The 45,419-nt window shown below is 40.1% G+C and carries 40 protein-coding genes and 1 pseudogene; 35 read left to right on the top strand and 6 right to left on the bottom strand.

The genetic code is table 11. The features are described from left to right. The first annotated feature begins 1,414 nt into the window (after window positions 1-1,414). The 5 genes from ACFILD_RS01200 to ACFILD_RS01180 all read left to right on the top strand — a co-directional run bounded on the left by ACFILD_RS01200 (window position 1,415) and on the right by ACFILD_RS01180 (window position 5,534). Window positions 1,415-1,588, top strand: coding sequence for a hypothetical protein (locus tag ACFILD_RS01200; protein ID WP_375631467.1), 174 nt, complete (start codon window positions 1,415-1,417; stop codon window positions 1,586-1,588). Between the two features lie 247 nt (window positions 1,589-1,835). Next, on the top strand, window positions 1,836-2,054 hold the full coding sequence (infA, locus tag ACFILD_RS01195; RefSeq protein WP_004857577.1) for a translation initiation factor IF-1: 219 nt from the start codon (window positions 1,836-1,838) through the stop codon (window positions 2,052-2,054). A gap of 235 nt (window positions 2,055-2,289) precedes the next feature. Next, window positions 2,290-3,003, top strand: a complete 714-nt coding sequence (locus ACFILD_RS01190; RefSeq protein ID WP_273790830.1) for a Maf family nucleotide pyrophosphatase — start codon at window positions 2,290-2,292, stop codon at window positions 3,001-3,003. Window positions 3,004-3,024: 21 nt separating this feature from the next. Continuing rightward, on the top strand, window positions 3,025-3,306 hold the full coding sequence (gene yacG, locus ACFILD_RS01185) for a DNA gyrase inhibitor YacG (RefSeq protein ID WP_273790829.1): 282 nt from the start codon (window positions 3,025-3,027) through the stop codon (window positions 3,304-3,306). A gap of 1,238 nt (window positions 3,307-4,544) precedes the next feature. Continuing rightward, complete coding sequence (locus ACFILD_RS01180; RefSeq protein WP_375664657.1) at window positions 4,545-5,534, top strand: MFS transporter; 990 nt, start codon at window positions 4,545-4,547, stop codon at window positions 5,532-5,534. 429 nt (window positions 5,535-5,963) lie between these two features. Here ACFILD_RS01180 and ACFILD_RS01175 read toward each other — a convergent pair whose 3' ends face one another. Both ACFILD_RS01175 and ACFILD_RS01170 read right to left on the bottom strand, forming a co-directional pair. Beyond that, window positions 5,964-6,335, bottom strand: coding sequence for a helix-turn-helix domain-containing protein (locus ACFILD_RS01175; protein WP_375631426.1), 372 nt, complete (start codon window positions 6,333-6,335; stop codon window positions 5,964-5,966). A gap of 349 nt (window positions 6,336-6,684) precedes the next feature. Continuing rightward, a complete protein-coding gene (locus ACFILD_RS01170; RefSeq protein ID WP_375631426.1) occupies window positions 6,685-7,056 on the bottom strand; it encodes a helix-turn-helix domain-containing protein in 372 nt (123 codons plus the stop codon). A 1,460-nt stretch (window positions 7,057-8,516) separates the two neighbouring features. Between ACFILD_RS01170 and ACFILD_RS01165 the strand changes: the two genes are divergently transcribed. The 5 genes from ACFILD_RS01165 to ACFILD_RS01145 all read left to right on the top strand — a co-directional run bounded on the left by ACFILD_RS01165 (window position 8,517) and on the right by ACFILD_RS01145 (window position 14,075). After that, a complete protein-coding gene (locus ACFILD_RS01165; RefSeq protein WP_273790828.1) occupies window positions 8,517-8,651 on the top strand; it encodes a hypothetical protein in 135 nt (44 codons plus the stop codon). Window positions 8,652-8,769: 118 nt separating this feature from the next. Then, complete coding sequence (locus ACFILD_RS01160) at window positions 8,770-8,898, top strand: hypothetical protein (RefSeq protein WP_375658169.1); 129 nt, start codon at window positions 8,770-8,772, stop codon at window positions 8,896-8,898. Between the two features lie 250 nt (window positions 8,899-9,148). Continuing rightward, window positions 9,149-9,451 carry a hypothetical protein gene (locus ACFILD_RS01155; RefSeq protein ID WP_375631424.1) on the top strand — a complete coding sequence of 101 codons (303 nt, stop codon included), beginning with the start codon at window positions 9,149-9,151 and terminating at the stop codon, window positions 9,449-9,451. 69 nt (window positions 9,452-9,520) lie between these two features. Beyond that, complete coding sequence (clpB, locus tag ACFILD_RS01150) at window positions 9,521-12,100, top strand: ATP-dependent chaperone ClpB (protein WP_375631423.1); 2,580 nt, start codon at window positions 9,521-9,523, stop codon at window positions 12,098-12,100. 835 nt (window positions 12,101-12,935) lie between these two features. After that, on the top strand, window positions 12,936-14,075 hold the full coding sequence (locus ACFILD_RS01145) for a hypothetical protein (RefSeq protein WP_375664656.1): 1,140 nt from the start codon (window positions 12,936-12,938) through the stop codon (window positions 14,073-14,075). Between the two features lie 237 nt (window positions 14,076-14,312). On the opposite strand, the gene ACFILD_RS01140 is transcribed toward ACFILD_RS01145, so the two are convergent. Then, on the bottom strand, window positions 14,313-14,684 hold the full coding sequence (locus ACFILD_RS01140) for a helix-turn-helix domain-containing protein (protein WP_375664659.1): 372 nt from the start codon (window positions 14,682-14,684) through the stop codon (window positions 14,313-14,315). Between the two features lie 527 nt (window positions 14,685-15,211). On the opposite strand from ACFILD_RS01140, the gene ACFILD_RS01135 reads away from it, so the two are divergent. The 4 genes from ACFILD_RS01135 (at window position 15,212) to ACFILD_RS01120 (ending at window position 18,604) form a co-directional block, all read left to right on the top strand. Further along, window positions 15,212-15,382, top strand: coding sequence for a hypothetical protein (locus ACFILD_RS01135; RefSeq protein ID WP_375664655.1), 171 nt, complete (start codon window positions 15,212-15,214; stop codon window positions 15,380-15,382). Window positions 15,383-15,683: 301 nt separating this feature from the next. Continuing rightward, the gene (locus tag ACFILD_RS01130) at window positions 15,684-15,809 is read left to right on the top strand and encodes a hypothetical protein (RefSeq protein ID WP_375664653.1); all 126 of its coding nucleotides are present in this window, start codon (window positions 15,684-15,686) and stop codon (window positions 15,807-15,809) included. Window positions 15,810-16,327: 518 nt separating this feature from the next. Next, window positions 16,328-17,563, top strand: coding sequence for an MFS transporter (locus tag ACFILD_RS01125; protein ID WP_375664658.1), 1,236 nt, complete (start codon window positions 16,328-16,330; stop codon window positions 17,561-17,563). A gap of 645 nt (window positions 17,564-18,208) precedes the next feature. Continuing rightward, window positions 18,209-18,604, top strand: coding sequence for a hypothetical protein (locus ACFILD_RS01120; RefSeq protein WP_375637704.1), 396 nt, complete (start codon window positions 18,209-18,211; stop codon window positions 18,602-18,604). Window positions 18,605-20,171: 1,567 nt separating this feature from the next. On the opposite strand, the pseudogene ACFILD_RS01115 reads toward ACFILD_RS01120, so the two are convergent. Beyond that, a pseudogene (locus ACFILD_RS01115) lies at window positions 20,172-20,539 on the bottom strand (helix-turn-helix domain-containing protein). Window positions 20,540-21,346: 807 nt separating this feature from the next. On the opposite strand from ACFILD_RS01115, the gene ACFILD_RS01110 reads away from it, so the two are divergent. The 21 genes from ACFILD_RS01110 to ACFILD_RS01010 all read left to right on the top strand — a co-directional run bounded on the left by ACFILD_RS01110 (window position 21,347) and on the right by ACFILD_RS01010 (window position 43,003). Continuing rightward, the gene (locus ACFILD_RS01110) at window positions 21,347-21,673 is read left to right on the top strand and encodes a hypothetical protein (RefSeq protein ID WP_273791298.1); all 327 of its coding nucleotides are present in this window, start codon (window positions 21,347-21,349) and stop codon (window positions 21,671-21,673) included. Between the two features lie 184 nt (window positions 21,674-21,857). Continuing rightward, the gene (locus ACFILD_RS01105; protein ID WP_375643514.1) at window positions 21,858-22,007 is read left to right on the top strand and encodes a hypothetical protein; all 150 of its coding nucleotides are present in this window, start codon (window positions 21,858-21,860) and stop codon (window positions 22,005-22,007) included. A 714-nt stretch (window positions 22,008-22,721) separates the two neighbouring features. Then, the gene (locus ACFILD_RS01100; RefSeq protein ID WP_375664652.1) at window positions 22,722-24,083 is read left to right on the top strand and encodes a PBSX family phage terminase large subunit; all 1,362 of its coding nucleotides are present in this window, start codon (window positions 22,722-22,724) and stop codon (window positions 24,081-24,083) included. Continuing rightward, complete coding sequence (locus ACFILD_RS01095; RefSeq protein ID WP_375654315.1) at window positions 24,068-25,918, top strand: portal protein; 1,851 nt, start codon at window positions 24,068-24,070, stop codon at window positions 25,916-25,918. The genes ACFILD_RS01100 and ACFILD_RS01095 overlap by 16 nt, the downstream gene beginning before the upstream one ends. Window positions 25,919-26,773: 855 nt before the next feature. Beyond that, window positions 26,774-27,547: a hypothetical protein gene (locus ACFILD_RS01090; RefSeq protein ID WP_375637709.1), complete on the top strand. Its 774-nt coding sequence runs from the start codon at window positions 26,774-26,776 to the stop codon at window positions 27,545-27,547. A 346-nt stretch (window positions 27,548-27,893) separates the two neighbouring features. Then, entirely contained in the window at window positions 27,894-29,012 is a 1,119-nt protein-coding gene (locus ACFILD_RS01085; protein WP_273791303.1) for a N4-gp56 family major capsid protein, read from the top strand. Between the two features lie 83 nt (window positions 29,013-29,095). Continuing rightward, window positions 29,096-29,791, top strand: coding sequence for a hypothetical protein (locus ACFILD_RS01080; RefSeq protein WP_375643517.1), 696 nt, complete (start codon window positions 29,096-29,098; stop codon window positions 29,789-29,791). Between the two features lie 21 nt (window positions 29,792-29,812). Further along, window positions 29,813-30,058: a hypothetical protein gene (locus ACFILD_RS01075; RefSeq protein ID WP_375664651.1), complete on the top strand. Its 246-nt coding sequence runs from the start codon at window positions 29,813-29,815 to the stop codon at window positions 30,056-30,058. A gap of 69 nt (window positions 30,059-30,127) precedes the next feature. After that, window positions 30,128-30,262 carry a hypothetical protein gene (locus tag ACFILD_RS01070; RefSeq protein WP_375664649.1) on the top strand — a complete coding sequence of 45 codons (135 nt, stop codon included), beginning with the start codon at window positions 30,128-30,130 and terminating at the stop codon, window positions 30,260-30,262. Between the two features lie 84 nt (window positions 30,263-30,346). Then, a complete protein-coding gene (locus ACFILD_RS01065; protein ID WP_375664648.1) occupies window positions 30,347-30,517 on the top strand; it encodes a hypothetical protein in 171 nt (56 codons plus the stop codon). Between the two features lie 79 nt (window positions 30,518-30,596). Then, the gene (locus ACFILD_RS01060) at window positions 30,597-32,060 is read left to right on the top strand and encodes a hypothetical protein (protein ID WP_273791307.1); all 1,464 of its coding nucleotides are present in this window, start codon (window positions 30,597-30,599) and stop codon (window positions 32,058-32,060) included. Between the two features lie 315 nt (window positions 32,061-32,375). Continuing rightward, window positions 32,376-32,858: a hypothetical protein gene (locus ACFILD_RS01055; protein ID WP_273791308.1), complete on the top strand. Its 483-nt coding sequence runs from the start codon at window positions 32,376-32,378 to the stop codon at window positions 32,856-32,858. Continuing rightward, window positions 32,855-33,994 carry a tail fiber domain-containing protein gene (locus ACFILD_RS01050; RefSeq protein WP_273791309.1) on the top strand — a complete coding sequence of 380 codons (1,140 nt, stop codon included), beginning with the start codon at window positions 32,855-32,857 and terminating at the stop codon, window positions 33,992-33,994. Before ACFILD_RS01055 ends, ACFILD_RS01050 begins: the two co-directional genes overlap by 4 nt. Next, the gene (locus tag ACFILD_RS01045; RefSeq protein ID WP_375664647.1) at window positions 33,991-34,995 is read left to right on the top strand and encodes a phage tail protein; all 1,005 of its coding nucleotides are present in this window, start codon (window positions 33,991-33,993) and stop codon (window positions 34,993-34,995) included. Before ACFILD_RS01050 ends, ACFILD_RS01045 begins: the two co-directional genes overlap by 4 nt. A 671-nt stretch (window positions 34,996-35,666) precedes the next feature. After that, a complete protein-coding gene (locus ACFILD_RS01040) occupies window positions 35,667-35,864 on the top strand; it encodes a hypothetical protein (RefSeq protein ID WP_375664646.1) in 198 nt (65 codons plus the stop codon). Between the two features lie 617 nt (window positions 35,865-36,481). Further along, window positions 36,482-36,769, top strand: a complete 288-nt coding sequence (locus ACFILD_RS01035; RefSeq protein ID WP_273791311.1) for a hypothetical protein — start codon at window positions 36,482-36,484, stop codon at window positions 36,767-36,769. A gap of 138 nt (window positions 36,770-36,907) precedes the next feature. Continuing rightward, window positions 36,908-37,273 carry a hypothetical protein gene (locus tag ACFILD_RS01030; protein WP_273791312.1) on the top strand — a complete coding sequence of 122 codons (366 nt, stop codon included), beginning with the start codon at window positions 36,908-36,910 and terminating at the stop codon, window positions 37,271-37,273. A 698-nt stretch (window positions 37,274-37,971) separates the two neighbouring features. Continuing rightward, complete coding sequence (locus tag ACFILD_RS01025) at window positions 37,972-38,298, top strand: hypothetical protein (RefSeq protein ID WP_273791313.1); 327 nt, start codon at window positions 37,972-37,974, stop codon at window positions 38,296-38,298. Between the two features lie 90 nt (window positions 38,299-38,388). Then, complete coding sequence (locus ACFILD_RS01020; RefSeq protein WP_375631408.1) at window positions 38,389-39,186, top strand: hypothetical protein; 798 nt, start codon at window positions 38,389-38,391, stop codon at window positions 39,184-39,186. Window positions 39,187-40,107: 921 nt separating this feature from the next. Beyond that, window positions 40,108-40,551 (top strand): hypothetical protein, encoded by a 444-nt coding sequence (locus ACFILD_RS01015; RefSeq protein WP_273791315.1) that lies wholly within the window; start codon window positions 40,108-40,110, stop codon window positions 40,549-40,551. Window positions 40,552-42,241: 1,690 nt separating this feature from the next. Next, entirely contained in the window at window positions 42,242-43,003 is a 762-nt protein-coding gene (locus ACFILD_RS01010) for a DUF4167 domain-containing protein (protein WP_375662741.1), read from the top strand. Window positions 43,004-44,386: 1,383 nt separating this feature from the next. Here ACFILD_RS01010 and ACFILD_RS01005 read toward each other — a convergent pair. Together ACFILD_RS01005 and ACFILD_RS01000 are read right to left on the bottom strand one after the other, a co-directional pair. After that, the gene (locus ACFILD_RS01005) at window positions 44,387-44,836 is read right to left on the bottom strand and encodes a hypothetical protein (RefSeq protein ID WP_273791317.1); all 450 of its coding nucleotides are present in this window, start codon (window positions 44,834-44,836) and stop codon (window positions 44,387-44,389) included. A gap of 44 nt (window positions 44,837-44,880) precedes the next feature. Continuing rightward, the gene (locus tag ACFILD_RS01000; protein ID WP_273791326.1) at window positions 44,881-45,246 is read right to left on the bottom strand and encodes a hypothetical protein; all 366 of its coding nucleotides are present in this window, start codon (window positions 45,244-45,246) and stop codon (window positions 44,881-44,883) included. Window positions 45,247-45,419 lie beyond the last annotated feature (173 nt).

Here is a 45,419-nt window from a genome sequence, read left to right as displayed (position 1 = left end):
TGGATTTTTGGTTTGCACTTCAAGCCCCCCTCCGGTTGCGAGCGCCCTCGCATTGGTATTCCGGGAGTCTAAAAGTACTGAGCTTAATCAGCTTTTTGCTTTTAGTGCGGAAACGCACCTGGACATAGCAAAATCTCCCGGAATTCCGGGATACCCGCAATGCGGGATAAATTTATGTATTAAGCTTTCGGGCTTTTAGCTCCCTATTTGATCGTTGCGTGGACGATCAAAAACACGTGCTTATCAATAAAGTAATTTCAGGAGATTGGCAAGAAAAATCAAAATAATCTCAAAGACTATAAGATTGGGTACTTTTTAAAAAAGTGCGAAATATGGATTATAAATCGCGTTTTTTTGCTATCAAAATATCGATAAAATTTGGATTTTTANATCGCGTTTTTTTGCTATCAAAATATCGATAAAATTTGGATTTTTAGTTTGCACTTCAAGCCCCCCTCCGGTTGCGAGCGCCCTCGCATTGGTATTCCGGGAGTCAAAAATACTGAACCTAAATCAGCTTTTTGCTTTTAGTGCGGAAACGCACCTGGACATAGCAAAATCTCCCGGAATTCCGGGATACTCGCAATGCGGGATAAATTCATGTATTAAGCTTTCGGGCTTTTAGCTCCCTATTGGTCGTTGCGTATACGACCAAACTTACACTTTAAGTGATAAAGTAATTTCAGAAGATTGGCAAATAAAAATAGTTTTTATTTATAAACTTTGTTTTTTAATGAGAGGCTTTCCGCCTCTCAAACTCTCCGGAACGCTCACCAAAATCATGAGATCAGACCCGCGTTTAATGAGGGGACTAACAATCCTAGGTTCTTAAGGTCAAGGAGACCATTACATGGCGCCTAACGGCGTCCTTGACCCAAGAACTTAACGGCTTGTTTTGTCCCTCTCACGCGGCTCCGAAATCATGATTAGAAGGGGATCTTATAGGGGTGGTGATATCCGGCATATCAATTTATCAACGTGTTTTTTTAGAGTGTGATGAATATTTTAGGCTGGATTTTTTTGTCGCGTTTGATGAAATAATCTCGTTTGAGGGTGGGTGATCTGAAGTGCTTGGGGAGATTGGCTAGGCAAGAAGCTGGGTTAATACTATTGTTTATAGAGTGGCGTGGGGTGGAAGTTTCATTTGGCTTTATTCTGTGAATCTGTAAAAGCGTGAAAACGTATATTCGTGAAAAAGGAAAGGCTTTATGTTGTTAGGGGCGTTGTGGTTAATGATACGCAATGTATGGGGATCGTGTTTTCGAAGGTAGGGAGAGCAACATAAATGAAAGGAGTGGCTTAGAGGAAATGTGTGGAGAGAGGGAAAATGGGGCAAGGGTGTACGGGAATACATAGAGTGTGGAGGGGGGCGGTGAAGCATGTTGTGAATGGTGTGTGAAGAATGGAGAAGGTTTTGAAAAAAGGAGGGGGCTTTTGGTGTGGGGAGTGGTGTTTATCTGAAGGGCGCATGTTTAAGGTGTGGAAGGCGGAAGGTGAGGAAAAGTTGGAGGGAGGAGGATTGTTTGTAAGTTGTGGAGGGATTAGTCAGAGGTATTGGGAAAATGCTTTAGGGGAAAAATTAGCGTAATTTCTTGTCATACTGAAACCAAAATCATCATAAAAATTGAAGGAAATTAGCGGGTAAAATTGGTGGAGAGAAAGTTTTGATTCTTAAGGTGTGAGGTGATGTTTTTTGAGAACATGAGAGAGTAAACTTGAAAAACCTTTCCCTTTTTGTGGAATTTTTATTCACAAACTTAAGAAAATAGGGTATGAACGCTGGAAATAACGCGCAGCTTAACAAAATATGTGCACTGTAAAGGAAATGTTTGTTTATGTCAAAAGAAGAAGTTTTAGAATTTTCTGGTATCGTTACTGAACTCTTACCTAACGCGATGTTTCGTGTGAAACTGGAAAATGATCATGAAATTATTGCCCATACCGCTGGTAGAATGCGGAAAAATCGTATACGGGTGTTGGCCGGTGATAAAATCATGGTGGAAATGACACCTTATGATTTGACAAAAGGGCGTATTACATATCGCTATAAGTAGCCTCGTGGGTGGCTTGTGCTTTTTTCTAAAAGCTATCATATTATTTCTATTATTTTTTAACAGTTTTTTAGTTTGCTTTTCATGAGTGAAAAAAGGGAAGTATTTGAAGGTCCTTGAAAAACTGTAAAATCAATGCAAAAAAAGGATAAGGAGATTAATGGTGCTTAAAGGGGGGCGCTTAAAAGGGGGTGCGTAAAAGGGGGGTGAGAGGGAAGTCAATTGTGAAGGGGTGGAAATGAGAAATATAAGAGAGTGGGGGGAAAAACGTTTGGCAGATACTCTTACAGAAGAAATTCATTTGGTGCTTGCCTCCGCTTCGCCAAGGCGTTTAGCGCTCTTGGCACAAATAGGGATTGATCCGCAGCAGGTTTATGCAAGTGATATTGATGAAACACCAAAATTAAAAGAACATCCTGCAAAGCTTGCCAAACGTTTGGCAAAAGAAAAAGCGCTGAAAGCCCAAGAGATTTTGCGCTGGTACAGTCAGAATGGTCAAGACGAGTTGCAGAATGGTCAAGAAAAATTACCTGGACAGAAAATGATTATCTTAGCGGCTGATACGGTGGTGGCTGTGGGGCGGACCATTCTCCCCAAACCAGAAAGCGAGGATGAGGCTTATGAATGTTTACGATACCTTTCTGGGCGTTCGCATAAGGTCTATGGCGCCATTTGTGCGCTCAATGAACATGGAAAAATAACCGTAAAATTGGTTGAAAGTCGTGTCCGTTTTAGACGCTTAACCTCTGCCATGATGAAGGCTTACCTTGCTTCAGGAGAATGGCAAGGGAAAGCGGGTGGCTACGCTATCCAAGGAAAAGCCGGTGCTTTTGTTGTCTATATCAGGGGATCTTATTCTAATGTTGTGGGATTGCCTTTGGCTGAAACAGCCGATCTCTTGATCGCTTATCACTATCCACTTTTCACTCACTGGGCTGAAGAAACGCATTAGAAAAACTGTAAGGCAAGTTCAATGCAAGGTGAAAAGCAACAAAAAGAGAAAAAAAATGAAAAAAAAGGAACAGAAGAAAAGTTAATGAACGAGCAGAAGACAAAGGTGCGCCAAGAACAAAAAGAGCTAAATTTGCAAAAAGAGACCCGTCCTCCGCATCCTTGTCCTATTTGTGGTCAAATGTCACAAAAATCTTCATATCCTTTTTGTTCCACACGGTGCCGAGCCATTGATCTTAATCGTTGGCTTTCAGGCTCTTATATTTTACCGCCTCCTCCACAGAAAAGTGATGAAGAAGAATAAAGGGGGCTTCCTCTTGAGAAGAGGACGCTCAGAGCGTTTTTTTGTGTGGGAGCTAAAGGAAGGCGCGCGGGATTATCCTATATCAATGGATTCAAGAGCTGGATTAACGGCTTGGTTATTGTCGTCATTCGCAAAGACGCAGATTAAGTTCAATCAACGATGGAAGTTTTAATACATATCTAAGACTTATCCCCAGTGGTTACCATGGATAATTATAAATTGCCTTGTTACAGGAAGGTCGATAGTGCTTTGTTGCAGGAAGGTCGTTGATGCTTTTAGGGTATGAGGAAAAATTGATCATCTAATCAGTATTGCTAAGGAAAAAGAAGGGGGGCGTGTTTTGGTGCAAAGAGGTGGCGCAATAAAAAATCGCTTGTTGGTGCTTTGTTGCGTGAAAGTTGTTGGTGCTTTTAGGGTATGAGGAAAAATTGGTCATCTAATCAGTATTGCTAACGAAAAAGAAGGGGCGCGTGTTTTGGTGCAAAGAGGTGGGGCAATAAAAAATCGCTTGTTGGTGCTTTGTTGCGTGAAAGTTGTTGGTGCCTTTAGGGTATGAGGAAAAATTGGTCATCTAATCAGTATTGCTAACGAAAAAGAAGGGGTGCGTGTTTTGGTGCAAAGAGGTGGGGCAATAAAAAATCGCTTGTTGGTGCTGTGTTGCAGGAAAGTCGTTGATGCTTTTAGGGTATGAGGAAAAATTGATCATCTGATCAGTATTGCTAAGGAAACAGAAGGGGTGCGTGTTTTGGGGCAAAGAGGTGGGGCAATAAAAAATCGCTTGTTGGTGCTTTGTTGCGTGAAAGTTGTTGGTGCTTTTAGGGTGTAAGAAAAAATTGATCATCTAATCAGTATTGCTAAGGAAAAAGAAGGGGGGCGTGTTTTGGTGCAAAGAGATGGGGCAATAAAAAATCGCTTGTTGGTGCTTTGTTGCAGGAAGGTCGTTGATGCTTTTAGGGTGTGAGGAAAAATTGGTCATCTAATCAGTATTGCTAACGAAAAAGAAGGGGGGTGTGTTTTGGTGCAAAGAGGTGGGGCAATAAAAAATCGCTTGTTGGTGCTTTTGCTGGGTAATGGTATGGTGTCATTTGGGGGCTGGATTGATTATATCGTGATTTTGACCGTATCTGTGTTCACTTGGAAAGCTAATCAATATGATGTCGCTTTTATTGGAGCGGCAACATTATTCCCTGGTATCGTTCTGTCTAAGCCAATTGGAATGTTGGTAAGTCCACCGTTCTATGATCCATTGGTTGCGGGCGTCACTGCTGTTACGGGCGCTATGTACTGTCGGTTTATTGCTGGCGACGAGTCTGCAAGGATTTATTATACTGGCAGTTATTCGAGCGACATTCAACAGTCTAGCCATGCCTGCAATTTCCGTTCTTAGTGCAAATTCTGTGCCTGAACACGGACGGACTCGTTACTATTCTGTGCTTAACATGATCAATAGCGCAGCAAAGATGATAGGACCTGCTTTGGGGAGTGCTCTGTCTGTACTTTTATCAGATACCTATACTTTATTATTTTCTGGATTTTTGACATTGCTAGGCTTTATCGTGTTTTGTTGTCTTGGTGCACAACCTGTCTCGTCGCTAAGAATAAAAAAAGCGAATACCACGCAAGCACAGCAGAGGCTTTATGGGACAGCTTGGTATGCCTATGTGGCGGTGGTGTTTGTGTATTTTGCCATGGTCTTTATGGTGAATAATCAGTTGCCCGTTATTCTCGGCACAATGAAAATGAATAAACAGACTCTTGGAATGCTGGTATCTGCTTCAGCGATTGGTAATTTTCTCTATGGGTTTTGGCGTGTGAAACAATCAAAGCATAAACCCCTTACAGGCAAAATATCGGAGTTGTTAATGCCGGCAATGTCAACAATGATTGGTTTTGTCATGATCTCAGTGTGCTTTTTTTACTTTGATTTACTCCGTATTGAGACTTTGTTGCTTTGTTTTTTCCTTATTGGAATGGTTAGCGCTTACTTTTCCATATCTTCTAATGTTTATCTGGTAAGCAATTTCAATGAACAGATTGGATTGGCTTCCGGATGGGTGCAGTCTATACAAAATTTAGCTATGTTGGTGGCGCCGTTTGTTGGAGCGTTTGTTTTAGGTCACACTTCGGCTGGAAAATTGTTCCTTCTTTCTGGATTGAGTGGATTATTCTGTTTATTGGCTATCAGGATATTGGTGAACCGTTCTTTGTCTATTGTTCGATCTCAATGATTGGCTCATCAACGAAACAAATGTTTTAAATCATTTTTCTGAGGTTTAGAGGACGTGGAGATAATCCAACATAGAGCAGCTCTTTCAACGTTATAGATTCAATTTTTGATTTTTACTTAACCGCTCATATTTTTGTTTGTTTTTCGGGGCTTTGTTTTCTTGACACTGTTCTACCGTCTCGTAAACTCAATAGGGGGCATGGTTTTGAGCGATAATGTCATTTTTGTTTAACTCCGCTTTGCTACGAATAGTCAAACTTAAAAACTCAGCTGCTAATCCTCAATCAGCTTGGCTTGACGCAATAATGGAAACAGAAAACAAGCTATAGTGTGAATTATCTTATATGCCATAAAACATCACTCTTGGGGGTATGGTGATATCAGGTATGGGAAACTTTAGGCGGGGGTATGTTAATTGTTGCTCTTTTTCCTAATCAGAAATCAACCACAAGATTGCTTTTTGTTTTTTTGGCTGGAGGTCTCTAAAGTTTTTCAAAAGAGTGTGTTCTTTTTCGCTATAGGTTTCTTGATCACGGAGTGGGGTATTTTCTTTTGTTGAGATATCTTCTTTTGTAGCAATGTCTGCATAAAAAAAGCTTATAGGAACTTCCAGTTTTTGGGCGATTTTGAGTAAACATCCTGCGCTTACACGATTGAAGCCTTTTTCGTATTTTTGGATTTGTTGAAAACTGACACCTAAATGGCTTCCTAATTCTTTTTGGGAAAGGCTCATTGAAATGCGTCTGTGGCGAATTCTTTTGCCTATCAGAATGTCGATAAAATTTGGATTTTTGGTTTGCACTTCAAGCCCCCCTCCGGTTGCGAGCGCCCTCGCATTGGTATTCCGGGAGTCTAAAAGTACTGAATCCGAGTCAGTTTTTTTGCTTTTAGTGCTTAAAGCACCTGGACATAGCAAAAACTCCCGGAATTCCGGGATACCCACAAAAGTAGGCTCAATTGTACGCTCGGATTTAGGGCTTTTAGTTCCCTATTGATCGTTGCGTGGACGATCAAAAAACATTTTTTAATTTGTAAAGTAATTTCAGAAGATTGGCAAGAAAAATCAATATGCCATAAAACGGCGCTATTTGAGGTGTGCTGGTTTGAATTTGACTTAAGGGGGAGAGGATATGTTGATGGGGGCGTTTTGCTTAATCAGAAATCAACCACAAGATTGCTTTTTGTTTTTTTGGCTGGAGGTCTCTAAAGTTTTTCAAAAGAGTGTGTTCTTTTTCGCTATAGGTTTCTTGATCACGGAGTGGGGTATTTTCTTTTGTTGAGATATCTTCTTTTGTAGCAATGTCTGCATAAAAAAAGCTTATAGGAACTTCCAGTTTTTGGGCGATTTTGAGTAAACATCCTGCGCTTACACGATTGAAGCCTTTTTCGTATTTTTGGATTTGTTGAAAACTGACACCTAAATGGCTTCCTAATTCTTTTTGGGAAAGGCTCATTGAAATGCGTCTGTGGCGGATTCTTTTGCCTATCAGAATGTCGATAAAATTTGGATTTTTGGTTTGCACTTCAAGCCCCCCCTCCGGTTGCGAGCGCCCTCGCATTGGTATTCCGGGAGGTTGAAAATACTGAACCTAAATCAGCTTTTTGCTTTTAGTGTTGAGAACACTTGGACATAGCAAAAACTCCCGGAATCCCGGGAAACCCACAGAGTGGGATAAATTTATGTTTAGGTTTCGGGTCTTCAACTCCCTATTTGACCGTTGCGTAGACGATCAAAAAACATTTTTTAATTTGTAAAGTAATTTCAGAAGATTGGCAAGAGAAATGAAAATAATCTCAAAGACTATAAAATTGGGTACTTTTTAAAAAAGTGCGAAATATGGATTATAAATCGCGTCTTTTGCTTAATCAGAATGTCGAAAAATTTTGATTTTTAGTTGGCACTTCAAGCCCCCCCTCCGGTTGCGAGCGCCCTCGCATTGGTATTCCGGGAGTCAAAATACTGAGCTCTAGTCAGTTTTTTGCTTTTAGTGCGGAAACGCACCTGGACATAGCAAAATCTCCCGGAATTCCGGGATACCCACAAAAGTGGGCTCAATTGTACGTTAGGTTTAGGGCTTTCAGTTCCCTTTGGTCGTTGCGTGGACGATCAAAAACACGTGCTTATCAATAAAGTAATTTCAGAAGATTGGCAAGAGAAATGAAAATAATCTCAAAGACTATATGATTGGGTACTTTTTAAAAAGTGCGAAATATGGATTATAAATCGCGTCTTTTGCTTAATCAGAAATGTCGATAAAATTTGGATTTTTAGTTGGAACTTTACACCCCCTCCGGTTGCGAGCGCCCTCGCATTGGTATTCCGGGAGCAACAAGTACTGAACCCTAGTCAGCTTTTTGCTTTTAGTGCGGAAAAGCACCTGGACATAGCAAAAAACTCCCGGAATTCCGGGAAACCCACAAGAGTAGGCTCAATTGTACGCTAGGGTTTAGGGCCTGTTTTCCCTGTTGATCGCTGCGTAGACGATCAAAATGACACTTTAAGTGATAAAGTAATTTCAGAAGATTGGCAAGAACAATCAAAAATTTTCTATTCTGTTATGCCATAAAACGGCGCTATTTGGAGGGGTGTTATATCAGCATATCAATATTCACATTTAGGCGTTTTTTAGAGTGTGTGATAAATGTTTTAGGCTGGACTTATCTGTCTAGTCTAATGAAACAGTTTCGTTTGTGGGGTGGGTGATAACTATACAAAGTGATCAGTAGGGGGCCTTTGAGATAAGAAGTTGGATTGTTTACAGAACAGTGTTTACAAAGCGGTGTGGAGTGGTGAGCCTTTCGTTGGCTTTGTTCTGTAAAGATGTAAAAGCGTAAAAATGTATATCCGTAAAAGTGAAGCGGAGGATTTGTGGATTTATATATTGTGCGTGTTTTGGTTACGTTGGGCTTTTGTCTGACATAGAATGTAGTGAGAGGATTGGGGGAGGTGCCAGACTGGAAGAGAAATGGAGAATGTTGTTGAGTGCGTTGGTTGGAGAAGAGTGTGGGAGGAATGGAAGGTGATCTGAAACGAATGCGTGGTCAGTGGTGGAAACTTGCTAGACAAGTATTTGAATTATTTACAGAACAGTGTTTACAAAGCGGTGTGGGGTGGTAAGCCTTTCGTTGGCTTCGTTCTGTAAAGATGTAAAAGCGTAAAAATGTGTTTGTGAGAAAGGAGTGGGGGGCTATGTGTTGTGTGTGTTTTTGTCATGGTGAGAAATGTGGCGAGATAAATGAGGGAAAGAGTCTGTGAATGGAAGTTGGGAGGAAGAGTGCTGTTAAGTTGTGAGTGTGTGACGGGAGAGAAAAACGGGAAGGGAGAATGGAGAGAGTGCGCATGGATAGGAGAAGAGTGTTGGTAAGGCGGTGGTGCAAAGAGATGCGTGAAGGAATGGTGATTTAAGGAGATAGAGCTTGATTTGTTGAGCCTGATGAAGTGCTGTCGTTTGAGGAGGGGAGTCTGAAGACTGTAAGGGGGGTACTAGGCAAAAAGCTGGGTTCTTTTACAGAACAGTGTTTACAAAGCAGTGTGGGGTGGTAAGCCTTTCGTTGGCTTCGTTCTGTAAAGATGTAAAAGCGTAAAAATGTGTTTGTGAGAAAGGTGGGGGGGCTATGTGTTGTGCGTGTTTTTGTCATGGTGGGCTTTTGTCTGACATCGATGGGAGCATTGGGGGTGAAGAGACTGTAATAGTGGGGCTAGGCCGGTTGGGGTTGGGCTGGTGGGGAGGCTGGGCTGGTGGGGAAGCTGGGCTGGTGGGGCGTATAGGGGAGTTGCGGTTTTTGTTTAAATTGATAGCGTATTTTTTTCTCCCTCTTGCTATGAGGCGTGTAAAAACCCATATTCTTTTTAGCACTACGGTTCTTCTTCATGCGGCATCATTTGCGGTGTTTTGTGGGGGGTGGGCTGTCCTTTGAAGATGTCTCTTTTGTGGAATGTTGGGGGAATTTAAAGTGCGGTGGTGGCTTGAGATTTAAGGAAAAAAAATGAATTTGGAAAAATATAGCGAACGCGTGCAGGGTTTTTTACAATCAGCACAAAGTGGTGCCCTTGCTTCTGATCATCAGCAGTTTTTGCCGGAGCATCTGTTGAAAGTGTTGTTAGACGATTCTCAAGGATTGGCAGCATCACTGATCCAAAAAGCGGGTGGTGATCTTACTCTTATTCGAAAGGCGCTTAATGAAGCACTTGATGCTTTGCCTAAAGTGCAAGGGGGGAATGGACAGCTCTATCTCTCTCAGCCGTTGGCAAAAGTCTTTAACATGGCGGAAGATTTGGCGAAAAAAGCCGGTGATCAATTTGTGACCGTTGAGCGTGTGTTGCAAGCGCTGATCATGGAAAAGACCGCAAAAACTGCTGATATTCTTACAAACGGAGGGTTGACAGCGCAGGCGCTTAATGAGGCTATTAATGATTTGCGGAAAGGAAAAACAGCAACAAGCCCCCATGCCGAAAGCCAATATGATGCTTTGCAAAAATATGCCCGTGATCTCACAAAAGATGCCCGTGAAGGAAAACTCGACCCTGTGATTGGGCGGGAAGAGGAAATCCGCCGCACTATTCAGGTGCTCTCTCGGCGGACCAAAAATAATCCTGTGCTTATTGGTGAACCAGGGGTGGGGAAAACAGCTATCGTGGAAGGGTTGGCATTGCGCATTGTTAATGGCGATGTGCCTGAAACTTTGCGGGATAAACAGCTTCATGCGTTGGATATGGGAGCGCTTATCGCTGGTGCAAAATATCGTGGGGAATTCGAAGAGCGCCTCAAAGCGGTGTTGGCAGAGGTGCAAGCTGAAAATGGGCAGATCATTTTGTTTATCGATGAATTGCATAATCTCGTTGGGGCTGGAAAATCTGACGGTCCTATGGATGCTTCTAACTTGTTAAAACCTGCTCTTGCACGCGGAGAACTCCATTGTGTGGGGGCTACTACGCTCGATGAATATCGAAAATATGTCGAAAAAGATGCTGCTCTTGCACGCCGCTTTCAGCCTGTCTTTGTACCGGAACCCTCTTTAGAAGATACTATTTCTATCTTGCGCGGTATTAAGGAAAAATATGAACAACATCACAAAGTGCGCTTGGCTGATAGTGCTTTGATTGCGGCGGCGCGTTTGTCTAACCGCTATATTACGGATCGCTTCTTGCCGGATAAAGCTATTGACCTTATCGATGAAGCGGCGGCACGGTTGCGCATGCAGGTCGATTCAAAGCCGGAAGAACTCGATGCTGTTGATCGGCGTATTTTACAGTTGAAGATCGAACGGGAAGCTTTGAAAACAGATGTCGAGCCAACAGCAAAAGAACGTTTGGAAAATGTGCAGGAGGAACTCAAAACATTGGAACAACAGTCCGCTGAGATGACAAGTGCTTGGCAGGCTGAGAAACAAAAATTAGGGCATGCTGCTGATTTGAAAAAACAACTCGAAGAAGCACGTAATGCTTTGGCTATTGCACAACGTGATGGACAATTCCAACGCGCTGGAGAGCTCGCTTATAGCGTTATCCCTGAACTCGAAAAACAATTGAGCATTGCGGAAAATGATGATCAACAAAATCATCTCGTTGAAGAGACGGTTACTGCTGAACATGTGGCGCGGATTGTTTCACGCTGGACCGGTATTCCTGTTGATCGAATGCTGGAGGCAGAACGGGAGGCGCTGTTGCGTATGGAAGATGAAATTAGCAAACGTGTGATTGGGCAGGGAGAGGCTGTTCAAGCTGTTTCTCGCGCTGTACGCCGTGCGCGCGCAGGGTTGCAAGATCCCAATCGCCCGCTTGGCTCTTTCATGTTTTTGGGTCCTACCGGTGTGGGAAAAACCGAATTAACCAAAGCACTTGCCGCTTTTCTTTTCCAAGACTCCAATGCCATGTTGCGCATCGATATGTCGGAATATATGGAAAAACATGCTGGGGCGCGGCTGATTGGGGCGCCACCTGGATATGTTGGATATGAAGAGGGTGGGGTGCTGACCGAAGCTGTACGTAGAAGACCTTACCAGGTCATTCTATTCGACGAAATTGAAAAAGCACACCCTGATATTTTTAATCTCTTGTTGCAAGTGTTGGATGAGGGACGTTTGACCGATAGTCAAGGACGTACCGTCGATTTTCGCAATACCTTGCTGATTATGACTTCTAATCTTGGTGCTGAGTTTTTAACTGCTTTGCCTGAAGGGCAAACCGTTGAGCAGGCAAAAAATGATGTTATGAATGTCGTGAAAGCGGCTTTCCGTCCTGAGTTTTTAAACCGTATTGATGAGATTATTCTCTTTCAAAGGCTGCAACGTCACGATATGGAAGCGATCGTCGATATTCAGATAGAACATTTGCAAAATTTGCTCAATGAACGCAAAATAACTTTGCAAATCGAGCCAGAGGTGAGAAAATTTCTTGCCGATAAGGGCTATGATCCGCTCTATGGTGCGCGTCCGCTTAAACGGATTATCCAAAAAGAAATTCAAGACCCACTGGCGGAAAATATCTTATTTGGAAAAATTCATGATGAGACAACGGTGAAAATTACAAAACAAGGAGATCGGTTGGAATTTTTGCCTGAAGATTAAGTGTGGAAAAATTCACGCTATAAAGGGCGGTGATAATCCTATTATGCGATAATACCGCTCTTTGAGGTGTGCTGATTTAGAAAATTCACGATGAGACAGCGGTGTTTTATCGCAAAGCAAAGGGAATGGTCGGTGTTTTTGCATGTTAAATGAGCGTTCTCGAATATCGTAGGATTCTTTTACTTCTGATTGTCGTGAAAGCTATTTTCTTGCAATGTAATGAGTGAAGTCACAAGAGGGATTGCTTTATTGCTTTGTGCGTAAAAGCGTTAAAGAGAAATGCCGTTTATCCGCCGTAAAATATTGCTCTTTGAAGGGGGGGTAGGGAATTTTAGACGAAGATATTTTGATGATGGATTGGAATTTTGCTGTTTAAGAAAAAGGTGGAGGATGCGTAAAATGCACTGCTCTCTCATTTTTTCGGTGATGTGCGTTTTTCTGCTTTAAAATTTTGCTAAAAGTTTTTTTAACTGTTTGATTGATTGCACTCTTGTCGGTGGCTCGTAGATGAGGGAGTATGATTATCTGCACAATCAAGTTTGCTCCTTTGCAGTTTTTTAATCAAGATAAAGACTGAAAAAAAGCTCCCTAACTTGTTTTGGTTAAAATTTTTGCTATTCGTGTTATAAAGACAAGTTTAAGTGGAGGTGTATATTAAAAATATCATCTATATCTTAATTTAGTTTACTTTACTTATTTACCAATAAACTATAATATGGTAAATACTAAGTAAAACAAAAAGATAATGAACTTTTTTCAAGAGTTTTAATAAAAACTGTATTGGAGTTTATTGATAAAAAGGATCATTTGAAATTTAAATGGGGGGTATAATCTCATGAAATTAGCTACAAACTTAGCCACAAACAAGGAATTAATTAACAGCTGGTTTGCAAAGGAAGTTAAGAGTTACAATGGGCGTATTCCAGAAGGCTTAAAGGATTTCTACGAGGATAGGAAAGATTCGTTAATAAGTGATGCTGTGCTTCAACAGGAAATTTTGGACTCTTTAATACAGCGTATATCGTTAACACCGGATGATTCCAATCCATTAAAGATGTTTCTTGAACAAGGCATTTCTTTTAGGGAGGAGCAAGGGGCGAGAGTTTTTGATACTATTAGAGGTGAGCATTCGATATCTGTTAAAAGTGGAGAAAGCGTTGATCCATTTAAAGTGAATGATCCAGAAATTGACGCATCATCTATACCGGACAAACGAGAAAATACCCATACATTTACGATGACGTGTGACCGAAGAGAGCGTGCTTTTAGAGACGAGTGTGGGCTGTACAATCTTTTAGAAGAGATCAGATCGTTTGTCCGAGAGCAGGATAATAGTGAGAGTTACAATTGGTTAGAAAAGCTTATTGATCGTGCATTAAACAGTGAAGTTGCACCGTTACAAGAAACACAAGAAATCTACATTCCAGACATTCGTGATCATCGTTTAGATGAAAAATCATATGAGCTCGCTATAAAAATCATTCGACAAGCAGTCGGATGTCTTGGGATTCGCTCACGTTTGTACAATGCTTGTTATTTTCAAAAAGCTTGTTCTTTGCGTGATCTTGTATTCATTTTTGTCAGCAATGCTCAATTTGACATAAATGATCAAGTTCTTGACGAAGTCATGAATATATCGACAGTTTGTGACGCTGAAAATAACCTTTTAACAGTGAAAGATTTTGGTGAGAAAAATAGCGATGTTATTGGTCTTGCTATGTCAAAAAAAACGATATCTATCCATGACTTAAAAAGAAAAGGGTATAGCGAGTGTGATCCAAGCAATTTGCGCACGAATATCTTTTTTCATATTTCGCAATCGTCATTATTTCGTCCGTTTGAAACAATGATTGTCTTTAAAGCAGGGACTGATGATCAGATTGAAAAAACAATAAAAAGGTACGAAAGCGCCAATGGCATGAAGTTAAAAGAAGAAGCAGAGAAAGAAGCTTTAAAAAGAGTAAAAGTGCTATAAAAAGATTAATAGAGGCATTCAAAAGTCATTGGAAAATTATAAGTGACAACAAAAATGCAGCTGATTATCCTATCTGCCGTAAAACATTGCTCTTTGAAGGGGTGTGGTGTGCTAGAATATTTGAGGGCAGGGTTTGAGTTATTGAGCCTGATGAAGTGCTGTTGTTTGAGGGGAAGCTGGTTTGAATTTGACTTAAAGGGAATATGAATGGAATAATGTTGATCGTTGCGCTTTTGCTTAATCAGAAATCAACCACAAGATTGCTTTTTGTTTTTTCGGCTGAAGTTCTCTAAAGTTTTTCAAAAGGGTGTGTTCTTTTTCGCTATAGGTTTCTTGATTGTGGTGTAAGAGAGTTTCTTTTGTTGAAAGATCTTTTTTTGTGGCAATATCGGCATAAAAAAAGTTTACGGGAACTTCTAGTTTTTGGGCGATTTCGAGCAAACATTTTGCGCTTACACGGTTTGAGCCTTTTTCATATTTTTGGATTTGTTGGAAACTGACGCTTAAATGGCATCCTAATTCTTTTTGGGAAACTCCCATTGCAATGCGTCTGTGACGGATTCTTTTGCCTATCAAAATGTCGATAAAATGTGGATTTTTAGTTGGCACTTCAAGCCCCCCCTCCGGTTGCGAGCGCCCTCGCATTGGTATTCCGGGAGTTAAAAACACTGACTTGACTCAGCTTTTTGCTTTTAGTGCCAAAGCACCTGGACATAGCAAAATCTCCCGGAATCCCGGGATACCCGCAAAGCGGGATAAATTTATGTGTCAAGTCTTCGGGTTTTTAATCCCTATTGATCGTTGCGTAGACGACCAAAATTACACTTTAAGTGATAAAGTAAATTCAGAAGCTTGGCAAGAACAATCAAAAATTTTCTATTCTATTATGCCGTAAAACACTGCTCTTTTAGGGGGAGTGAAGAGCTAGAATATTTGAGGGCAGGGCTTGATTTGTTGAGCCTGATGAAGTGTTGTCGTTTGAGGGGGGGGTCTGAAGACTGTAAGGGTACTAGGCAAAAAGCTGGGTTCGTTTATAGACTATTGTTTATAGAGCGGTGTGGGGTGGTGAACCTTTCGTTGGTTTCGTTCTGTAAAGATGTAAAAACGTATATCCGTAAAAATGAAACGGAGGACTTATGGATTTATATATTGTGCGTGTTTTGGGTCACTTTGGGCTTTTGGGGGCGTGGAATGTGGTGCGAGGATTGGGGGGAAGTGTTTTCGTGAATGGAGGGGGAAGCTGGGAGGAAGAGGGGTGTTCAGTTGTTAAGTGTGTGATGGGAGAGAAAAGGGGGAATGGAGGATGAAGAGAGTGCGCATGGATAAGAGGAGAGTGTGGGTAATGCGGGTGTTGCAAAGAGATGTGTGATGGATGGCGGCTTAAGAAGATAGGGTTTGATTTGTCGAGCCTGACGAAGTGTTGTCGTTTGAGGTGGGGTGTCTGAAGACTGTAAGGGTACTAGGCAAAAAGCTGGGTTCGTTTACAGACTGTTGTTTATAGAGCGGTGTGGGGTGGTGAACCTTTCGTTGGTTTCGTTCTTTAAAGATGTAAAAGCGTAAAAATATATATCCGTAAAAGTGAAGTGGGGGATTTGTGGATTATATATTGTGCGTGTTTTTGGTCACTTTGGGCTTTTGGGGGCGTGGAATGTGGTGCGAGGATTGGGGGGAAGTGTTTTCGTGAATGGAGGGAGACGCTGGGAGGAAGAGTCTGTTAAGTTGTTAAGTGTGTGATGGGAGAGAAAAAGGGGGAATGGAGGATGAAGAGAGTGCGCATGGATAAGAGGAGAGTGTGGGTAAGGCGGGTGGTGCAAAGAGATGCGTGAAGGATGGCTTAAGAAGATAGGGCTTGATTTGTCGAGCCTGACGAAGTGCTGTCGTTTGAGGCGTGGTTGGGTGTAAGCTTTATTTTGTGGGGAAAGCTGCTTTTTGACGTGGGATTGTAGATTAGTGCTGGTTGGGAATTTTCATTCTTTGAGACGTGGGCTGGAAGTCAGTGTACTAATATAGCAGATTTTGATCTCATAATTTTTACATTCTTTCTTTTTTTAAAGCAAATAAGCAAGAAAAATTAATATATTACTTGATATTAGAGTAAATGCTTATATCAAGAGGAGTATTTCTTTAAAAATTTTCACTTAACTTATTAAGCGATTTATTAGAATAAAAGACTCTTCTGAAGTTCATATCACCAATTGTATCGAAGGAAGTGTAACTTTAAGTGTAGAAAAGTTTAATATCGGATGGTTGATATGAATTTGTTTTTAAAAAAGAGTCCATTAGCTCTTTTTTGTTCTCTCTTTATTTCCAAAGTTGGTGATTATGCTTATGAAGTTGTTTTTATTTTACTGGTCTTAGAATTAACAGATAACACCTTTTTTACAGGTCTTGTGTATTTTTTTCGATTTATCCCTTTTCTCTTTTTTGGCCCTATAGGAGGTTGGTTAGCGGATAATTTTTCTTTGAAGAAAAATATGATCTTAAGTGAAGTTGTTAGATTATTAGCTTCATTGTTTGTTTTTATAACTTATATAACAGGTACGGCACATATCATTGTTCTTATTTTTGCAGCAATATGTACAACGATAGGAAGAAGTATTTTCCAACCAAGTTTTCAAGCTGCTATTCCCAGAATGTTTTCAATAAAAGATCTTACAAAGGCCAATAGCATTGCTCAAATTATCATGGAAACGGCAGCCGTCATTGGCCCTTTGGTTTGTTCCATACTGCTTTTTTTAGCAAATAAATCGGCAGTACTCATTTTTGATTTTTTTACCTATTTTATATCTATTATCATGTTATTTAATCTCATGAATTTAAATTCAAGCGAGAATAAATCATTCAATTTTATAAAAATTTATCGAGAAACAGCTTCATATCTTAAATATATTTCTACAGAAAATAATAATTTATTTATTACGCTCGTTAGCTCGTCGTTTGCTATTCTCTTTACGGGTGCAATTTTAAGATTTTTAATTCCAGCTTTTGTTCTTTTTGTGGGGGGAGAGGAAAGCTTTGTGAGTTATATTTTTTCTCTCATGGCTGTTGGAACTATTGTTGGTGGTTTGTTATATAGTAAAATTATATTAAATATTACTTCGTTGAAGCTCATGATATTTTGGCTTCTTTATGGGGTTATTCTGTTTGTTATGCCCTTAGCTGCAGAAATTTATTTAAAATTCCTTCTCGTGTTAGCATTTGTTTTAGGATTTATTGGTGCCTTTGTGGATATTGGTTTAGTCTCAGCTATTCAATTATATTCTCGTCGTGAAGATTTTGGTAAGAGTTTTGGAACCTTTTCAACTTTAGCAAACTCTGCGGAAGCAATGTCTGGCTTTATTGCTGGACTTTTGGCACTCGTGGGATTGTTAAGCTCTTTTTTAGCGATGTCCGCATTAATTATTTCCACGGGAATTATTGGCGTTGTAAAAATTAAGAAAAATAAAGAGTTAACACCTCTTAACACGACAGTTGATGACGACCATTGATATATTTGATATCTCCATGCCGTTTCTTTTTTTTTAAAGACGGTTTTGCTCATTATCTTATTCATGAGGTAAAAACACAGCTCTTTGAAGGGGGTGATCTGAAACGAATGAGTGGTCAGTGGTGGAAACTTGCTAGGCAAGCATTTGAATTCTTTACAGACCGTTGTTTATAGAGTGGTGCGGGGTGGTGAACCTTTCCTTGGCTTTGTTCTGTAAATGTGGAGAAGCGTAAAAATGTGAATCTGTAAAAGTGAAGTGGAGGATTTATGGGTTCATATATTGTGCGTGTTTTTTGTCATGATATGGAGGGGTGAGAAGGATTGGGGGGAAGTGTCTTCGTGAATGGAGGGGAAATGAAGGGTGCTGTGCGTTGGTTTATGTAATGCAACACACCATGAAAGTAAGTATACATATACTATATGCTTTACATGTGTTTTTTCGTACTTTTAACATATATATTTTGTGTCTTAAACATAAGCTTTGAGTACTATGAGAGATGGTGGTCGTTTTTTAAACAAGCGAGAAAGTGATTAACTAATGCTTGATAGTAAAGCAGTATGTTGTTAAGGCTATTCTTTGAAAGGATGCTCTTATTTCTGGTGTAGGAGCTTCTCAGAAGAGAATACAATTTATAGGGGAGTTAAGATGTCAAAATATTTATTTCCGTTGCCTCTTGTCTTGGTGGCTGGTTGTGCATCTATCAATAATTATTCATCAAGTTATGTCAGTCCAAATATTACGCAAGATGATATAAAATTAATTGCTAACGATTTTGTTCGTAATCTTAAAAAACCTTTACCGCCCGCTACAACAACACTTATTGTGAAAAAAAATAAAACAGAAGACAACTTTACTCCTGTATTTATTAATCTCTTGCGACGGAATGGATATAACGTGATCTATACAGATCAACCAAACAAACAGCAAAATGGTGTAATTTTGACTTATCAAATAACGCCAATAAAGACAGGTATCTTGTCTATGGTTTCTTATGATGAGGTTGGAGTAACGCGTTATTATATTCGCACTTATAATAGATGAAACCCCTTTGCCGGTTTGTCTCAAAGAAGTAGATAATGAAGAAATGTATTTCAGGGGAAGTGTTGGGATTAAATTAATCAATAAAAATTTGCAGATGTGAAAATTACATATTCAGATGACAATTATCCGTCGTCTCGTTTACAATTTCAGTGTTGTAACGAAGAAAGATGTCGTTTTATCTGTTTGCAATCTTTCATGTTCTGTCTCAGTTATATAGCGCTTTTATCGTTTCTGTCTTATAGAAAATTACTTTCTGTTCTACGGCTCTATATGCCAATCTAATAGTCAGATCTAAACAATCAAATTCATATGAACTCTTTACAGAAATCTGTTGTTTGAGATTGTTGGAAAGGTGTTTTGTTTTTATCAAATTGTCGCGTGGTGGTTTGGGAGTTTCCTTTGGCTGCGTTCTGTGAAGATGTAAAAGCGTAAAAATGTGAATCTGTAAAATGATGCGGAGGATTTATGGATTTATATATTGTGCGTGTTTTTTGTCATGGTATAATGATAAATCCATTGAGCACCCCTATCTTTACACTTATGAAGAAGCAAGCTGGGTATTATCATTATATTTGCTAGCCCCTAATGTTGTGACAGCTCTTGGAAAGGTTCATAAGAGCCATTTTTACTCCTTTCTTAATAGTTTTACACGGGCTCTCCTCGCTTTTAACGTGGAAGCGAATGATTTTGATTGATTCAACATGGGAGGGATTTGAAATGAGAGAATCTTACGATATTCGGAACTCTCAATCAATATAAATAATGCTAAATTATCATTATAAATCAATATATTGTTATTGTATGGAGTGGTGAGAAGGATTGGGGGAAGTGTCTTCGTGAATGGAGGAGAAAGTTGGGATGAAGAGTGCTGTTGAAGTGCGTTTTCTGGAGAAGAGTGTGTGGGGAATGGCTGTGAACAGATTGCAGAGCTGATGTGTAAAGAGATGTGAAGAGAGAAAAATCGTGGTGGGCGTTTATATTCTATGCGGAACTTAACAATTATAGTTGCATCTATATTTGTATGGGGGATATCCGTGAAATGGGTGTGAGAAGCATTGAGAGGTGTTTTTTTAGTAAGCGGGTGGAATGAGCAATACAATGAAATCCTATTTAGAGGGGAAATCCCATTTAGAGGGATACCTATTTAGGAAAAATCCTATTTTAGCTCTTGTTGTTTTAGACATTGTGTTTTGTATGAGGGGCATTTTGCAGGAAAAGTGTTTTGAGGGATGTGGCTCCCTTAAAGAAAAACACAAAAATATCAAAAGAAAAATATAAAAACTTGACAAGGTAAATGTAAAAAGGTATCATAATGATACAATCGGAATTGTGCGTTTAAATCAGAAGAGATCTTTGATAAGATTCTGTGAGAGAGGTGGGGATGTCTTTCCAAGGTTTTGGTGTTTTTATCCTATTTTGAAGTTTGTTATCCTATGATGTCGTAAACCGGTGCCTAAACCGTTTTTTGAGATGTGGTGGTATCAGGCGGTAAGGCTTTAGGCAGAGGGGAATATTGGCAACGGATGTCGATTGATGCGCTTTTGTCTAATCAGAAATTAACCACTGTCTAATCAGAAATCAACCACAAGATTGCTTTTTGTTTTTTCGGCTGGAGCTCTCTAAAGTTTTTTAAAAGGGCGTGTTCTTTTTCGCTGTATGTGTCTTGATCGTGGTGTAAGGCATGTTCTTTTGTGGGAATATCTTCTGTTAAAAGGTCCGCATAAAAAAGTTCATAGGAACCTCTAGTTTTTTAGCAATTTCGAGCAAACACCCCGCGCTTACACGATTTAAACCTTTTTCATATTTCTGGATTTGTTGAAAACTGACACCTAAATAGCTTCCTAACTCCTTTTGAGAAAGTCCCATTGAAAGTCGTCTATAACGGATTCTTTTACCTATTGAAATGTCATTAAAATGTGAATTTTTAGTTTGCACTTCAAGCTCCCCTCCGGTTGCGAGCGCCCTCGCATGAGTATTCCGGGAGTTAAAAGTACTGAGTTCAGTCAGCCTTTTGCTTTTAGTGCTGACAAGCACCTGGACATAGCAAAAGCTCCCGGAATCCGGGAGATACCCACAAAGTGGTATCGATTTTTATGTACTGAACTTAGGGCTTTTAACCCCTCTTGGTTGTTGCGTAGACGACCAAAATTGCCTCATTAGTAAAGTAATTTCAGAAGATTGGCAAGAAAATTAAAATATTTTTTAGTCTGTTATACTGTAAAATAGGGATGTTTGGGGGCGGTAATCTGATGTTAGTAGGGTAAGTAATCTGATGTTAGTAGGGGAATTTATTGGGTAAGAGGTTGGATGATAGTTTAAAACCAGTGCGGGGTGGAAGCTTTATTCAGCAGAGGAAAATTTGCTTTTTGAAGCCGAATTGTAGATCAGAGCTTATCTGGCGTGTTTGATGAAACACCATTCTTTGAAGTGTGGGATAGCCATATGAAATAATCAGCAGGGAAATCTGATAGACGAGAAATCAGCTTGTTGACAGACCCGTGTTTACAGAACGGTGCGGGGTAGTGATTTGAGCGTTTCATTTGGCTGCGTTCTGTAATGATGTAAAAGCGTAAAAATGTGAATCTGTAAAATTATGCGGAGGATTTGGGCTTTATGTGGGCTCTTATCTTTTTGGGTGTGTCCCATTTTTTAATTGTTGAATGCTTGGCAAATTTTGTTGCTGATTTTTATGTCATTTTTTGTGTTTGAGGTTTTGGTTTCTCTTTAGTTGGAAGGAACATGATGATGGTAGATGAACATTGTCTTCCCTTACGTCGAAGAGGGCGGAAAAAAGGGGCTTTAAATAAAACAACAAAGCGATTTAATGAAGCTCTTTTGACAGCGGCGGAGCAGGCTGGATATCACTATGGTGAAGATGGGCTGGTGTCTTATCTTCAGTATCATGCTCTCAATAATCCCGTACCGTTTTTTTCGCTGCTGGCAAAAGTGTTGCCTCTTCAGGGGGCTGGAGAAGGGCAGGTTAAAACAGTTTCGCGTATTGAGATTGTACCAGTGAATGCAAAAAATAGCGAACCGGAGAAGTGTGATACTTCGATAACTGAGGCTTGAAGAAGGCGCTGTGATGTTTGGGCATTTACTGGAGAGCAGAATATTTTGGTGGGAGATATTTGGGCTTCCTACGTGGAGACGCCGGATTTTATGGGCGATGACAGAGGGGCGTGTGCTGAAGAGGTGATACTCGAGAGGTACAATGCTTAGGGGGCGTGGTTGTTATCTACTGTTTTGGATTTTTGTGAAGGTTTGGTCTTTTCTCGTTATTGAAGGTGTGGAGATATCAAAAACAGTTTCGCGTATTGAGATTGTACCAGTGAATGCAAAAAATAGCGAACCGGAGAAGTGTGATACCTCGATAACGGAGGCTTGTGATATTGAAAAATGTTAGGCTGAGGTGGGTGATGTGGGGTGATGTCTTGGAAGGGGGCTGCTTTGGTGATTGCCTATCTTGAGGGAATTGAAGCGGAGGCTATCGTGCTTGTGGGCGCTCGTGATACTGGGAAGGGGCTTTGGTGAATGATGCCGTAAGGGCCCGTGTGCTGGAGGGGATTTGGTGCAGGGTATTTGTGTGGTGGATATGGAACAGTGTTTTGATAGGTGAGGGCATGAAACTTGAGAGAAGTGTTATGCTTGCGGGATACATGTGTTTTGGTGGGGGTATCTTGGGGGATAGACAAGTGTGAGGATTGGTGATGCTTGAGAGGGCATGATATTGGAGGATATTGGGCTTTGGATATGCCCGAGAGCTATGTGCTGAGGCTATGATTTGGGTGGGGGATACCGTGCTTGTGGTTGGGGGATGACAGGCGCGGTGTTTGAGGGGCGGTGATGGGGGAAAATAGGGACCCCTTGGAGATAATGATCTTTGGGGGGATAGGGACTTTGGGGCGCATAGGTGTGGTCAAGGGGATCTCATGCAAAAAAGTGAAATTTATTGAATATTAGGATGAAGGAAGGTAAAGCGCTGCTTTTGAGAAGGGCGTTTTTCGTTCAATTGCTCTTTTCGCTCAATTACTCTTTTCCTTCAATTGCTCTGGGATAATTAAACTTGGGATAAGCAAAAGAGTGAAGCGCAATTATTGCTAAAATATGAAAATTTATAATGACAACTGTTCAGAAAATTTCTCAAAAAATTGAGCAGAATACGGCTCAAGTGGCTCTTATTCCAAAGCTTATTCCTGTCTTTACTGGAAATGCCGATGTGCGAGCCGCTTGGGGAGGACGGGGCTCTGGAAAAACACGTTCTTTTGCTTTGATGTCGGCTGTTGTGGGATATCGCCATGGAATGGCTGGAGAACGCGGGATTATTCTTTGTGCACGGCAATTTCAAAATTCTCTTAATGAAAGTTCTTTGGAAGAAATTAAACGCGCTATCGAAGCTTATCCTTTTTTACAAGATTATTATGAAATCGGTGATAAATATATTAAGTCAAAAGATGGACGGATTGTCTATGTGTTTGCTGGGCTTGATCGCAATATCGCAAGTATTAAATCAATGGGGCGCGTTTTCCTTTGTTGGGTCGATGAAGCAGAGCCCGTGACTGAGACTGCTTGGCAAACACTTATTCCAACTTTGCGCGAAGAAGGAAAAGATTGGAATGCAGAATTATGGGTCACATGGAACCCGTGCCATGAAAATGCAGCCGTGGAAAAACGTTTCCGAAATGTCGATAATCCTCATATCAAAGGGGTGGAAATTAATTGGCGTGATAATCCGCAATTTCCTGAAAAACTCAATCGTGATCGAATGGACGATTTGCAGCAAAGATCAGAGCAGTATAACCATATTTGGGAAGGCGAATATCTCCAAGCTGTCCAAGGGGCTTATTATCAGAAATGTCTTCTCGAAGCCGAAATGGAAGGGCGGATTACCACTGTTCCACGTGATCCTTTGATGCAGGTGAGAATCTTTTGGGATATCGGGGGAACAGGCGCAAAGGCTGATGCTACCGCATTGTGGGTCGCGCAGTTTGTTGGACGGGAAATCCGAGTGCTCGATTATTATGAAGCCCAAGGTCAACCTCTCTCAGAACATGTGGGGTGGGTCTTTCAAAGGGGATATGAAAAGGCTCTTATGGTTTTGCCTCATGATGGCGCAACAAAAGATCGTGTCTATAATGTGAGTTTTGAAAGTGCCCTTCAACAAGCCGGTTTTCAAACCAAAATAATTCCTAACCAAGGAACAGGCGCTGTGAAAATGCGTATCGAAGCCGTAAGGCGGTTGTTTCCTGCACTATGGTTTAATCGTGAAACGACATGTGCGGGCAGAAAAGCGCTTGCTTGGTATCATGAAAAGCGCGACGAACAGCGCAATATCGGACTAGGCGCTGAACATGATTGGGCAAGCCATGGGGCCGATGCCTTTGGACTGATGTGTGTGGCTTATGAACAGCCAAATGCTAGAGCGCGAAAAAAACCTTATCGCTCGTTTCACCATTCTCAAACTTCATGGATGGCTTTTTAATGAATAGTTCTACAGATTCTTCTTTTAATCAAATCGAAACGCTTGAAAATCAAGCTCTCTTTAAAAAACTCGTGGGTTGGTATCAGGATGATATTGATCATGTCGAAAAATGGCGAAAAAATGCCCAAGAAGATTACGATTTTTATAATGGACGGCAATGGAATGAGCAAGACTTGGCTGTCTTGCACGAACAAAACAGACCGGTTATGACTTTTAACCGTATTGCGCCTTTAATTAATGCCGTGATTGGGGCGGAGCGCAATAATAAAAGGCAAGTTCAATTTATTCCACGACAAGAAGGAGCAGCCTTTGCAAACCAGATTTTGACAGGGGCGGCTGAGTGGTTTCGTGATGAAGCTGATGGGGAATACGAAGATTCCGATGCCTTCCAAGATGCTATTATTTGCGGAATGGGCTGGACAGATACACGCCTTGATTATGAACAAGATCCGCAAGGAAAACCAATCATTGCACGTTTAGACCCGATGAAAATGGTGTGGGATGCAAGTGCTGTCAAGTCTAATCTCATTGATGCACAACGCTTATGGTATATTGATGAAAAACCCCTTGCTGTGGCGCAGGAAATGTTTCCCCATGTTCATTGGAGTGACCTTAATGCTGATTGGGTTAAACATCAGAGTTTTTTACATTCAACCAGCGATGGGATGACACAAAGTTATCAGTCCGAGAGGGGGTATCAAGGAGAAGAGGGGAGTGGTTATCAACGTCCTAAAATGGTGACATTGGTAGAATGTCGCTGGTTTGAACGCGAGGTGGTTTATAAAGTTCTCGAGCCTCTAAGTGGAAAGTTTGTCGATTATTCAGAGCAGGATTTCCAAAATTTAAGCAAAACCTTTCCTCATGTTCAAGCAACAAGGTTGAACAGAAAAATTGTCAAACGGGCATTTTTAGGTAGAAAGCTGCTTGAAGCGCCTGATAAGCCTTTGGTTCCACCCAATCAATTGGGATGGGAGTGTATTACCGGTACTTTTGATAAGTTAAGCCGGCAATTTTATGGAATTGTGCGCCCTACAAAAGATCCGCAACGGTGGGCAAACAAATATTTTAGTCAAGTGATGCATTTGCTCAATAGCCAATCAAAAGGCGGAATTATGGCAGAGCGCGATGCTTTTGATGATGATCGACAAGCCCTCGAGAGTTGGGCTAGAGCCGATAGTATTACTTGGTTGAAAAGTGGGGCGGTGTCTGGGGGAAGAATCCAGCCTAAACCCATGGCACAATTTCCGCAAGGGTTTTTCCAATTGTTTAATGAAGCAAAGAGCGCTCTCGAACAGGTGACGGGGTTGTCTTCTGAATTTATTGGGACGCGAGCTGTCAATCAGCCCGGCATTCTTGAGCAACAACGGCGACAATCGTCACTTAATCTTTTGGCTTCCTTTTTTGATGGGTTGCGTCGATATCGGCAACGACAGGGAAAAATTATTCTCTATCTTATTCAAAATTATCTGTCCGATGGGCGGTTGGTGCGTATTGCTGGTGATGAAAATGCCCAGTATGTGCCGCTGACACGCGAAATGGTGACAAGTTTGGAATATGATATTGTCGTGGATGATGCACCAACAAGTCTTAATGAAAAAGAGCGTACTTTTGCACTGATCATGCAATTGCTGCCTTTGATGCAAAATTTTACAACGCCTGAGATTATGCTCGATCTCTTACGCTATTCGCCTTTACCAGCTTCACTTATTCATAAAATTGCGATAAAGGCGCAAAACTCTTTTCAAGAAGAGCAAAATGCCTCAGCGCAGATGGGGGATAATGTGGGGACAGAGCAGATAATGCAGATGTTGCAGACAGCAAAGGCTCAACAATAGGGTGCTTTGTCATGCGTGACTTCTGATAAACGCCATATATCATAAATTGCTTATCGATTTTCGTAGTGCATGGGCTCCCTTTTCTTAAAAGACCTGTTTTATAGGGCAGTGTTGTTGGGGGAACGCAAGGTAGAGAGGGAGTCTTGCCCGTCATGTGGGGTGAACATGGTGGGGAATGGTGGGCGCAGAATGGGCTTATCGATTTTTGTAGTGCATGGGCTCCCTTTTCTTAAAAGACCTGTTTTGTAGGGCAGGACTGTTGGGAAAAGCAGGGGGGAGAGGGAGTTTTGCTGTCATGTGGGGTGAACATGGTGGGGAATGGTGGGCGCAGAATGGGCTTATCGATTTTTGTAGTGCATGGGCTCCCTTTTCTTAAAAGAACTGTTTTGTAGGGCAGGACTGTTGGGGGAACGCAAGGGGGAGAGGGAGGTTTGCCGTCATGTGGGGTGAACATGGTGGGGAATGGTGGGCGCAGAATGGGCTTATCGATTTTCGTAGTGCATGGGCTCCCTTTTCTTAAAAGAACTGTTTTGTAGGGCAGGACTGTTGGGGGAACGCAAGGGGGAGAGGGAGGCTTGCCGTCATGTGGGGTGAACATGGTGGGGAATGGTGGGCGCAGAATGGGCTTATCGATTTTTGTAGTGTATGGGCTCCCTTTTCTTAAAAGACCTGTTTTATAGGGCAGTGTTGTTGGGAAAAGTAGGGTGGAGAGGGAGTTTTGCTGTCATGTGGGGTGAACATGGTGGGGAATGCTGATGCTAAATGATGAGAGAGCATTGAGGGGATAAGTGCTTATGGGGCTGTTTTATCTGAAAAATTTTATTTTATTGTTAAAAAAAAGAGAAGGCTAATGTCATGGATCAAGAACACTTAACGCCGGCAGAACAAAACCAATTGAAACAAGATTTTCTGGTCTCAACACAAGAGGGAGAAAATGGTGAAATTGGAAGAGAAGAAAAAACTCTTGAAGATAATTTTCAAGGGCAAATGCTTCAACAACAGGACTCTTCGCAAAAGGCTGGAAAAGAGGTTCAAGGGGGCGAGGATGCTGCGCCAGATCCGCAAAAAGACTTTATGGGCTATATGCAATGGTTGGGAAAAACACTCCAAAAACAAGGGCTTGTACATGAAAAACAACAACCTTCTCTGGCTCGCGAAGCAGAACAGTTGCATGCGTTTTTTCAGCAGTCTGTTGCCAGTGTTAAACAAAAGCATCATGATTTTGATCAAGCAGCTGATTTTATTTATGAAACACGGGCTAAACAATTGGCAGCTTGTGCTTCGCTCTATCCTGAGATGGCCGATCCCAAAAATATTGATGCGTTGATTGGTGATGAATTGAAGCAGATCTTGCGCGATTGTGCGCAAAAAAATCAAAATCCGGCTGAAGTGATTTACTCTATTGCACAAAAAATTGGCTACACAAATGTTCCCAATAACATGGGTGAAAATTTACAGGAAAGACACAATTCTGCACGTACTCTTGCTGCTTATAACGGCTTGACGCCAAATGGGCCGATTTCTTTGGATATGCTTGATAAAATGTCAGAAGCAGAGTTTAGCGCTTGGGTTTCTGATCCTAAAAATAAAGCCGCTTTTAATCGTTTAATGGGGGGAAGAGAATTTTAAAAACAAGAATGTGGCAGGTGTTTTTTTCGGGAACGTTAAGAGGCTTTTGGCGCAGAAGAATGCGGGGGAGTGTTTTTTGCGGGAATGTTAAGAGGCTTTTAGCGCAGGAGAATGCGGGGGAGTGTTTTTTGCGGGAACGTTAAGAGGCTTTTGGCGCAGGAGAATGCGGGGGGATTTCTCACAGCACGGATGTGGTGAGGAGAGCTCTTATAAGGGGGAGGCAGACGCTAACAGAAATTAGATAAAACTCACAAACAACCTATTCACCATTTGAAATGAAATGTGGTGTTTTAACAACCGGCGCTTTGCCGGGTTTTTTATGTCAATAAAACTTTTAGAGGACAAAATGACTGTAACTTATATCGGACTTAATGACCCAATGGCAGTGCGCACATGGTCTAAATTACTAAACCAAGAAGTCTCAAAAGCACTTCCAATTGCACCGTTGATTGGAAATGATTCAAACAGTATCGTACAATTAAAAGATGAAACCACAAAAGCAAGTGGGGATGCTATTAGCTTTAATTTGCGTGTGCAGTTGCTAGGCGATGGGGTGAGCGAAGGGCAGACATTGGAAGGCAATGAAGAAGCTTTACAGTTTCTCAATGATCGCTTGGCAATTAATGAACTCGTTCATGCCGTGCGTGTCAAAAATGAGGGAACGATTGATCAACAACGAATTCTCCATGATTTGCGCACCGAGGCAAAAAATGGTTTGGTTGATTGGTATGCAGATCGTCTGAGTATGATGTTCTTCATTCAAGTGTGTGGTTATACCGCAAAAACAATTAACTTTGAAGGACGCACGATTACCCTTAAACCTGTTCATTATGGGTTTAATGCGCCAACGGCACCAACCAATAAACGCGTGGTACGTCCTAACGATAAAGCAAAAGATGAGGACTTAAAAGAAGATGATGTTTTTGATCTCAGCTTGATTGATAAAGCGGTTGAACGGGCTAAATTGGCAAATCCTAAAATTAGACCCGTGCGGATCGATGGGGAAAATGTTTATGTGCTTTATCTTCATCCAACCCAAGTGACACAATTGCGAACCAATACAGATGCGGGACAATGGCTCGACATTACTAAGGCAATCTATAGTGGAAGTCGTATCAAAAATCCGCTCTATGATGGGTCTTTGGGCATGTATAATGGTGTGGTTTTGCGCGAAGCTGAACATATTACCGAAGGGGTCGAAGCTGGAACCGCTAACAAAGCTGTGCCAAATGTGCGGCGGGCTGTTCTGCTTGGTGCGCAGAGTGCTGTGATTGCTTTTGGTAAAGATCGAGGGGCGACACGCTATAAATTGGTGGAAGAACTCTTCGACTATGAAAGAGAATTCGGGGTTGCGGCAAAAACCATTATTGGTATGAAAAAAACTTGCTTTACCTTGCCAGGAAGTACGCAAGGGGCTCAGGATTTTGGCACTATTGTCATCCCAACTTATGGAGCACCCGCTTAAAGCGAATGTTTGCTCTCTTCCCCCAACAAGAGGGATCTGTTGGGGGAAAAATTTAAAATGCTTCCAGAAACAAGGACAGGCTTATGACCACTTTATCCACTGATCCCCAAAATCTAAACCTTACACATTCAGACCATTCTAAAACTTTTGCTTATATGGTCGCGCTTATTCAAGATGAAATTGATGATACAACAGCGGAATATTCCCTGCAAATTCAAGATTCAATTTTTACGGCTTTGCGTTTGTGTGAACGCGAACCCTTTTTCTTTAATGAAAAAAGAGAAAGGACGTTTAAAACACAGAGTGGTAAAACATGGTATGGGCAAGAAGAGGGGGTTTTTATTGAAGCAGAAAAGAGTTTGGAGGGCGTCTTTTTAGTAACAAAGAATGCAACACCAACAAAGTTGTTCTTTAAGCCCTTGGAAGTGTTGCATCAACAATATGGTATGCATCCTGCGCTAGGAACGCCATTCTTTTATACGTACCTTGATCAAAAAATAGGACTCTTTCCAACACCAGAACATGTGGAAACTGTACAGCTTTCTTATGCTCCTGTTCATTTTGCCGATGAACAGCTGAAAGAGGATGATAACCCTTGGTTGATTTATGCTTTTGATCTTATTAAAGCACGGGCAAAATATGAACTTTATAAAAATATCCTTAAAGATCCTGAATATGCCGCCGTTTCTTTCAGAGATTTTCAAGAACAGCTTCAAGCTTTGCGCATTGAAACATCGCGCCAAAAAGGTTCTTCAAAGATTCGCCCAATGCGTTTTTAAAAAGTTTATTTCAAATCGTTTATGGCTGGTGTTGAAGGTTGGTTTGGCACTGGTGGCTGGTTTGTCACTTATGGCTGGATTTGCGCGTTGGGTGTTGATGGTGAAGGGCTGGTGGATGGCGTTGGGGTGGCCATTATTTATGGTATCGTTTTTTTTGGTGCGTTAAACAACTTGAGGTTGTTTATTTTGTTGAATTTTATGCCTTTAGAGTTTTTAGGGCTTTTGTGGTTTTTTATCCATAAACCTTTGTATTTTGAATGGCACTGAGCTTTTCAAAGATTTTATGGGGGGGGCTCTTGATGGCTCTTTCCCCCGTCATTGTGGGGGTTGATGTGATTGCTGGCAGTTGATTTTGGTTTGGCGCTGGTGGATGGCGTTGGGGTGGCCATTATTTATGGTATCGTTTTTTTTGGTGCTTTAAACAATCTAAGGTTGTTTATTTTGTTGAATTTTATGCCTTTAGAGTTTTAAGGGCTTTTGTGGTTTTTTATCCATAAACCTTTGTATTTTGAATGGCACTGAGCTTTTCAAAGATTTTATGGGGGGGGGCTCTTGATGGCTCTTTCCCCCGTCATTGTGGGGGGGGGGGGATTGCGGGCAGTTGATTTTGGTTTGGCGCTGGTGGATGGCGTTGGGGTGGCCATTATTTATGGTATCGTTTTTTTTGGTGCGTTAAACAATCTAAGGTTGTTTATTTTGTTGAATTTTATGCCTTTAGAGTTTTAAGGGCTTTTGTGGTTTTTTATCAATAAGCCTTGGTGTTTTGAATGGCACTGGGCTCTTCAAAGATTTTATGGGGGTCTTGATGGCTTTTTTCCCAATCGCTGATTATCGACCCGATGTGGCGGATATCAATGGAATTTTTACCGATGAACTTGTTAATGTGCTCCCGGCCGATGGCTCCTATATCCCTATGCCAAGTTTTGAACCTTTATCAGAGCCTTGTCCGGAGCCAATCTTAGGCACTCTTGCGGTTAAAACAAAAAATGGGGTTTCTATTATTGTCGGGACAAGAGATAAAATCTACTTACTTGATAATACAACAATGAACTGGAAAGATATTAGCCAAAAAGGAAAATCTTATCTGGCTAATGTTGATGCTCCGTGGTCTTTTGCTTTGTTTGGTGATTTTATCATTGCTGTGAATGCCAATGATAAACCACAAGTGATTGATATTAATCATGATAAAACATTTAGAAATTTAGGAGGAAATCCACCACAGGCAGGGATTGTTCGAATCTGGGGAGATTTCGTTTGTTTGATGAAATTAACTGAGTATCCAAGACGGGTTCATTGGTCTGGATTAAATGATGCTGAATTTTGGACCGTGGGAAAAAAAAGTTGTGATTATCAAGATTTTCCTGATGGCGGATTCGTCCAAGGGGCAACCGAGACAACAAATCCAATTATCTTTATGCGTTCTGCAATCTATGCTGGTTCTTTTATCCCTGGCTCTAAGATTATTTTTAGTTTCCAAAAAATCCACGATAAACGAGGCGCAAAAAATGCTGAATCAATTGTTTGTAGAGGCGATTTAGCATTCTTTGCCGATGAGGGCGGGTTTTATCAAATAACAAATGAGGGACAGATTATACCCATTGGGTTCGAAAAAGTCGATCGAACGATGACCGCAAAATCAAGGAAGGATAATCTGTACACTCTGTCTGCTGCTATCGATGGGGTGTATAATCGTGTTTATTGGATGGTTGATTCTGATGAGAACCTTCATAAACGTATCTTGCTCATTTATGATTGGGGATTGCAAAAATGGACAAAAGCTCTCGTCGATATCAAAATGATATTGCCTATTTTCTTAGCAGGAACAACCCTAGAAGGTCTTGATTTTGTGACTAAGAATATTGACGATTTGTCCTTTTCTCTCGATAGTAAAGCTTGGAAAAATGAATCGCCTATTCTGGGGGCATTTGATCAACAGGGGAGACTGGGTTCGTTTTCTGGGGGTCCTATGGCTTGTGTCGTGACATCACAAGAAATGGGGCAGACAAATGGCATGATAACACGGGTGAAAAATATTATGCCTCAAGTCAATAGTGGAAAGTTTTATTTGTCTGTGGGAATGCGCTTTCGACAATCTCTTGAAGAGGAAACTGTTTGGTTGCCAGAAAAACAGCCCTCTTATAATACTGGACAAATTCACTGTCGTGCAAGGGCACGGTTTTATCGCTTTAAATTGCGTATTCCTGAAGGGGTGAATTGGACTCATGTCACTGGATTTGATGTGGAATTGACGCGGGCCGGCATGCGATAGGCATGCCCTTTTGTAATATCATGCGATAGGCTCAAGCCTCTATTATTAAAGAACAAATGCCCCATAGGCTTCCCAAACCTTTATAAACAAAGGCACAATGCGATAAGCTGTGTCTTTATAATATGAAGAACAAGGTGGTGCGTTATGTTTCATGCTTTTCTGCGATAAAGGAAAATAGGCTGCACCATGGTTTATTTTTATAAAGAAAAAAGTTCCCTCTTTGTTGTGACAAAGGGATGATGGGGCTTTTTTCTTTTATTGTGCGGGGGGCATGGAATGCGTGAAATGCGTAGACGGAATGTTATTTGAGGGGAGATGAGTGACAAAGCTAAAAGAGCTAAAATTATGATACAAGAGAGTCAAGATTTATATTCTGCTCATCTGACAGAGCAGTGGCCATGGGAAAAAATAGCTCCCTATCAAGAGGCTCTCAATGCTGCATTGAAAAAATATGTTCAGCGCTTTCCGGATGATGTTTGTCTGGAAAAAATTGCTGAAGAAATCGCTACAGGACAAGCACAATTGTGGCTGGTCTTAAAAAATAAAATCCAATTTAGTGCTTTTGCAATTACCAAAGTTGAAATAACCCATACGGGAAAAAAATGCGTCGTTCTCTCTGATCTTGCTGGAGAGGGAGGGCTGAAATTGGTCAAATTGATTGATGAAGTCGAAAAATGGGCGCGAACAATTAATGCTGAAGAAATGCACATGTTTGGAAGAACTGGATGGGCGAAAAAGCTCGCTCATCACGGATATTCTCGTAATCTTATTCAATATAGAAAGGTTCTGAACCCATGAGTAGAAAAACCACACCTCAAGTGCAGACAACAACACAAACAAATGCTCCACCTGCTTGGGCGGCTGATATTCTTAAACAAGCCAGTGCTGATGCACTTGGACTTTATAATAAAGGAATTGGCGGAAACGTTTATCAGGGAGACAGAGTCGCTGGTCTTAGCAATATGACAAAAAATGCGCTGACCGGTTTACAACAAGCAGCAGGGCTCTATAACAATCCAACGGTAACGCAATGGTTGAATGCACCAACCAACAGCGCTACAAATCTTTCCGGTATGGCTAAGGGAAGCTGGATTGGAAGCAATAGTAAATTTAATACTGCATTGCAAAATGCTCTGAATAAAACGTCCGATGCAATTAATCAATCGATGTCGGGAGCAGGACGTTATGGCTCTGGGGCTCATACTGGTGTGCTGGCCGATGAGTTAGGCGCCTTGGCAACAAATGCTGCAGCACAGCAATATAATCAAGATATTAACAATATGATGAATGCAAACCAGATGATTGATCGCTCTCAGAATGATCAAGTTAATGCGGCAAATAGCTATTATCAAGGACAGAGTAACGTGCAAAGCAATGCTTTGAAAGGGGGCATGATTCAAGATATAAACCGTCAAAATGTCTTAGATGCTGAACGCCAAAAATGGTCAGAAAAAGATAATCAAGATTGGAACCGATTGCAAAGCTTGTTACAGGTCGGGACACAGGCTGCTGGAAATTACGGAACGACTTCAGGAAAATCCACGACAATGCCTTCTGTGACAAAAGATCCATTGCGTGATGCGCAGCAAGTGCTTGGATTGGTCGGAGGAATTTTAGGGCTTTGTGATGTGAGAGCAAAAGAAAATATTATCCCTGTGGGGCAGAAAAAGGGATATCCACTTTATACCTTTAATTATAAGGGAAATCCACAACGTTATCAGGGCGTTATGGCGCAAGACGTGTTGCGTGTGAACCCTGAAGCTGTTTATGTCAATGCGAAAACAAAGTTATTGCATGTTGATTATGACAAAATAGGACTGAAAATGGAAAAAATGAAAATGGAGAAAATGCCGGCATCTAAAAATAAAATTGCGGCTTTCTTTTCTTCATTTTTTGCTCGTTTTCCCTTTTTGAATAAAGAGTATCTTCTATGAGTTCGATTTATGATTGGTCAATTGTTGCATCAGAAAATGCTTATGTCGACGAGAATATAAACTGGGCAGAAGGGCAACCGCCAAGCACAGTCAATGATAGTGCTCGCGCTATGATGCAACGCATCAAAGAATATTTGTTGGATAATGGGGGCGTGATTGAAACACAGTTTACTGTCGATGTGAAGAACGAGAGGACATCACTTCGTTTGGCAACAAAGTCTTTTTTTGAGACTTATATGGATGGCATTGTTGTGCGCTTTAAAGCACAAGGCGTCAACAGAGGAATAACAAATATTTCTTTAAATCAATTGCCGCCAAGACCAACTTATATGGCAACGCCAGAGGGTATTATGCCTTTAAAGGGCGGGGAAATTCAAAAAGGGGGGCTTTATGAAGTCGTCTATACGCGTGATATTGCCGGAAAAAATGCTGATGGCTGGTTTTTAACCAATCCTACTATAAAACTTCCTGAAATTCCGCCCTTTCCTCCTTTACCGGAAACGTTTTCTTCTGGATTTATCGGGACTTTTGCTACAGAAAAAATACCCTCTGGATGGTTACTGTGTGATGGTAAAGAATATTCGCGAAGGAACTATGCCAATCTCTTTACTGTTCTGGGAGAAACATGGGGAAAAGGAGACGGGAGAACAACATTCAATGTTCCCGATTTGCGTGGAATGTTTTTACGGGGGCTCGATAGTGGAAAAGAAATTGATAAAGGACGTCGCTTGGGAAGCCGACAAGAAGAGTCTTTTCAATCCCATACCCATGAGGGAAAAACAGATTCAACAGGTAACCACCAGCATAGTTATCCAATGTTTGACAAGCTAGTTTGGGATATGAATCACGGTGAATATTATAAAAATCTGGCTCAAGTTTACAATAAAGATCGGTTAACGAAGGCTGCGGGAGAGCATGAACATAAGGTCTTGTTGCAAAAAACAGGGGGGGATGAAACACGCCCCGTCAATATGGCGGTGGTTTATGCCGTCAAAGCCTGAGAATGAAAGCTGTGTGAGAGAAAGATAAAAATGCTAAAATGTTTGTTATGAAAAAAAGTCTTATTGAATATAAAGTCTTATAGAATATATTGTGCAGAAAGTTTTGAGGCGCTTTAGAAAAAACTCAACTCTCTTTATTTTTTGTGCTGCCTTTGTTGGATGTCTAAAGGTCAGTTTGCCTATTGTTCTTTAGAGGATCAAGACAGTGATTATTGAAGGTAGAGGGAGAACAAAAAAACTTTCTTTATTCATGGCGTTTTTTACTGAGGAATAAAGAGTTTATCCCAAATGCCTCTCTCTTGTGGTGTCGTGATCCATTATTTCAAGTGCTGGGTTTAAAGCGCTGCTGTGCGATGACAAAAAACCCATGGGTAAAATTTATCCTATTATACCGTAAAACACCGTCATTAAAACACTATTATTGAAGGTGGTTATATCAGTAAGATAGCTTAAAGTATTTAATACATTAGCAATTGTTTAGAGAAGGATTTGCTTGGTTAAGTATTATGCAAGTGAATCATATAAGTGAGCAGCAGACGGAATCCTTTCAGAAGAGTTGGATTGTTTACAAACCGATGTGGGCTAAAATCTTCGTCCTTTTAGGTGGTGGAAAGAGGTCAACGGATATGTTTATTTAAAGCGAGAAAAGGCAAAATGGAGCGCTTTCTTTTTTGGCAAAGCGTGTAGGAAAAAAGGGCTCTTTGTTTTCAAAATGGTCGCACTGTTTTCAAAATGGTCGCACTGTTTTCAAAATGGGTGCACTGTTGGCAAGAGCAGCAGGTTGGCGATGCGTTGTAGTACATGGTGAGGCATTGAACTCTCTTAGATGGCATTTTGTGCTTATCAGGCAACTTCTTGAAACAGAATGAGAGTGATACGAGAAAATCTGTAAGACAATAGTTTATCCCATTGTGTTGTAAAATAATATTGTTTGAGATGCGGTTAAAATTTTATGCATGGGATGCCTTTCGTCTGTGCGTATTCTTAAAACAGCTTTTTTTGTAGAATAACTCTAGACAAGGCTGCATTACAAGGTTGCATTACAAGGATGCCTTTGAAAGGGGAAGCTGAGTCAAATCCGTTAGATAAGAAGCCAGATTGTTAACAGACTGTTGTTTATCGATTGGCATTATTTAAAGACCGGTGGGGGTGGCTTTGTCCTTTTGGGGAAAGCTGACACAGCATGCAAGGCGATCATGCATTTTTCTTTGGTTTCAGCTGGTAAAATCATCATTTTAGGTGGAAAACAGAATATAATCTAAAAAAATACCTTGTAAAAATTTTCGATGAGGAAATTTTTTTCAAAAGCCTTTCACATGATTGTCTGAGATTGTCTGAGATTGTCTGAGATTGTCTGAGATTGTCTGAGATTGTCTGAGATTGTCTGAGATTGTCTGAGATTGTCTTGAAGAATGCAAGAGCCGTACAACGGAAAAAGATATTCAAATGCTTAATACGCGTTTAGCTTATCAAAAAGGGGGATATAATGGCACTTTTTCCATTTTCTATTGCTGATATTGATGATCCGGAATGTATTCGTGTGGTTCTTTATGCTAGCGGAAGAATGGGACATGCTCCTTTGAATGCTCTGTTGAAGCAAACACGTCAAGATCTCCAATGTTTTGATAAAATACAGACTCAAAATATTCTCCAACTTACACAGCGTTTGGATATTTTAGAACAACAATTGAAAACGATTATCAAAGATCTTGAAGATGTGAAACACAAACAAGACGCTGAAGAAGCGGATAAAAGTAAAACGATGGGTGATTAACCATCTCGATTTGTGTCTCTATGGGATTTAGCTCCTTTAAAGCAGTGAGATAGATAGTTGTGAACAGGATAGTTATTTGCCTGTCCATAGAGCATTTATTTTTTTGATCAACCAAAAATGAAAAAGAGGTATTCTATAATGAAAAAATTGATTTTAATATTTTTAGCTTTGTGTCTTACTGGACCAGCTTCTGCACGTTTGAGGACTATTTCAGATGATTGTTCAGATATCGGCGGAACAATGGTTCGATCACAAATCATCAATAATATTTCTGTCATTCCATATAAAAATTTGCAAGGGGTAAATATTCTCTCTGTTTTGGAAACGAGGCCTACAGAAGAGCCAGAAATGTCACAAATTACAGGAAGAACATTTCATATTCAAAGTCCTGAGATTGTTGAGCTGGCCTATAGAGCTTACAGTACATCGCAATTCGTTGATATTTGTTACAGAAGTAACTATCCAATCAATGTTATTCGAGGGCTGAGAGTGCGTGATAATTAAGCGTATTATCTGTATTCGTTGTGACTTAAATAAGTGATGCTTGGAAAATGGTCAATCTTCTACACTAAGGTTATTTTAACCCTAGCAGTTTTCTGATTTACAGTTTTTACTCAGAGTATAATCGTTTATGTTTTACAGAATTCATGAGTGATCGGTATTGAGGATCTATCTTAAGATATTCAACTACAGTTTTTTCTATTTTAAACTGAGTAATTTTGCATCAATCGTCGTTTGAGCTTAGATGGCAATTTCATTCTAGCGTTTGGTGTTAGAAAGATTTTAAGCGTAGTGAGGCTGTAAATACTTGTCTTAATTGTCTTTGTTGACAGTATGCCGCTTGCGATAGGCAATAAATCATAGACACATTTTGAATCCGTAGAATGCACGTACATTAACAATGGCAGACATTTTCAGTGGTAGTATTGCCAATGATAGAGCTTGTGCATGCGATGTTTTGTTGTGTGAATAAGTCATCATTCACGCGGCACCAATAAGGGAAGGCTTTGCTGTAGAGTCTGTAAAATAAATCGTGCAACAGCGGGGTAGGGGTCAGAATAGACTGAGATGAGGCAGCCTTATCACGGGCTAAAGCTGGTCAAAATTCTCGTCTTTAAGGAGGCGAGGAGGCTAAAAATATCCATTAGATTGCATGGGGATGCATTTCATGTCCGTTGCAATAAATTTAAAAGAGGTAAATTATGAAAAGTTTTTTGAAAAAAATATCCATTGTTTTGGTGATGATAGCATTAACAACAGGTGTTTCTCATGCTGGAGTTTATGAACAAAACGGTTATCTCAATTCGGTTCAAGTCGTTAGCGCAGGAGCACAATGTCGCCTAGAGCTCAGATACGGTATCAGCCCTACTTCAGACATTCAAAAAGGTATTTGGGGCTGTGATAACATTGTTGGAAAAAGTATTTTGGATTTGGCAAAAACCGCAGTCATTTTGAACAGAAAAGTAATGGTTATTTTTGAAGCGGGTCATGTGCCAGCAAAAAGGGTTTTAGCCATCACTTTAAAATAAGATCAATAGGGGTTTTTCTCCCTTTTTATATCTGTAACGCTTCAAGAGGTTACAGGTATAAAATATGGAGTGTATATCAAAGGTATAAAAATGTTTCAAAGAGCATTCTCAGTATTTTTAGTGACAGTTTTATTTTTTTTCTTTTCAGATGTAAATCTGTCATATGCTATTGATCCTCCCCATATGGTTTTCCGTATAGATGATCGCTCTCCATCTGTTATATTCTTTGGAGGAGGTTTTGCCCCTTGGGGGGATGATCAGGATATCATACATCATGTAACTGGGCACTCTATTGCTCAACAGACTTCAGCATTTGTGTCTACAACTGCAAATATGGATGCAGTTTACAGAATGGCGCGGCAACAGATTGCTAATAATCCTGATGAAACGTACTGGCTATATGAAATTATTCCAGATATAAATTTTTATTATGTTCCTAACTCACTCTTTGATACAGCCATGTCTGCTGACAACGTTGTTCAACATGAACAAGTTATGGATCTTTATTATGCATATTTATGGCAGGATGAATGGGCTTCGCTGGGGGCAATCAATACAAATCATATATACTCTGCAAGAAGTATTATGCAGCAAGCGAATGGTGATATTGTCATTGGTCCTAGAACCTTTAATTCTCTTTTTGTTGCCGCTCCATCACAAGTAAATTCGGGGACACTTCCTTCACAAGATTACACTTTTTTATCAGCTTATTATTCTGATAGCGAGGATGCGTTATCTCCAATGTCACTGGCATTTCTTGTAGAATCCTGTAACAGCTCTTCATCCAGTGGTCATATGGAGCGTTCTGGGGATTCTTCCTGCAGCACATACAAACATTCTGTTGATGATATTATGTATAAAATGAATCTATGGTATGAAGCTCTTTAAAGAATTACAGCTATATCTTGCTATTTAATCAAAAACAAAAAAGTAGGGAGATAGCGCATTTCTGTTTTATTTGATTGGTTCTGATGCGCATAGTGCGTAGGGCAGAGAAAATTTTTCGGTATTATGAAGTGTGATAGGGGTGCTATAAAGCATAGGTGTGACATCATCAAAAATGGAAGCGTTGATTTAACAGTATTTGTTGATCTCGATTAGAAAGTCCGTTCTTTTCTTTGTTTGGAGTTTTACATCAATAATTTCTTATCTTGTTGTCGTGCTGCCTTTTGAGAGTGCGGTGATAGAAGGCGTGTAAGATTTTATATATGAAGTGTTTGTGTGGTGAATAACGGTAAATCCATTGAGCACTCCCATCTTTACGCTTATGCAGAGGCAAGCCGGGTACTATCAGTGTATTTGCTCGCTCCCAATATTACGACAGCCTTGGTTCGTGAGACGATTCATAAGAGGCATATGCCTTTTTTGTACAGTTTTTAATCCACATGCCAGCTCCGCTTGTAACTTGTAAGCGACATGGTTTTGATCGTTTCAACAGAAAACAAATTTAGGATGAGAGAATCCTGCGATGTTCGGATCTCTCATTCAATATGAAAAAACAATAAATACTCTTTATAAATCAATGTGATGTATCTTAAAGAAGACGAATTGTTTATAAAGCCGCATGGATGAAGAATCTTCGTCTTTTAAGGTGGTGAAAGAAAATCATCAGCCCTATTTTTTCATAAAGGGCATGAGAAAAGTATTTTACAAGAATTTTATACGATAAAAATTATACGATAAAAAAAGAGGGGCTTTTGACATAAGAGTCTTGATCGTTTGTTGCTATAACCTGTATTGTGTACACAAATACTTCTATCATTTTTTGCTGTAAAAGCTTCTCTTGGGATGTTAAAGGGTACAATCTTTATGGAAAAAAGAATTCGAGCAAGACAAAAGGCTTATTTCAAAAGATTATATCGCAAGATTGCTTTTGTTTGCATAATACTTTTTTGTATAGTGTTTTTGTGTTTTGTTGTTGCTAAGGTGGTTAGTTATTTTTCTTCTCATAAAAAAGTAACACAACAAGCACCCGTTGAATTGGTTATTCCTGTTTTTGATCTGCGCGTATATTGCAAGGAAATTTCTGCTTCCGTTATGCCCGATATGAAAAGAGAAGTTTATCAGCATTGTCTTAATTTGGAAAGTGAGGCCTATTTTGCTATTCGTGAAATGTGGGATAAGCTTTCTGATAGTGCTAAAAAACAATGTTTGACGATGGTCCGTCCTGGGGATGGAAATTATTTTCTCTTACGAGACTGTTTTCTCAATGAAAAAGAAAATAAAACAGGCAAAAGGCGCAATTACTTTTAAGTTTTTATACGGAAAGTTAAAAGGAAGCGAATTTTTATAAAAAAATAAAAGCCTCTTAAATGACTATCTGCCTCAAGACCAATAGCAACCTGATTTATTTATCTTGTTATATCGCACTTCTTATTTAAGGTGTGGCGACATAAGGTATGGATGCCGTCTTGAAATGTTTAAGGGGAGGGCGTGGTAGAGTTTCAGGAGGATTTGTTGCGCTTTTTAAAGGGAAATAACGAGTGTGGGAAATCCATTTCATAATGGTTTTAGTGAATGGTATAATCCTCATAAAATGTATAAAATTTATAGAGCATGTTCATCTTTATGATTTAAAAAAGAGTAAGCCGGTACTATCTCACACTTTGCTTGCTCCCAATGGTGTCTCTCGACAGCCCTTTAGCCTTAGAGACGGTTCATAAGAGGTACTTCAAGTCTTTTTTATTGTTTTTACTCCACGCAGGTTTTCCCACGTGTAACATGCAAGAAAAAGAGATTGATTCAACAGAAAACAGATAGAAAATGAAAAATCCTACGGTATTAAGTTTTCTTACTCAACACAACAAATATGAATTATCATTATAAACCAATTCACTGTACGAATTTTATAAGAATTTTCATTGTTGACAGACCAGTGTGACTCGAGAATCTTCGTTCTTTGAGGGGGTAAGTCAATAGACATGACTAAAATGAGTAAAAAAACTTCCTTTTATAAACATTCAAGGCTTCTTCATGCGTAAAACGCTGTGCTGGGTTTACAAATGTGCTTGTTTTATAATTCTAGTTTTCTTTATCAGAAAATACTTTATCAGAAAAGATAAGTGAGGAAATGCGTTAGGCCATTCTTATTGATAGGCTTTGAGGAGGGTATTTTGTTGAGAAGAAACTGATTTTTTAAAAAAAGTTTGATATATTGGTCGGGTTTTTCATAATTTAATATTTTTTTGTATTTAAATATTTTATTTTTAAGCTCAATTTGTTATAAATAAAAACTGTGATTAACTTAAAAACTCTATGGGTTAAAATAGAAATTGATAGTATCGTTAGCTTATTTGGAAAAGAAGATTGATCTCTTGGTGATTATAGGGCTTGAATAATACTTCGTGTTAATCTATCTATAAAAATCAAGAGGTTTTGTGAAGCGATCGTGGATTATCGCTCGCAAGGGGTTGCTTTAGCGATGAAGAGAGGCTATATTTATAAAATAAAGAGGTTCGCGCAGTGACTCGTTGGGATGGAAGTGCTTGTGGTTTAAATGCACGAGGGGTAGAGAATATCGGCGTTTTTAAGAGCTGTGGTTTTAGAGCAAAAAAGGAAGCTTCTAATATTCTCTGGCAGGAATTTTTTCTTTGTCAGGTATGTTGTGTGTGTTTTTTCCTTTTTGTTTTCCACAAGATAATTATTTTTTTAGTGAAATATGGTTTATTTTAAAAAAAACACTTGGCATTTTACGTGAACATCATTAGATTTCTGCTGTTTGACAGAGAAAAAGGGAATTTTTGATTTACGATTTCCCTGCTGTTTTGTGATTTTCAAGAAAATATATGCTTTTATCAATATCAGTAGGGTTCGTTTGAGTGAAATAAACGCGGATAGCTTGATAATCGTATGTTAAAAATGATCAGCATTATCAAAAGATAATGTAATGAGGAAGCGTCAATTAAGACACACAATAAGACAAACACTCCAAAAAGGGATAAAGATGAGGCCACAACAAAATAGACGGGTACGCGGTCGCAATAATAACAATAATGGTAATAACAATAATAATCGTCGCGGTCCTAATCCGTTGTCTCGCAATTATGAAAGTAGCGGTCCGGATGTTAAAATTCGCGGGAATGCTCAGCAAATTGCTGATAAATACATAAGCCTTGCGCGTGATGCACAAGGTGCAGGCGATCGTGTTATGTCGGAAAATTATTTACAACATGCCGAGCACTATTTGCGTATTATTTTAGCAGCAGCTGGGCAAATGTCTCAATCGGTTCGGCGTGATGAAAATCGTGGTGATGAAAACGAAAATCGTGATGAAAACAATGGGCAAGAATGCGGTGAAATAAATCTTGATGGTGAAAAAAAGGATGCTGTCGAGGGTGATACAGATGTATTACAAATGTCGTCGCAAAAAAATGGCAATGGCCAATATGATAAAGCGCAAAATGGGGATGCACGTGGAAACGCTTTAGAGGCTCTATCGGATGAAAAAACAGATCAAGAGCACAGTCTTTCTGAGAAAAATGTTGAACCCGTCAAAAAAACACGTCGTTCTCCCCGTCGACGTACTGTACGGACTCAAGATGAATCATCTCTTGAGCTTTCACTTACAACAGCAGAAAGCTCTAGCAATGGAGATGCATCAACAGCAACAAAAGAGGATTCTTCCTTGCCTGGATTAGGTGAGGGGATACAGAGAAAACCACGCCGTCGCCGAGTGGTCAATCTTGAGGCAGAGGAAAATGTTTAAACCTGAAAGGTGCTGTATAAGCGCTTGTGGTGATGTTATTGGTNAGTGGTCAATCTTGAGGCAGAGGAAAATGTTTAAACCTGAAAGGTGCTGTATAAGCGCTTGTGGTGATGTTATTGGTATTATGATAGTAAATTATATATACTCAAGAAGCCTCTTGCGCTTTCTTTGGATTTTCACGGGCAGTATTGAGACTTAACAAAGGGTGTTGACAGAAAAGATTGCCTCTTTGCTGGGATTTAAGTAAGGGAATACAGGGAAAGATACGTCGTCGCTCAAGTGGTCAATCTTGAGGCAGCGGAAAATGTTTAAACCTGAAAGGTGCTGTATAAGCGCTTGTGGTGATGTTATTGGTATTATGATAGTAAATTATATATACTCAAGAAGCCTCTTGCGCTTTCTTTGGATGTTCACGGGCAGTATTGAGACTTAACAAAGGGTGTTGACAGAAAAGATTGCCTCTTTGCTGGGATTTAAGTAAGGGAATACAGAGAAAACCGCATCCGTGTATTTTAAGAGGCAGTTCTTTTATGAAGAACGCAATGTCGTTGTTTTATTTAATTCACACTTATATTTAATATTGTTCAATGTATTTATGCCCATTTCGCGTTGGTGTTCATGAATTCTATTATGTGAAATTCATCGGCTATCTTTGCTTAATAAAAGATGTAAGCTGGGCGTTATTGCTTTAATTTTCAATGTTGCAACAGTTCTTCTTTTGATACCGGATCATTCATAAGAGGTATTTTTATTCATCCATTTCCTTGCTGGGATATGTAAAGAAATGATTTTGATTCAGTTTCTTACGAACAGATTTGAAAGGGAGAATCATACAGTATTTGAGATTCTCGTTTGACATGCAAAATAAATCATCACTATAAATTAATATGTTGAATTTTTGCACTCAAGAAGAGGTATTTCTTGCACGTTTATTAGCTTTTCCCAAGTGATGTCAGTTTTCTTAAAAATGGAATGCGTTGACAGAAAGGTTTCTTCTTTTCCAAGATTTAAGTGAGGGGATACAGTAAAAAAACGCGCCGTCGCCCGTGTGGTGAATATTTAAGACTTATCACATTGATTTATAATAATAATTCATTGTTTTGAATGTTAGGTTGGAGCCCCTAAGCCCCTAGAATTCTCTCATGTCCAAATTTGTTCCATGTTGAATCAACAAAAACCATTCGCTTGCACGTTGCAAACGGGGAGAGCCCGTGTGGATAAATTTGTATAAGAAAGGAATAAAAATGGCTCTTATGAACTCTCTCTAGCGCCAAGGGCTGTTGGCAACACCCACGAGTTGGCAAAGCGTGTGATAGTGTCGGCTTGCAGAAAATGTTAAATCTTCAAGGATGCCATGTTAAGCGCTTATTGATGTTAGTTTTCTTAATGAGGCATTATCTTCGAACTCTCTTTTGTTGTTTCAACAGAAAGAACGGCGATTAGAGCACCGGTATGATAATTGTAAATCATAAATTTTGTTTGTCCATCAGGGGTTAAAACTTTCAGTACAATATTGTGTTCTGAGAGGCTTTGCGACAAAATCTGTGTTTTTTCCGGTAGAGAGAGCGTATGATGGATAACGTGTGGGTTTTTGCTGGGAGAGGAAGATAACTCGGTTTGTTTTGGCGCTGATCCGGTTGTTATCACTTTATAAACAATTAAAAACAGTACGGTTAGAATAAGGAAAAGCGTTATTAAAACGGAAATAATCATTAAACCCATAAGTTTTTTTCTCACTCGTTCTACGGCAGGGTCTAAAGGGAGATCTTGAGGCAGAGAATTTTGCTCTGTGTGATGGTCTTTTGAAGGTTGCATTCGCTTATTATCCATCATGTCTTTCATTGATTATTTTTTTGAGATCTGATGGGTTTATGCTTTTAAAGTTTTTTGTGCAAGAGGTTTGTGGAAGAAGAATGCAAAAGAGGAAGCGATGTTGGTAAAATATCTTCTTTGTGGACTGTAGACACCTTGTCCTTTACGTTTTGGCTTTTAAGAAGAAAATTTCCATGGTTTGTTACAGACCAGATCAAGTTTACTTCTTGTTGATGCAAATTTGCATGTACGTTTATACATTGGGCAAAAATTTGTTGTCCATAAAGTGCAAACTTTTTTGTGGACGGTACCATGGCTTGTTCACAAGCTTGAGCCGTTGGATAGATTTTAACCATTGTATTGTTCGAATAGCAACTATTAAAATCATCTGTACATGAAACTAATAAGAGGATAAAAACAAGGGGATTCATCAATTATTTTCCAAATGAGAGGTTGACAGAGCGGACTCCAATTTGTCAGCCTAGGGGCTTCTTCACTGTTAAACGCTTTCAAAGTTTTTTAGTTCCCCTTTGAGATGGGTTTTCCCCTTTGAGATGGGTTTTCCCCTTTGAGATGGGTTTTCCCCTTTGAGATGGGTTTTCCC

The sequence above is a fragment of the Bartonella sp. CL162QHHD genome (assembly GCF_042195435.1).
Taxonomy (GTDB): domain Bacteria; phylum Pseudomonadota; class Alphaproteobacteria; order Rhizobiales; family Rhizobiaceae; genus Bartonella.
Note: the sequence above shows the minus strand (reverse complement) of the source record. Positions and strands in the feature narration are given on the sequence as shown.

Excerpts from the sequence above, each read along its gene's own strand:
- ACFILD_RS01125 (WP_375664658.1), top strand. The coding sequence starts at position 16,328 with ATGAATTTGTTTTTAAAAAAGAGTCCATTAGCTCTTTTTTGTTCTCTC.
- ACFILD_RS01135 (WP_375664655.1), top strand. The coding sequence starts at position 15,212 with ATGGATTTATATATTGTGCGTGTTTTGGGTCACTTTGGGCTTTTGGGG.
- ACFILD_RS01065 (WP_375664648.1), top strand. The coding sequence starts at position 30,347 with ATGGCTCTTTCCCCCGTCATTGTGGGGGGGGGGGGATTGCGGGCAGTT.
- ACFILD_RS01090 (WP_375637709.1), top strand. The coding sequence starts at position 26,774 with ATGGATCAAGAACACTTAACGCCGGCAGAACAAAACCAATTGAAACAA.
- ACFILD_RS01025 (WP_273791313.1), top strand. The coding sequence starts at position 37,972 with ATGAAAAGTTTTTTGAAAAAAATATCCATTGTTTTGGTGATGATAGCA.
- ACFILD_RS01155 (WP_375631424.1), top strand. The coding sequence starts at position 9,149 with ATGTGTTGTGCGTGTTTTTGTCATGGTGGGCTTTTGTCTGACATCGAT.
- clpB (WP_375631423.1), top strand. The coding sequence starts at position 9,521 with ATGAATTTGGAAAAATATAGCGAACGCGTGCAGGGTTTTTTACAATCA.
- ACFILD_RS01045 (WP_375664647.1), top strand. The coding sequence starts at position 33,991 with ATGAGTTCGATTTATGATTGGTCAATTGTTGCATCAGAAAATGCTTAT.
- ACFILD_RS01110 (WP_273791298.1), top strand. The coding sequence starts at position 21,347 with ATGATGGTAGATGAACATTGTCTTCCCTTACGTCGAAGAGGGCGGAAA.
- ACFILD_RS01120 (WP_375637704.1), top strand. The coding sequence starts at position 18,209 with ATGTCAAAATATTTATTTCCGTTGCCTCTTGTCTTGGTGGCTGGTTGT.
- ACFILD_RS01095 (WP_375654315.1), top strand. The coding sequence starts at position 24,068 with ATGGATGGCTTTTTAATGAATAGTTCTACAGATTCTTCTTTTAATCAA.
- ACFILD_RS01035 (WP_273791311.1), top strand. The coding sequence starts at position 36,482 with ATGGCACTTTTTCCATTTTCTATTGCTGATATTGATGATCCGGAATGT.
- ACFILD_RS01145 (WP_375664656.1), top strand. The coding sequence starts at position 12,936 with ATGAAATTAGCTACAAACTTAGCCACAAACAAGGAATTAATTAACAGC.
- ACFILD_RS01100 (WP_375664652.1), top strand. The coding sequence starts at position 22,722 with ATGACAACTGTTCAGAAAATTTCTCAAAAAATTGAGCAGAATACGGCT.
- yacG (WP_273790829.1), top strand. The coding sequence starts at position 3,025 with ATGCAAGGTGAAAAGCAACAAAAAGAGAAAAAAAATGAAAAAAAAGGA.
- ACFILD_RS01030 (WP_273791312.1), top strand. The coding sequence starts at position 36,908 with ATGAAAAAATTGATTTTAATATTTTTAGCTTTGTGTCTTACTGGACCA.
- ACFILD_RS01160 (WP_375658169.1), top strand. The coding sequence starts at position 8,770 with ATGAGGGAAAGAGTCTGTGAATGGAAGTTGGGAGGAAGAGTGCTGTTA.
- ACFILD_RS01055 (WP_273791308.1), top strand. The coding sequence starts at position 32,376 with ATGAGTGACAAAGCTAAAAGAGCTAAAATTATGATACAAGAGAGTCAA.
- ACFILD_RS01020 (WP_375631408.1), top strand. The coding sequence starts at position 38,389 with ATGTTTCAAAGAGCATTCTCAGTATTTTTAGTGACAGTTTTATTTTTT.
- ACFILD_RS01180 (WP_375664657.1), top strand. The coding sequence starts at position 4,545 with ATGATCCATTGGTTGCGGGCGTCACTGCTGTTACGGGCGCTATGTACT.
- ACFILD_RS01085 (WP_273791303.1), top strand. The coding sequence starts at position 27,894 with ATGACTGTAACTTATATCGGACTTAATGACCCAATGGCAGTGCGCACA.
- ACFILD_RS01000 (WP_273791326.1), bottom strand. The coding sequence starts at position 45,246 with ATGAATCCCCTTGTTTTTATCCTCTTATTAGTTTCATGTACAGATGAT.
- ACFILD_RS01050 (WP_273791309.1), top strand. The coding sequence starts at position 32,855 with ATGAGTAGAAAAACCACACCTCAAGTGCAGACAACAACACAAACAAAT.
- ACFILD_RS01015 (WP_273791315.1), top strand. The coding sequence starts at position 40,108 with ATGGAAAAAAGAATTCGAGCAAGACAAAAGGCTTATTTCAAAAGATTA.
- ACFILD_RS01010 (WP_375662741.1), top strand. The coding sequence starts at position 42,242 with ATGAGGCCACAACAAAATAGACGGGTACGCGGTCGCAATAATAACAAT.
- infA (WP_004857577.1), top strand. The coding sequence starts at position 1,836 with ATGTCAAAAGAAGAAGTTTTAGAATTTTCTGGTATCGTTACTGAACTC.
- ACFILD_RS01005 (WP_273791317.1), bottom strand. The coding sequence starts at position 44,836 with ATGATGGATAATAAGCGAATGCAACCTTCAAAAGACCATCACACAGAG.
- ACFILD_RS01075 (WP_375664651.1), top strand. The coding sequence starts at position 29,813 with ATGGCTGGTGTTGAAGGTTGGTTTGGCACTGGTGGCTGGTTTGTCACT.
- ACFILD_RS01080 (WP_375643517.1), top strand. The coding sequence starts at position 29,096 with ATGACCACTTTATCCACTGATCCCCAAAATCTAAACCTTACACATTCA.
- ACFILD_RS01190 (WP_273790830.1), top strand. The coding sequence starts at position 2,290 with ATGAGAAATATAAGAGAGTGGGGGGAAAAACGTTTGGCAGATACTCTT.
- ACFILD_RS01060 (WP_273791307.1), top strand. The coding sequence starts at position 30,597 with ATGGCTTTTTTCCCAATCGCTGATTATCGACCCGATGTGGCGGATATC.